General features: G+C 37.1%; 52 protein-coding genes, 1 other RNA gene, 2 pseudogenes and 2 riboswitches (1 of these 57 running past the window's edge). Of the genes and pseudogenes, 28 read left to right on the top strand and 27 right to left on the bottom strand.

The genetic code is table 11. From position 1 onward, the window contains the following. From ACQKIH_RS18650 to ACQKIH_RS18640, 3 genes are all read right to left on the bottom strand, one after another. Window positions 1-50, bottom strand: partial view of a DUF1850 domain-containing protein gene (locus ACQKIH_RS18650; protein ID WP_427768213.1) — the 5' portion only. Its footprint begins 466 nt before the window's first position; only the first 50 of its 516 coding nucleotides appear in the window; its start codon is at window positions 48-50; its stop codon lies off the left edge, out of view. A gap of 62 nt (window positions 51-112) precedes the next feature. Continuing rightward, window positions 113-1135 carry a TAXI family TRAP transporter solute-binding subunit gene (locus ACQKIH_RS18645; protein ID WP_427768211.1) on the bottom strand — a complete coding sequence of 341 codons (1023 nt, stop codon included), beginning with the start codon at window positions 1133-1135 and terminating at the stop codon, window positions 113-115. 306 nt (window positions 1136-1441) lie between these two features. Continuing rightward, window positions 1442-1984 (bottom strand): superoxide dismutase family protein, encoded by a 543-nt coding sequence (locus ACQKIH_RS18640; RefSeq protein WP_427768210.1) that lies wholly within the window; start codon window positions 1982-1984, stop codon window positions 1442-1444. 143 nt (window positions 1985-2127) lie between these two features. Between ACQKIH_RS18640 and ACQKIH_RS18635 the strand changes: the two genes are divergently transcribed. From ACQKIH_RS18635 to ACQKIH_RS18620, 4 genes are all read left to right on the top strand, one after another. Next, window positions 2128-2310 (top strand): putative motility protein, encoded by a 183-nt coding sequence (locus ACQKIH_RS18635; protein ID WP_340782421.1) that lies wholly within the window; start codon window positions 2128-2130, stop codon window positions 2308-2310. Between the two features lie 482 nt (window positions 2311-2792). After that, complete coding sequence (locus tag ACQKIH_RS18630; protein ID WP_427768208.1) at window positions 2793-3437, top strand: YfbR-like 5'-deoxynucleotidase; 645 nt, start codon at window positions 2793-2795, stop codon at window positions 3435-3437. Between the two features lie 167 nt (window positions 3438-3604). After that, a non-coding RNA gene (gene ssrS / locus ACQKIH_RS18625) (6S RNA) lies at window positions 3605-3794 on the top strand. A gap of 266 nt (window positions 3795-4060) precedes the next feature. Beyond that, window positions 4061-4693: a LysE family transporter gene (locus ACQKIH_RS18620; protein WP_427768207.1), complete on the top strand. Its 633-nt coding sequence runs from the start codon at window positions 4061-4063 to the stop codon at window positions 4691-4693. A 187-nt stretch (window positions 4694-4880) separates the two neighbouring features. On the opposite strand, the gene ACQKIH_RS18615 is transcribed toward ACQKIH_RS18620, so the two are convergent. The 7 genes from ACQKIH_RS18615 to ACQKIH_RS18585 all read right to left on the bottom strand — a co-directional run bounded on the left by ACQKIH_RS18615 (window position 4881) and on the right by ACQKIH_RS18585 (window position 11378). Beyond that, window positions 4881-5792: an ABC transporter ATP-binding protein gene (locus ACQKIH_RS18615; RefSeq protein WP_057988465.1), complete on the bottom strand. Its 912-nt coding sequence runs from the start codon at window positions 5790-5792 to the stop codon at window positions 4881-4883. A gap of 12 nt (window positions 5793-5804) precedes the next feature. Further along, complete coding sequence (locus tag ACQKIH_RS18610; RefSeq protein ID WP_427768206.1) at window positions 5805-7016, bottom strand: ABC transporter permease; 1212 nt, start codon at window positions 7014-7016, stop codon at window positions 5805-5807. 11 nt (window positions 7017-7027) lie between these two features. Further along, complete coding sequence (locus ACQKIH_RS18605; RefSeq protein WP_427768205.1) at window positions 7028-8143, bottom strand: ABC transporter; 1116 nt, start codon at window positions 8141-8143, stop codon at window positions 7028-7030. Between the two features lie 253 nt (window positions 8144-8396). After that, window positions 8397-8699 (bottom strand): hypothetical protein, encoded by a 303-nt coding sequence (locus tag ACQKIH_RS18600; protein WP_427768204.1) that lies wholly within the window; start codon window positions 8697-8699, stop codon window positions 8397-8399. Window positions 8700-8962: 263 nt separating this feature from the next. Continuing rightward, on the bottom strand, window positions 8963-9640 hold the full coding sequence (locus ACQKIH_RS18595; protein WP_427768202.1) for a GNAT family N-acetyltransferase: 678 nt from the start codon (window positions 9638-9640) through the stop codon (window positions 8963-8965). Next, entirely contained in the window at window positions 9641-10753 is a 1113-nt protein-coding gene (locus ACQKIH_RS18590; protein ID WP_427768201.1) for a mandelate racemase/muconate lactonizing enzyme family protein, read from the bottom strand. A gap of 13 nt (window positions 10754-10766) precedes the next feature. Further along, window positions 10767-11378, bottom strand: coding sequence for a flavin reductase family protein (locus ACQKIH_RS18585; protein ID WP_427768200.1), 612 nt, complete (start codon window positions 11376-11378; stop codon window positions 10767-10769). An 885-nt stretch (window positions 11379-12263) separates the two neighbouring features. Here ACQKIH_RS18585 and ACQKIH_RS18580 point away from each other — a divergent pair. From ACQKIH_RS18580 to ACQKIH_RS18525, 12 genes are all read left to right on the top strand, one after another. After that, window positions 12264-13535, top strand: coding sequence for an L-lactate MFS transporter (locus ACQKIH_RS18580; protein ID WP_057988452.1), 1272 nt, complete (start codon window positions 12264-12266; stop codon window positions 13533-13535). Window positions 13536-13767: 232 nt separating this feature from the next. Continuing rightward, a complete protein-coding gene (locus ACQKIH_RS18575; protein WP_057988451.1) occupies window positions 13768-14202 on the top strand; it encodes a hypothetical protein in 435 nt (144 codons plus the stop codon). Window positions 14203-14388: 186 nt separating this feature from the next. Next, entirely contained in the window at window positions 14389-15570 is a 1182-nt protein-coding gene (locus ACQKIH_RS18570; protein WP_427768199.1) for a YbfB/YjiJ family MFS transporter, read from the top strand. A gap of 97 nt (window positions 15571-15667) precedes the next feature. After that, window positions 15668-16498: a MerR family transcriptional regulator gene (locus ACQKIH_RS18565; protein WP_427768198.1), complete on the top strand. Its 831-nt coding sequence runs from the start codon at window positions 15668-15670 to the stop codon at window positions 16496-16498. A gap of 116 nt (window positions 16499-16614) precedes the next feature. After that, window positions 16615-17775, top strand: coding sequence for an MFS transporter (locus ACQKIH_RS18560; RefSeq protein ID WP_057988445.1), 1161 nt, complete (start codon window positions 16615-16617; stop codon window positions 17773-17775). 61 nt (window positions 17776-17836) lie between these two features. Beyond that, entirely contained in the window at window positions 17837-19033 is a 1197-nt protein-coding gene (locus ACQKIH_RS18555; protein ID WP_427768197.1) for an ornithine--oxo-acid transaminase, read from the top strand. A gap of 96 nt (window positions 19034-19129) precedes the next feature. Further along, complete coding sequence (locus ACQKIH_RS18550; RefSeq protein WP_427768196.1) at window positions 19130-19687, top strand: SLOG family protein; 558 nt, start codon at window positions 19130-19132, stop codon at window positions 19685-19687. An 89-nt stretch (window positions 19688-19776) separates the two neighbouring features. Then, window positions 19777-20088 carry a hypothetical protein gene (locus ACQKIH_RS18545; RefSeq protein ID WP_427768195.1) on the top strand — a complete coding sequence of 104 codons (312 nt, stop codon included), beginning with the start codon at window positions 19777-19779 and terminating at the stop codon, window positions 20086-20088. Window positions 20089-20432: 344 nt separating this feature from the next. Continuing rightward, window positions 20433-21824 carry a class II fumarate hydratase gene (gene fumC, locus ACQKIH_RS18540; protein WP_427768194.1) on the top strand — a complete coding sequence of 464 codons (1392 nt, stop codon included), beginning with the start codon at window positions 20433-20435 and terminating at the stop codon, window positions 21822-21824. A 169-nt stretch (window positions 21825-21993) separates the two neighbouring features. Continuing rightward, window positions 21994-22218, top strand: a complete 225-nt coding sequence (locus ACQKIH_RS18535; RefSeq protein ID WP_057988435.1) for a hypothetical protein — start codon at window positions 21994-21996, stop codon at window positions 22216-22218. Between the two features lie 684 nt (window positions 22219-22902). Beyond that, window positions 22903-23244 (top strand): P-II family nitrogen regulator, encoded by a 342-nt coding sequence (locus tag ACQKIH_RS18530; RefSeq protein WP_057988433.1) that lies wholly within the window; start codon window positions 22903-22905, stop codon window positions 23242-23244. A gap of 14 nt (window positions 23245-23258) precedes the next feature. Beyond that, on the top strand, window positions 23259-24554 hold the full coding sequence (locus ACQKIH_RS18525) for an ammonium transporter (RefSeq protein ID WP_427768193.1): 1296 nt from the start codon (window positions 23259-23261) through the stop codon (window positions 24552-24554). A 62-nt stretch (window positions 24555-24616) separates the two neighbouring features. On the opposite strand, the gene ACQKIH_RS18520 is transcribed toward ACQKIH_RS18525, so the two are convergent. The 4 genes from ACQKIH_RS18520 to ACQKIH_RS18505 form a co-directional block, all read right to left on the bottom strand. After that, entirely contained in the window at window positions 24617-25927 is a 1311-nt protein-coding gene (locus ACQKIH_RS18520; protein WP_427768192.1) for a nucleobase:cation symporter-2 family protein, read from the bottom strand. A gap of 54 nt (window positions 25928-25981) precedes the next feature. Further along, entirely contained in the window at window positions 25982-26554 is a 573-nt protein-coding gene (locus ACQKIH_RS18515; protein ID WP_427768191.1) for a xanthine phosphoribosyltransferase, read from the bottom strand. Between the two features lie 162 nt (window positions 26555-26716). Then, a riboswitch (purine riboswitch) is annotated at window positions 26717-26818 on the bottom strand. 193 nt (window positions 26819-27011) lie between these two features. Continuing rightward, entirely contained in the window at window positions 27012-27701 is a 690-nt protein-coding gene (locus tag ACQKIH_RS18510) for an RNA 2'-phosphotransferase (RefSeq protein WP_427768190.1), read from the bottom strand. Between the two features lie 210 nt (window positions 27702-27911). Continuing rightward, window positions 27912-29372, bottom strand: a complete 1461-nt coding sequence (locus ACQKIH_RS18505) for an amino acid permease (protein WP_427768189.1) — start codon at window positions 29370-29372, stop codon at window positions 27912-27914. A gap of 96 nt (window positions 29373-29468) precedes the next feature. Next, window positions 29469-29648, bottom strand: a riboswitch (Lysine riboswitch). A 161-nt stretch (window positions 29649-29809) separates the two neighbouring features. Here ACQKIH_RS18505 and ACQKIH_RS18500 point away from each other — a divergent pair. Together ACQKIH_RS18500 and ACQKIH_RS18495 are read left to right on the top strand one after the other, a co-directional pair. After that, on the top strand, window positions 29810-31009 hold the full coding sequence (locus tag ACQKIH_RS18500; RefSeq protein WP_427768188.1) for a CynX/NimT family MFS transporter: 1200 nt from the start codon (window positions 29810-29812) through the stop codon (window positions 31007-31009). Window positions 31010-31075: 66 nt separating this feature from the next. Beyond that, window positions 31076-31627, top strand: coding sequence for a restriction endonuclease (locus ACQKIH_RS18495; protein WP_427768187.1), 552 nt, complete (start codon window positions 31076-31078; stop codon window positions 31625-31627). 46 nt (window positions 31628-31673) lie between these two features. Here the strand turns inward: ACQKIH_RS18495 and ACQKIH_RS18490 are convergent, their stop codons facing one another. From ACQKIH_RS18490 to ACQKIH_RS18475, 4 genes are all read right to left on the bottom strand, one after another. Beyond that, window positions 31674-32717 carry a nitric oxide synthase oxygenase gene (locus tag ACQKIH_RS18490; protein WP_427768186.1) on the bottom strand — a complete coding sequence of 348 codons (1044 nt, stop codon included), beginning with the start codon at window positions 32715-32717 and terminating at the stop codon, window positions 31674-31676. 245 nt (window positions 32718-32962) lie between these two features. Beyond that, the gene (locus ACQKIH_RS18485) at window positions 32963-33688 is read right to left on the bottom strand and encodes a DUF4097 family beta strand repeat-containing protein (RefSeq protein ID WP_427768185.1); all 726 of its coding nucleotides are present in this window, start codon (window positions 33686-33688) and stop codon (window positions 32963-32965) included. Beyond that, window positions 33678-35282 carry a hypothetical protein gene (locus ACQKIH_RS18480; RefSeq protein ID WP_427768183.1) on the bottom strand — a complete coding sequence of 535 codons (1605 nt, stop codon included), beginning with the start codon at window positions 35280-35282 and terminating at the stop codon, window positions 33678-33680. The genes ACQKIH_RS18485 and ACQKIH_RS18480 overlap by 11 nt, the downstream gene beginning before the upstream one ends. Further along, complete coding sequence (locus ACQKIH_RS18475) at window positions 35269-36144, bottom strand: ABC transporter ATP-binding protein (RefSeq protein ID WP_427768182.1); 876 nt, start codon at window positions 36142-36144, stop codon at window positions 35269-35271. The genes ACQKIH_RS18480 and ACQKIH_RS18475 overlap by 14 nt, the downstream gene beginning before the upstream one ends. Before the next feature lie 170 nt (window positions 36145-36314). On the opposite strand from ACQKIH_RS18475, the gene ACQKIH_RS18470 reads away from it, so the two are divergent. Next, a complete protein-coding gene (locus ACQKIH_RS18470) occupies window positions 36315-37028 on the top strand; it encodes a response regulator transcription factor (RefSeq protein ID WP_427768181.1) in 714 nt (237 codons plus the stop codon). Window positions 37029-37083: 55 nt separating this feature from the next. Continuing rightward, window positions 37084-38118: a sensor histidine kinase gene (locus tag ACQKIH_RS18465; protein ID WP_427768180.1), complete on the top strand. Its 1035-nt coding sequence runs from the start codon at window positions 37084-37086 to the stop codon at window positions 38116-38118. A 38-nt stretch (window positions 38119-38156) separates the two neighbouring features. Here the strand turns inward: ACQKIH_RS18465 and ACQKIH_RS18460 are convergent, their stop codons facing one another. Together ACQKIH_RS18460 and ACQKIH_RS18455 are read right to left on the bottom strand one after the other, a co-directional pair. After that, window positions 38157-39677: a DUF4179 domain-containing protein gene (locus tag ACQKIH_RS18460; protein WP_427768179.1), complete on the bottom strand. Its 1521-nt coding sequence runs from the start codon at window positions 39675-39677 to the stop codon at window positions 38157-38159. Continuing rightward, window positions 39655-40215, bottom strand: a pseudogene (locus tag ACQKIH_RS18455) (RNA polymerase sigma factor). Before ACQKIH_RS18455 ends, ACQKIH_RS18460 begins: the two are co-directional and overlap by 23 nt. 262 nt (window positions 40216-40477) lie before the next feature. Between ACQKIH_RS18455 and ACQKIH_RS18450 the strand changes: the two are divergent. The 5 genes from ACQKIH_RS18450 to ACQKIH_RS18430 all read left to right on the top strand — a co-directional run bounded on the left by ACQKIH_RS18450 (window position 40478) and on the right by ACQKIH_RS18430 (window position 43809). Further along, a complete protein-coding gene (locus tag ACQKIH_RS18450) occupies window positions 40478-41065 on the top strand; it encodes an accessory gene regulator ArgB-like protein (protein ID WP_057988409.1) in 588 nt (195 codons plus the stop codon). Beyond that, complete coding sequence (locus tag ACQKIH_RS18445; RefSeq protein WP_152982994.1) at window positions 41040-41210, top strand: AgrD family cyclic lactone autoinducer peptide; 171 nt, start codon at window positions 41040-41042, stop codon at window positions 41208-41210. Before ACQKIH_RS18450 ends, ACQKIH_RS18445 begins: the two co-directional genes overlap by 26 nt. A gap of 18 nt (window positions 41211-41228) precedes the next feature. Beyond that, complete coding sequence (locus tag ACQKIH_RS18440) at window positions 41229-42500, top strand: sensor histidine kinase (protein ID WP_427768178.1); 1272 nt, start codon at window positions 41229-41231, stop codon at window positions 42498-42500. Window positions 42501-42509: 9 nt separating this feature from the next. Then, window positions 42510-43256: a LytR/AlgR family response regulator transcription factor gene (locus tag ACQKIH_RS18435; RefSeq protein ID WP_427768177.1), complete on the top strand. Its 747-nt coding sequence runs from the start codon at window positions 42510-42512 to the stop codon at window positions 43254-43256. A 397-nt stretch (window positions 43257-43653) separates the two neighbouring features. Continuing rightward, on the top strand, window positions 43654-43809 hold the full coding sequence (locus tag ACQKIH_RS18430) for a hypothetical protein (protein ID WP_427768176.1): 156 nt from the start codon (window positions 43654-43656) through the stop codon (window positions 43807-43809). Between the two features lie 41 nt (window positions 43810-43850). On the opposite strand, the pseudogene ACQKIH_RS18425 reads toward ACQKIH_RS18430, so the two are convergent. The 6 genes and pseudogenes from ACQKIH_RS18425 to ACQKIH_RS18400 form a co-directional block, all read right to left on the bottom strand. Continuing rightward, window positions 43851-44114 (bottom strand): annotated as a pseudogene (locus ACQKIH_RS18425) (transposase zinc-binding domain-containing protein); the annotation flags it as partial. Window positions 44115-44352: 238 nt separating this feature from the next. Beyond that, entirely contained in the window at window positions 44353-45558 is a 1206-nt protein-coding gene (locus ACQKIH_RS18420) for an RtcB family protein (protein WP_427768175.1), read from the bottom strand. Between the two features lie 200 nt (window positions 45559-45758). After that, window positions 45759-46727, bottom strand: coding sequence for an agmatinase family protein (locus ACQKIH_RS18415; RefSeq protein ID WP_427768174.1), 969 nt, complete (start codon window positions 46725-46727; stop codon window positions 45759-45761). Next, the gene (hutI, locus tag ACQKIH_RS18410; protein WP_427768221.1) at window positions 46724-47953 is read right to left on the bottom strand and encodes an imidazolonepropionase; all 1230 of its coding nucleotides are present in this window, start codon (window positions 47951-47953) and stop codon (window positions 46724-46726) included. The genes ACQKIH_RS18415 and hutI overlap by 4 nt, the downstream gene beginning before the upstream one ends. A 45-nt stretch (window positions 47954-47998) precedes the next feature. Continuing rightward, window positions 47999-49660, bottom strand: coding sequence for a urocanate hydratase (hutU, locus tag ACQKIH_RS18405; RefSeq protein WP_427768173.1), 1662 nt, complete (start codon window positions 49658-49660; stop codon window positions 47999-48001). Between the two features lie 326 nt (window positions 49661-49986). Next, window positions 49987-51327: a YjiH family protein gene (locus ACQKIH_RS18400; protein WP_427768172.1), complete on the bottom strand. Its 1341-nt coding sequence runs from the start codon at window positions 51325-51327 to the stop codon at window positions 49987-49989. 156 nt (window positions 51328-51483) lie between these two features. Here ACQKIH_RS18400 and ACQKIH_RS18395 point away from each other — a divergent pair, with 156 nt between their 5' ends. Continuing rightward, window positions 51484-52929 carry a helix-turn-helix domain-containing protein gene (locus tag ACQKIH_RS18395; protein WP_427768171.1) on the top strand — a complete coding sequence of 482 codons (1446 nt, stop codon included), beginning with the start codon at window positions 51484-51486 and terminating at the stop codon, window positions 52927-52929. 81 nt (window positions 52930-53010) lie between these two features. On the opposite strand, the gene ACQKIH_RS18390 is transcribed toward ACQKIH_RS18395, so the two are convergent. Then, a complete protein-coding gene (locus tag ACQKIH_RS18390) occupies window positions 53011-54855 on the bottom strand; it encodes an SLC13 family permease (RefSeq protein ID WP_427768170.1) in 1845 nt (614 codons plus the stop codon). 401 nt (window positions 54856-55256) lie between these two features. Here ACQKIH_RS18390 and ACQKIH_RS18385 point away from each other — a divergent pair, with 401 nt between their 5' ends. Both ACQKIH_RS18385 and ACQKIH_RS18380 read left to right on the top strand, forming a co-directional pair. Beyond that, on the top strand, window positions 55257-56747 hold the full coding sequence (locus ACQKIH_RS18385; protein ID WP_427768169.1) for a catalase: 1491 nt from the start codon (window positions 55257-55259) through the stop codon (window positions 56745-56747). Between the two features lie 178 nt (window positions 56748-56925). After that, on the top strand, window positions 56926-57555 hold the full coding sequence (locus ACQKIH_RS18380) for a TetR/AcrR family transcriptional regulator (RefSeq protein WP_057988384.1): 630 nt from the start codon (window positions 56926-56928) through the stop codon (window positions 57553-57555). Window positions 57556-57671 lie beyond the last annotated feature (116 nt).

Below are 57671 nucleotides of genomic sequence, written 5' to 3'. Positions count from 1 at the left end.
CTCGCTGCACAACAAATTAAAAATATACTTATAACGAACCACTTTTTCATAAACTCTCACCATCAAAAAAGGACCCTGAAGCATTTATCGCAACAGAGCCCTTTGCTTTGTGTTACTTGTTCACTTCATCGAAATACTTTTGAGCACCTGGGTGAACTTCAATACCGATTCCATCTAAGCCTGTTTCCGCTTTGATGAATTCACCTTTTGCATGACCAATTTTATCTGTATTATCATAAATTGCTTTTGTCATCGCATAAACTAAATCTTCTGGAAGATCCTTTTTAACCGCTAACATCGCGCCTACTGATACAGCTGGAACTTCTGCTTCTAAACCATACGTACCTGATGGAATTGCATCCACTGCATAGTATGGATATTTAGCAATAAGCTCTGCCGCTTTGTCTGCTTCAACTGGCACAATGTGAACGCCCTTCGTTGCATTAAGTGCTTCTACCGCACCTGTTGGGTAACCTGCAGTGATGAACGCTGCATCAATTTGACCTGATTGGATTCCGTCTGTTGATTCACCGAAATCTAAGTTTTGTGCTTTAATATCATCCATTGATAAACCATGAATTTCTAATAATTGCTCAGCGTTTGCATAAGTTCCTGAACCAGGAGCACCTACTGAAACTTTTTTACCTTTTAAATCTGCAAATGTTTTAATACCTGAATCAGCTAATGTTACAAGCTGAACTGTTTCTGGATATAATGCCCCTAATGCTGAAACCGAATCAATTGTTTGTCCTTCAAACATTAATGTTCCATTTGTTCCATAGAAAGCGATATCTGTTTGAACGAAAGCTACGTCACCTTCGCCATTTTGTAAAGCTGTCATATTTGCCGCAGAAGCTTGAGAAACCTCAGCAGTTGTTTTTACACCTGTATCAGAAGTGATTAAGTCCGCGAAAGTACCACCTAATGGGTAGTATGTACCTTGCGTACCACCTGTTAAAATACTTAAATATTTTACATCGCCAAAATCCGCTTGGGCTGTTGTATCTGTATCAGCAGTTGAATCAGCAGGTTTCTCTGTATCTTTACCTGAATCTTCATCACTACCGCAAGCTGCTAACACTAATAGTAAAGCGCTTACCATAGTTAGAAATAATAGTTTATTCTTTTTAAACATGTTAAATCCCCCTCTTTTTTACAACTCTAGTCTATTTTACATGCATAATTATTTAAAAGTCAAACAATTTTAAAGATATCGTTTATATCAACAATTCGGAATAACCTCAAAAACGCACTAATAAACTAGTAAAAATCAATATTAACTAAGTGCAAAACTAAGAATATAGTAAGTTGTGGATAAAAGTGGAAACACGGCGCATAAGAAATGAATAAATTAATATTTCAGATACTCTATGCATCCTAATTAACTAATCCCTATTTTATATAGAAACAAAAAAACTGTGCCCAAAATTCGGACACAGTATCATTTAATAACACCACAAACCATTCGCGCACCTGAATTTCCTGAAGGATCTGTTTTGTAGTCATCTTCCTTTTCATGAATGATAACCGAACTACCATCCGCATCAAATAAAGAATTTGCTTCTCCCTTTTTCAATGTAAATTGAGGCGCAATAAAATTTAATTGAACTTCACCATTTTCATCAACAACTAAATTTGGCAAGTCACCTACATGTGGTCCGAGTGGATTTTCAACACCATGCTTTTTGTTCGTCGGATTATAATGAGCACCTGCGGATTCAAATGTAGGTTTCTCACATTTGCCAACTGTATGAATATGAATGCCATGTTCACCTGATTGTAAGCCATTCAATTGGGCCGACAACTCTACCCCTTTTCCCGTCTCTTGGAAAGACACCTCACCGATAAACTCGTCATTTGTATTGTACATAAGCGCTTTAGCAGTCAGTGTTTCTGGCGCACTTACTGGAACGCTTTTTGATTGAAATAAATTACAACCACCTAATAACAATACAAGTGGCACTAACATAAGTAAATATCTCATTCTTCACCTCCTCGTCAGTAGCGTCACCAGGAAAAGAGGTTTTTATTCCATTGTTAGCAATAAACTTCATAACACGAAAATCAAAGGGGTAACTCTAATTTCTCCGTTTTTTGACGATATAAATATGAAAGGAGAGGATACTTTTGGATATTAATTCTATGATGTCTGCTCAACTTGCTTCACTGCAACAAACATTACAAATGAGCATCCTAGACAAGTCAATGAACAATGGCGCTGCTGGTGTAATTGAAATGATGGAAGAGCTACCACAGCAAACAGCCGCAGCTCACCCTTACAAAGGCCAAGTAATTGACATTCAAGCTTAACTTACTTCAGCAATAAGTCCTCCACTTCTATCAGTGGGAGATGAATGCCAAATAATCACTTGGTTCTGTATGATTCACCCCTGGCTGAACCAAGTTAATGCCCCGGCGGATGTCACAGATTTTTAAGGGGAATTTTTCGAGCGAGCTCGAAAAAATCTGGACGCAATTACGCCGAGGCGTAATTGATTTTGTAAAGACGCCCATTCATTTGAGCGTCTTTTTTTAATATACTAATTACTAAAGGGCATTGTTGGTTGTAAACCGCATGTTAAACATTCGTTAAAACGCTTGAAAATGCTGGTTTTCGGGTAATATGAGTATTACAATGAAATTAACTTCTTTCAGCAGAAGGAGAGTACATCTGCTGAAAGAAGTTAATGCCCCGGCGGATGTCACAGATTTTTAAGGGGAGTTTTTCGAGCACACTCGAAAAAAAACTGGACACAATTACGCCAAGCCGTAATTGATTCAACATAAAAGGAGTGGTTTTTATAGGAATTCATGCATTTTTTACAAGCTTAAATGATTTGGAGCGCATCATCCGTTGTCCGGGACGTTTTAAATATGAAGAGCATAATGTCGCAGCCCACTCTTGGAAGGTTTCGCAATATGCCATGTTTTTTGCCACACTTGAAGAACGCGCGGGTAATACCATTGATTGGAAATCCCTATATGAAAAAACAATCAATCACGATTTTGCCGAAGTGTTCATTGGGGATATAAAAACACCAGTCAAACACGCGAGCCTTGAGTTAAAGCAAATGCTTGCACATGTGGAAGAAAAGATGATGGAAAAATTTATTTTTGAAGAAATTCCAACCGATTTACAAGAAGTCTTTTTAGCCCGTATGAAAGAAGGGAAAGACGCAACAATTGAGGGTCGTTTACTGGAATTTGCAGATAAGCTCGACCAATTTTATGAGTCCTTCGCCGAATTAAAACACGGGAACACTGATCGAGAATTTGTTTATATGTATCAGACAGCTCTCACTAAATTGCTTCAAATACCGCTTCAAGTGAGTGTACTTTATTTCAAAAATGAAATATTAGCAGACGTCATCGCGGAAAAAACGACAATCGATATTGCCCAGCTTACGAATCAAATTTTACAAAACCATAAAGATTAACACCAGAAGGCTTCCCATTTAAACGAGGAAGGCTTTTTTTAATATCGAATACCACTGAAAATCAAAACAAACGACATCAATTAATGTTTGATTTCCCCGCAAAATATTTGACTTTTTCCTTTAAACAAGCTTTGTTGCACATCTTAAAAGGTTCAGTTATTATTACATTAAGGCTACGTTGTACGTACGAATATTAAGTTTTAACCTTTATGCTTATACAGGGAGTTTTACATCGAAGTACGAATGGCGTGCCCAGGTTTTTAACTTGGGATAGACAGGAATACTTTTGCGAACACCCACTTTGAGGAGTGGTGGTTTAAAACTTTCTATAATAAACTACGGCAATGTGGCTTACCTACATAAAGCGCATACCAGTAATGGTTTATGGGCACTCTTACCTTTTATGGTGGGGGTGTTTTTTTGTTGTTAAAAATCGGAGTTGATGCAAAACTGGTATAAATTAGTAATTGAGCAACATCCCATCCCCCACTTAATAATTTCTCCTCTACAGTTGTATCCCTCATCCAATACCCAGTATTTAGGTTGATTTTTTATAAATATTCAAATATAGTAATATTTATAAGTTATTACAAGAAAATTTCACGCTTGGAAGAGGTGTTTAAATGAGTTTGTATTTTACGTATGTCCTGATTGGCCTAGCTATTGCAATGCCTGTTGGTGCCATTACTGTTGAAATGACAAAACAAGGATTGAAAAATGGGTTTATGCATGGTTGGGCTGTAGGGCTTGGCGGCATGACAATTGATGTAGCATTAATACTCGCACTCTATTTAGGAGTAGCAAAATTTTTAGCATTGTCTTACATACAAATGCCGTTATGGATTATTGGGGCCATATTTCTCTTTATGCTTGCCTATGATTCTATTAAAAACGCAGATAAAGACATTACATTAGCTGGGAAAAAAGTGAATAAATCATTTTTTTCAACATACCGTAATGGTCTTTTAGTTGCCGTTTCACCAGGAAATTTAGTTTTTTGGATTTCTGTATTTGGGGCGGTTTTAGCAGACTCCTATTCAGGAAATGGTGCCAATCAATTTTTAATTGTCGCATTAGGAATTTTATCAGGGATTTTGTTACATGATCTTGGCTTATTAACAATTGTTTCACTTTCAAGAAAAGTAATGAACCGAAAAATGATTAAATGGACTTCAATCATTGCAGGTTTTTTATTGTTTGGTTTTGGTTGTTACTTTATTTATGAATTTTACCTAGACTTAAAAGATTTAGTATAAGCTTTTTTTCATGAAACTAAATTCCAAAAGGAGTACAACAGATTAATTAGTTGTACTCCTTTTTATGTTTATAAAGCTCCATATGAAAAAAGTTATACAATGCATATTCCTTTATTTCCAAACCAATCCCCCATACTAATTATAATAGAACTGGAAATAACCGTTTTTAATATAAATTTGACGTATTTCAAATAATCTCATGATAATACATCGCATACAAATCATTCAATGTCACATTTCCGAATGTAAACTCAGGTAAATTGCATTCTACTAGAAATGCGGTTATGCTGCTTAGCGCTTCTTGATTAAGTGCACCAAGTGAAATGAGCGTCATCCCATTGATTAATGTTTGTGCTGATAACGCTGGATATCTCTGAAGAAGCGCTTGCTTTACATGCTCCGGCATATTTTTCACACGCAACGTCGTTAATATCGACTCACTAAACGTTGCAACAATTTCATCGGCATCCACCAGCTTACCTTCTTTAAACAAAAAGATACGATCTGCGTATTTTTCTAAGTTATCCAGCAAATGCGACGCTATTATAATCATTTTTCCCTCTTCTTTTTTCTTCATTAACATGTGCGAAATGACTTCCACATTGTTTGGATCAAGACCGTTCATCACTTCATCCATGAGCATAATTTCTGTATTCGAAACAATTTGCATAGCAAAACAAAGACGTTGGCGCATACCGAGTGAATAAGTACCTGTTTTTTTATTCACATAATGCCCCATATTAAGCGCTTCAATCGTTTCATCAATTAGCTTCTTATCGGACTTCCACATTGTCGCAAACATTTTTAAATGATCGCGACCACTTAAATAATTGTATAAATCACTTTGATCCGGCATCATGGACACAAATTGGTGAATTTTCACTTCTTTAGATTTACTGGAATAGCTTAGCCCATCCTTAAACATTAAACTTCCATTGTTCACCTTTAAATAATTCATCAAGACATTCATTAAAGTCGATTTCCCAGTGCCATTTGGTGCGACAAGCCCGATCATTTCACCTTGCTGAAAAGTAATACTAATATCATTCAGTACCTTTTTACCGGCAAATTCTACCGTTATATTTTGAAGTTCAATCAACCTTATTCCCCCCTATTTCACCATCTTAAAACGGCTATTTAATGCAATCACCATCATCAAAATCACTACAATAACAGTGGAAGTAAAGAGCAAAGTTATACCGAACTCAACCGTTAATTGATCTGACATATAGTAATAATTTCGGATTTTCGAAACAATTTGCCCCACTTGTATATAGGAAGTCGGATAATTTTCCACCGACCAGAAAAACCCTACCCCACGGCTAAAGTAAAAATTCTCGCCAAAAATAATGAGCATCCCGATCGCCAAATTCACCAGTTCATTACGGAAAACAACACTGCTTAGTAAGACGACTGTGATGATGACAATAAACCACATCATTAACAGTAGGAAACATTGTGTAAAAAACATACCGAGGCTCATCACATCCAGTAGCCCTTCTTGCATCCAATTTACGTTTGCCGTATAGTACGGTACCGGTATTCCAAAATGACCAAAACCACTTTGCAACCCAATAATGACAATCCCTATCAAAATAGGGATGAACAATACAATTCCCCCTAATAATGCAACAAAACCTTTCACAAAAAGTTTTTTCCAGTCTGCAATAGGAAAGCCTCTTAAAATTGTTGGATTACGTCTGTCCTTCGTTACAATGTCTATGGCTAGCAAGAGCGCACATCCGATTAAAATAACTGGTAGCGGACCATTTAATAACCTTTCCAACGTTTGCAATGCTGTCCTTTGCTCAAACAAGGCAATCGATAAATCATAATCTGCTTTCGCAAACATTTCGTAGCGCTTTGCATTTTCAAAGTATGCATAAAACGCATTGTCTTCTGCATATTGGCTACCATATGTATAGTAACGTGGGTTGTAAAAGAACGACCCATTTTGATAGGTAAAGCTATTTGTAATGTCATACCACTCACTCGTTGCCTCAGCATAAGCACTCAAATCTCCTCGGTCCAACGCATCCAGTCGCTTTTGATCATACGGATTAATATAGTTAAAAATATCTATCGCCATAAATACAGAGGGATGCGAACCCGTTAAATCTTTCATCGCCATATCCTGAAGAAATGTCGCTCTCGTTAAATAGCGTGCTTCAATCTCATCCACATCTACCTTTTCGATTGGATCATAGGCTGGTGCAACTCTTAATGAATAAAAAATAACGGCAAATAACAGTAAACAGTAAATCGCTACATTTTTCTTATTTGTAAAAAACTGCACCCATTCAAACTTAAAATACCCCCACATTTGCAGCCCCCCTATGCCCTTGTGATTTTTCCTGTTGAAAAGAATGTCTTAATAATAAACAGCATAATGCCAATACTAATGCTAATTACGAGCACCCCTACATTCATCGTAATATCAACGGGAACTGTGAGCTCAAGCGGAACACCACGCAGCACTTGATTAAAATTCATAAAGTGGAATGGATTATACGGTATGAATTGAATAAGCGCCGGAAACATTGTCGGTAAGGAAAATAAAATGACATGAACAAATAACGTTAAATACATATTTTTTAATAATACATTCAATATTATTGAAAATAACATAACGAAAATTGAAATAAGTAACATATAGAAAATCCCTATACCTATATATTGAAGGGTCGTATAAAGTGCGGGTTCTCCATTATAAATAGCGACTGGATAGCGCGCATCCCCTTTTCCATTTCGCAATAGAGGTAGTGCACAAATAAATATGACCACGATAAATGACAAAATATACAAAAAGGCCGTAATGCATTTCGTGAATATATACTGATCAAAACGAATCGGAAAGCCTTTTATTAAACTTGAATGTTCAAAGTCATCCAACAAAATAGAGCTCGTATAAAAGCTGACAAACACATACCACCAAGCCCCAATCAAACTAAAGAAGTATAATAAGAACGGGAAGTAGTGTAGCGGCTCTTGAATGCCTCTACTGCCATCTTCCACTAAAAACGTATAATATAGTTGGTTCATCGTATTTTTTATACGAGACGGATATAAATCCGCTACTTTCTCATACTCTTCTAGATCAAATGCTTTTTCACGCAAATCAGCAATTCGCAAAGATGTTTCAAAATATAGCGGTGGTTGTTCAAATTTTAACGTAGCAATTTGCAAGGCGACCGCACTTTTTTGTTGATTTAAGTTTTTATACAAATCGCTCCCGTCACCATTTTCAGAAGCATCGACAACTTGGAATTTGGAAAGCGCTGCCTGAGCAGAATAAAAATCTGCCCTTTTTTCGACAACACCATCCCCAATTGCTTGAGACTTTATGTAAAACATACAACCAAAAACGATACACATGACAATTAGTATGGAGAACATATTTTTTCGGTTCGTTAGCTCAATCATGAGTCCTATTTTAAATGCGCGAATCATTTCCTTCCCCCTTGATTTCTAGCTTGTTTTATTAGTACCTCACCTTAAATTGAAAATTTGTAAGAATATTCGTAAATTTATTATACATTAATTTCCTGCTGATTAGAGATACAAAAAAAACACCTCCAAAAAGGTACAAGAAAATGTACACAATTTTAGAGATGTTTTATATAGGTAGAATAATAGATTTCATTCGATTTCAAGATAATTTATATGCCTCAGCTTATGAGCCAGCTCAATAGAATGAGTATAATCAATTACGACTCGGCGTAATTGCGTCTAGATTTTGAATTGATTTCGGCATTTTCTTCAAATTCACATTACTTGGAATTCCGCCCATATTCTTTTGATAATGTTCACCTACATCGTTAAATGGCTTTTTTCGTTCACAACTAAAGCACACCCCTCCATTATTCTCCAACTTGTACGATTCAGTATTTGAATTGGTTTCGATTAATAATTGCATTCTATTTTTTAAATTTTTTTCAAAATTCGAAAGCGCGACCAATGCTGTATTCTTCATATTTAAAGCGTTTTCAGTATTTCCACCTTGCATTTCACTCGATATAAAACACTTCCAAAAACATTCAGAATATTGTATCATTAGAAAAAGGAGATGATGTAGATGACAAACTACACTTATATCGATCCAGATGAAAATGATTTATCTTATTTATTCGAAGATGATCAAGATTTTTACGATTTAGACAGTTTTGACGATAACGATATTTAATTAGGGAGCTTACAATTTCATGGAATCCATAAAACAATAAAGGATGTGGCTAACGTTTTAATTTACGCGCCCCATCCTTTTTGCCGTTATTTTACATATTTTACGAGCCATTCCGACTCATATTGACGCATTGCAATACCGATATAACCTTCATTAAGTAATGTTTGTTGGTCCTCTGTATCCGCCATTGAGAGTTCCACCTCGCTTGCGAAATGCCCTACTTCCTCGTTTAAAAACTTGGCAAATACATAGCGTAACTTACCACCGTATTTATACTTCAAAGCTGCGACATGCATCCCTTGTGAAAATTTATCCTTTAAACTCGCAATATTAAACGGCATCACCGTCGCACAAATAACGCTAAATTTATTCGTATCCACTTGCTGCATAATGATATCCGCCATTGTTCGCTGTAAACCATGCCCTCGAAATTGTGGATGTACATTCGAAATTTCTTGATAAAGCACCTGTTTTAACTGTGCATCCGTTGTCAAACCGACATCCAGTCCAAGATGTTCTTCATCCACTCCAGGCTTTAGTAACGCACGGAAAGCCATTAGTGAACCTTTTACAAAAACACCGATCATAAGGCCGTTTCCTTGTAAAATATTGCGTAGCTCGTCCTCATCTAGCGGCTGTAAAATCGCTTTGTCTGGCAATGCTGCTACAACCTCTTGCTGCAAAATCATTAACTGCGGAATATGTGCCTCTGTTAACACTTCTACTTCATAGGGTGCTTCCCCTAAAAAACCTGTTGCAATCATTTACTGTACCACATCTTTTTCACGCGTTAATTCAGCTAAAATTGTTTCATCCACTTCAATACCTAAGCCAGGTTTTTCGTTTAACTGAATAAACGGTACATTATATTGAAGATTCCCGATGTCTTTTGAGAATTTAAGTGGTCCTGTTAGCTCAACGCTTGTAAATGCTTTATTTGAAAATGCTACATGGAATCCTGCTGCTGAACCAACAGAAGATTCAACCATAGAACCGATTTGACATTCAATGCCCGCCATTCCAGCCATATGTGCCAGCTTCATCGCAGGATAAATGCCCCCACATTTCATCAACTTAATATTTACCTTATCTGCTGCCCGTTTTGCGATAATTTCACGCATATCACGGAAACCACGTAAACCTTCATCAATCATCATTGGAATCGCTGTTTTTGATTTAATCTCTACCATGCCATCAATATCATCCGCGCGTACCGGCTGTTCTAGCCAATCAATATTTAGACGCTCTAATTCACGAACCGCTTGCATCGTTGTCGAACTGTTTACCCAGCCTTGGTTTACATCCACGCGAATCGCAATGTCCTTGCCGATACGTTCACGGACCGCTTGAATTCGTGCGACATCACTTGCCACATCACGTCCAACTTTCATTTTGAATGAACTGTAACCCATTTCTACACGCTCTGCTGCTTCATTGGCCATTTTTTCAGGCGTCCCAATACTTAATACGTGCGTAATCGGGAATTTTTCATGATAGCGACCACCTGTTAATTGATACGCTGGCACATTTAACTTTTTACCGACAACATCGAAGCACGCAATATCAATCGCTGCTTTTGCTGCCGGTGCACTATAAATAAGTGCGTCCATTTTGGCATGAAGCGCCTCGAAATTCATTGGGTTTTCACCGATCATTGCAGGTGCTAATGTATGCTTTAATATCGCATACGTTCCCTCTAACGTTTCACCAGTTACATGCTCATCTGGAACCGCTTCTCCCCAACCGATTAGACCACATTGTGTTGTCATTTTTACAATGATTGAAGGCATATTTGGATATGTACCATAGCTAACGATAAATGGCTCAATTAATGGTAATTCAATATTAAAGATTTCTACTGTTTTTATTTGTAACATTATTTTTCCTCCTTTAAATTGGACGCTCTATTGTAAATTGCTTTCCTATTTCTGCATAGTCATTCCCCGCCAAACGACTAATAGCAGCTAATTTCTTCGGGTCAATTCGCCCATTATCATAAATACTATCTTCTATATGATAGTGGGTTACTTTACCAATAACTAAATCACAGCCCTTACTTTCCCCCACTCCACCAAGTTCTAAAGTCGTTTCAAGCTCGCATTCAATTCGGATTTTGGCCTCTTTAATACCTGGCACTCGAATTGTCGTACTATCAACCAATGTCAATCCCACTTTTTCGACTTCACTTTCTTCTGGCGCTAAATTCGCTGCGGTTCCATTTACTTTTTCTACATTTTTAGTATCTACAATATGTACAACAAATTGCTGATTTTCTTTTATATTACGTGCTGTATCTTTCATTTCGCCTTGCTTCCTTTGAATGCTTACCGAAATCATGGGCGGATTCGATGAAACAATATTAAAAAAGCTGAACGGCACTGCATTCACAACACCTTCTCCTGACATTGACGTAATCAATGCAATCGGACGCGGGATAATCGAGCCAATTAAAAATTTATAATTCTCTCGCTCCGTTAATTCATTAGGATTAATTGCACGCATTTTTTACCTCTTTCTATCAATCAAATATACCTCGTCATTCACTTGTTTCAGCCCACACATATAAAATTAGAGGCCTTCTAATGAAACAAGTTAATTCGACTTTATAGAACTCTCTCCAACGCGTCAAATAGTTTGATGAAAAACCACCAATTCAACATGCATAAATTATACAAACGTCTCCCCCACTAATACCCGCTAATTTTCGCAAGCAATAATTAAAAGATTTTATAAATAAACAACTAAACTTCCCATTCAAATAAACCAATATATTTTCTACGCAATTAAAACATACCTCTCGAAACAGCATAAATATCATTTCCGTAAAACTGTTATAAACAGCTCGTTTTTTATAACTAGAAAACCTCAAATAGGACTATCAATATTCAGATTTCTCTTCAAATCTATTGATATATCAGTGCATAATACTACTTCCAATTAATTTTAACTGTACTATCAACTGTTATACTATTGTACAAAAAGGAATACCACCACATTTACAAATCAAGTTTTTTAGAAAAAAATTAGATAACTTAGGTATTTTTATTATTTAAGCAGAATTTATAGTACTTTTCGAATCTGTCATATTTTCACCTCATCGTTTATACTCTACACATTCATTCTTCTAAAGAAAATTATCCAAAACGTTGATTTATCAACGTTACTACAGATTAATCCATCTATACAATTAGTTCATTAAGTACAATTTTTATACACGAAAAAAGGAATTTATGTTTTTCCGACATAACTTTTTTTAAAATTTTAACTTGCCTAACATAATAATTTGATGTTAAATTGTTGTTATGGACGTTCATAGATTAGACATATTTACTTGAAAGAGAAAATTATTGCACTATCGCAATTTTCTTTTGAATTAGGGGGAATATCATGAAAAAGAATCGTTGGCTTATTGCTTTATCTGCAATTGCCATTCACCTTTCAATTGGTGGGGCTTATGCATACAGTGTGTATAAAAATCCAATTGCAACGGAATTAGGTTGGGAAGCATCGCAAATTACAATTGCGTTTACAATAATGATGGGATTAGCTGGTTTCTCAGCGGCATTATTCGGTGGAATCGTAGAAAAATTAGGTCCACGAAAAGCAGCTATGGTTGCTGCTGTCCTATTCGGATTAGGTCAAGGTGGAGCAGGACTAGCCATTTCAATGGACTCAGTTGTCTTATATTGGCTCACATACGGTCTACTTAGTGGATTAGGGATGGGGATTGGTTATATCGCACCCGTTTCGACATTGGTAAAATGGTTCCCTAATAAACGCGGCTTAGCAACCGGTATGGCTGTACTAGGGTTCGGATCGGGCTCATTAATTACTGCACCTGTGGCAGTAAGCTTAATGGAATCTGTTGGTATTTCGAATACGTATTTCATTTTAGGGATCAGTTACTTCACATTAATGATTTTAGGTGCACTTTATATTGCACCACCTAAACCAGGTGATGTAGAAGAAATGGTCGCAACAGGTGGTAATAAAAAAACACAAGAAATTGCTCAAATGTCTGCACGTGAAGCAGTTCGTACAAAACATTTCTGGATGCTTTGGGGCATGCACTTAATCAATGTTACTTCAGGTCTCATGATGATTTCAGTTGCATCACCAATGGCACAAGAAATCGTTGGGCTGTCCGTAGCATCTGCTGCAACAATGGTAGGACTTATGGGATTATTTAACGGTGGTGGTCGCCTTATTTGGGCTGCTGCATCCGATTATATTGGACGTTCAAACGTATTCGTTATTTTCTTTGCTATCCAATTAATTGCGTTCCTAACATTACCATTCACAACTAATGTTATTTTATTCCAATTATTCATTTTCCTAGTTGTTAGTTGTTACGGCGGCGGTTTCTCGAACTTACCGGCATTTGCAAGTGACTTATTTGGAACGAAGCAACTTGGTGTCATTCATGGTTATTTATTAACAACTTGGTCACTAGGTGGTATTTTCGGACCAATCATTGTGTCTGCTATTAAAGAAGCAACAAATAGCTATATACCTGTTTTCTATGTATTTAGCTTCTTAATTGCCATCTCGTTTGGTATTTCATTATTACTACGTTCTGATGTGAATAAGTTGAAAAAACAAAAAGCAAAAGAACGTGAAGCATCAATGGCGGATAAGGAAACACCAGTTCATTCTTAAGGGGTATTTTCATATAGGAAAGAGCAAGTTATGCGAATATGCATAGCTTGCTTTTTTTAATCCTATTTTTGCACCTTGCACGATGCTGGTCAGTTCATCCTGATCGTATAGTTATGACGAATTTAGACAAACATCCAGAGTTAATATAAGCCAATTCCGTACATCGGTATGCCGGGGTATATTTGCTTTATGTTAGAATGAAAGTAAATCTAATAATTTGTGAGGTATTTAAATGCTTTATACAATTATATTATACACACATATTTTAAGCGCTATTGTTTCAATGGGACCTTTATTCGCTATTTTCCCTTTACTTAATCGAATGAAAGATGCCCCCTCAGAACAAGTTGGTGGTTACGTCCAATCGATACAAGGCATTTTACGAGCAATTGCAAATGGAGGACATGTCGTTGTTCCCTCAGGCCTATTACTTATTTGGTTTAGTGGTTGGTCATGGAAAACTTCATGGGTCATTCTTACATTTATCGTCATGTTTGCTTCTTTATTTTTTATGGCCCGCGCATTTAAACCCGCTATGACTTATGCTAAATCGAATGGCTTTGTAAAAGAAAACTTTATTTCGATGATAAAAAACGCAACTTGGAAATATATTTTTTTGATGGGGATTTTATTATGGTTGATGATCGTTAAACCGAACTTTTGGTGATCTAATGGATTTTTAAATAGGAATTTATATCAAGCCGACTAAAGCGTTTGCATAACAGTGCATTAGTCGGTTTTTATAAATTTCAAATTAAGTTCCCAAACATTTTTCAAACACCCCTTTTAATCTGAAATTTCCAAATGTTACAATAGAACTTAATAGGAAAATGAATTTTGAGGGGGAATGTTCATGAATCGGCAACATGCAGGGGTTATTTTTGGAGGAATTTTATTTTTAGTCATTGCAATGGGCATTAGCCGCTTTGCTTTTACACCGATCTTACCATTTATGCGAGTGGATGAAGGATTAAGCTTTTCACAAGGGGGCTGGCTCGCTTCTAGCAACTATGTCGGTTATTTTATTGGTGCATTAGGTGCAGGCTTTATTTTGCGTAATAAAAAGCAATTTGTTATCGCGAATGTCATTATTAACATCATTTCCATCTTATTAATGGGTTGGATTGATTCTTATGGTATTTGGATTGTTTTACGCTTTATTGCAGGTGCAACAGGAGGCTTTATTTTCGTACTGACTTCGAGTATTGTCATGGATTACTTAGCAGCGAATTTATTAACGCGTTGGAGTGGCTATGTATTTAGTGGAATTGGTCTCGGCATTGCCATTTCCGGGTTATTTGTCCCTTTCATAGAAGCTTCATTTGCTTGGCAAGGTACGTGGATTGGACTCGGCATCTTATCCCTCCTATTTTTACTAACGACCATTTTATTATGGCGCAATATAAAAGTTCAAAATGGGGAAAAGTTTACAAAATCGGATGATACAAATATTTGGCGTGGTTTTATGCCTTGGCTCATTGTCGCTTATGGTTTTGAAGGGCTTGGCTATATTATTACCGGCACATTTTTAGTAGATATTATTTATAATATTGAACCGTTACGAGCATATGCAGGCTATAGCTGGGTCATTGTTGGACTAGCTGCCATTCCATCTGCTCCATTATGGATGCATCTCATGTCACGCTTTTCTATCATTTCAATGATGGCGATTGCCTATGCTCTACAAGTGCTTGGTATTTTATTACCTGTGCTTTCACAATCGGTTTGGAGCGTGCTGTTATCCGCCTTTTTATATGGCTTCACATTTGTTGGGCTCGTTACGATGACAACTGGCTACGGGCGTCAGCTATTTCCAAAGCAAAGCGCCTATGTTGTTTCGATGCTCACAACGTTTTATGCGCTCGGGCAAATTATCGGTCCTCTTCTTGCAGGACGTTTAGAAACGTATTTTAATTCGTATAAAGCTCCATTAATTTTCGCTGGAAGCATTGTGGCATTTGCACTTATTGTCTTACTCATTGGCTATTCAAGTAGTCAACGTAGCCGCGTAAAGAATACGGAAATCCTCTCCTAATGCTACAATAGAAAGACATAACTTAGGTGCAAAACGTCCCTAGTTATGTCTTTTCTATTTTTTATGTAAAAGATGAATCACTAATAAGGAGTGCACTATGGAACTATATTATTCTATTGGCGAAGTAGCAAAGCTAACAAATATTTCAATTCAAACATTGCGTTACTACGACCAAATTGGGTTATTTAAGCCCTCCTATGTCGATAAAAAAACGAATTATCGTTATTATAAAGACTCGCAATTATATTATTTAGATATTATAAAATCACTAAAATATGTCGGGACATCTTTAGAGGAAATTAAAGCCGCCCAGCAATTTACCCCCGTTCAATTATTAACCTTTTTAGAACAACAGGAATCCGTTATTGAAGACCAAATTAATCGCCTTATCGAAATTCAACAAAGCCTCTTTAAATCAAAAAAACAAATGCAAGAACAAATCGCAATTAACGTCTTTAATGAAGTTTATGAAAAACATGAAGAAGCTATCCGCATTTTAACAATTGCACCTGAAAAGCTCAATGCAAGCTATATTCCAAATTCATATTATAGCTCCTTGCTTAAAACTTTAGAAATTGAAAATACGACAATTAGCAGTCGTTATGGCTGCATGTTTAAGTACGCATCATATAGGAACATTGAAGAGATTACGTATGATCATATTTTCACACCACTACTAACCGATCGTTATATTACAAATTTAACTCCGGAAATGGATGTCCAAACAACACCTGAAGGACGCTATATTTGCATTGCTTTTAAATTTACGGAGGCTATGTATTTCGAGCAATATCAAAAATTGCGTCATTATATAGAAGAAAATCAATTATCGATCATTCCCATTGTTTATGAAATTTTTATGCCGACGAATTACGCACCGAATGAAACGGATGAATTTATTGTGGAGTTAAAAGTCAAACTAACGTAACAAATCTCACACCACCTTCTAAAATGAAATAGGAAATCATTGACTCTATAGTTACTATAGGGTTTATTTTAGAAAGATACGAAAAAAATCGAAATACATTAAGGAGAAATTTTAACATGAAAGAACAAAAAGTCACCCTAGGACTACTTTTAATGAATTTGTTCATTGCTTTTATAGGTATTGGTTTAATCATTCCAGTACTTCCTACATTAATGAATGAACTACAACTTAGCGGGCAGGTTATTGGTTATTTAACAGCAGCATTCGCCGTTTCACAACTTATCTTCTCCCCTATAGCTGGACGAGCTGCGGATAAATACGGACGAAAAATTATGATTGTCCTCGGTTTATTTATTTTCGGCGCTTCAGAATTTTTATTCGGGCTTGGAACAACGATTGAAGTTCTATTTATTTCACGAGTTTTAGGCGGAATTAGTGCTGCCTTTATTATGCCAGCTGTTACGGCATTTATAGCGGATATTACGACATTAGAAACACGTCCAAAAGCACTTGGATATATGTCAGCTGCGATTAGTACAGGCTTTATTATCGGACCAGGTATCGGTGGGTTTTTAGCGGATATCGGAACACGTGTGCCATTCTTCTTTGCTGGTGGGCTTGGTACATTCGCCGGGATTCTGTCACTTATTTTATTACGTGAACCTGAGCGAAATGCTGAAAATATTGAAAACGCACCTACTCAACAATCTGGTTTCAAGCGTATTTTTGCACCAATGTACTTTATCGCCTTTATTTTAATTTTCGTTGCATCATTTGGTCTTGCTGCATTCGAATCGTTCTTTAGTTTATTTGTGGACCATAAATTTGGCTTCACGCCAATGGATATCGCGATCATTATAACAGGTGGTGCGATTTTCGGAGCCGCTGCACAAATTTTGTTATTCGACCGACTCGCGAGAAAATGGGGCGAAATCAAATTAATTCGATATAGCTTAATTTTATCAGCTATTTTAGTGTTTTTAATGACGTTCGTTCACTCTTATTTTGCGATTTTACTAACAACATTTATCGTTTTCGTTGGCTTTGACTTATTTAGACCTGCTGTTACGAGTTATTTATCAAAGATCGCAGGCAATGAGCAAGGATTTGTTGGTGGTATGAACTCGATGTTTACGAGTTTAGCGAATATTTTTGGTCCAATTTTAGGTGGTATGCTATTCGATATCGATATTAACTACCCATATTACTTCGCAGCAGTTGTGTTAGCATTTGGTATTCTGTTAACATTAATATGGAAGAAGCCGTCTACGATTTAATCTTGATTACGCTTTTTCTTTTGTAAAGTGACTTTCCTATTAACCTATGAGGGGGATTATCATGACAACAAGATCACAGCAATTCATTAATCAAACCGAGAAATTTGGCGCACATAATTATCATCCACTGCCGATCGTTATTGAAAAGGCAGAAGGTGTATGGGTGACCGATCCAGAAGGAAATCGCTACATGGATATGCTATCCGCATATTCTGCGCTAAATCAAGGACATCGCCACCCTAAAATTATTCAAGCACTGAAAGATCAAGCGGATTGTGTAACACTTACTTCACGCGCATTTCACAGTGCGACATTAGGGGTATGGTATGAAAAAGTATGCAAACTGACAGGTAAAAACATGGTGCTTCCGATGAACACTGGGGCTGAGGCTGTTGAGACCGCTATTAAAACAGCTCGTCGCTGGAGCTATGATGTAAAGGGTATCCCGGCAGATCAAGCTCAAATCATTGGCTGTAACGGGAACTTCCACGGACGTACAATGGCTGCCGTTTCATTATCATCAGAAGCCGAGTACAAACGTGGATTTGGTCCGATGCTACCAGGTTTTATGCTAATACCTTACGGGGATATTGATGCGTTAAAAGCAGCAATCACTCCGAATACAGCTGCGTTTATTGTCGAACCGATTCAAGGTGAAGCAGGTATTATTGTTCCACCAGCAGGCTTTATTCAAGCGGCCTACGCACTGTGTAAAGAGCATAATGTGTTATTTATTGCAGATGAAATTCAGACTGGGCTCGCACGTACCGGAAAAATGTTTGCCTATGAATGGGAAAATATTATTCCTGATGTTTTAATTTTAGGTAAGGCTCTCGGTGGCGGCGTATATCCAATTTCAGCAGTTGTCGCAAATGATGATATTCTTGGCGTTTTTAACCCAGGCTCGCATGGTTCTACATTTGGTGGAAATCCACTTGCCTGTGCCGTTTCAATCGCCGCACTTGAGGTTTTAGAAGAAGAACAGCTTGCAAAACGCTCATTAGAATTAGGAAACTACTTTAAAGAACAACTACAAGCCATTCAAAATCCGATAATTAAAGAAATTCGTGGGCGCGGACTGTTCATTGGAATCGAATTGCATGAAGCAGCTAGACCTTATTGCGAGAAGCTTGCTGAAAGAAAATTATTGTGCAAAGAAACACATCATACAGTCATTCGTTTTGCCCCACCATTAATTATTTCAAAAGAAGATTTAGACTGGGCCATTTCGCAAATAAAAGAAGTGTTTTCAAATTAGATAAAACAGCTCACCCTTTCATGCACTCGTGAATCGGTGAGCTTTTGTATTATAATTAGGTATCATCAATAACCCATACGAAAGGAATGATTAACATTGAAATCTCTATTCGTCACAGGCTATCGACCACATGAACTCGGTATTTTTAACGACAAGCATCCTGGAGTTGAAATAATAAAGAAGGCACTAGAAAACCAGCTCCGTATTTTAATTGATGATGGCTTAGAATGGGTGATTATTAGTGGTCAACAAGGCGTTGAAACGTGGACAGCCCAAATTGTTATTACGCTCAAGGAGGAATTTCCACATTTGAAATACTCCATCATTACCCCTTTCCTAGATCAAGAAAAAAATTGGAATGAGCATAAACAGGCAACCTATATGCATATAATGAATGAGGCCGATTTTGTGACTAGCGTAACTAAAAGACCCTATGAAGCACCATGGCAATTTATCGAAAAGGATAAGTTCATTATTGATAATACGGATGGCGCGTTACTTGTGTATGACGAAGAAAATGAAGGTTCTCCTAAGTACGTTTTAAAATTAATCGAAAAATATCAAGAGCAACACATCGAGTACAGACGTTTGATAATCAACGCCTATGACCTTCAAATGGTAGCAGAGGAAATTCAGCGAGGTGATGATTGGTAGTAATTTATAAAATTTTCTGACTACTTATTTTCATTTTTGCTATAATAACTTTATACACATAAATACTTAGTTATTAAGGAGGAAAAAAGATGAACCAAATTTCAATGATCACAGAAGTTATACCTATCAACATCCAACATCATACTTATAAACGTGAATGCCGCTATACAAGAGGTATTCACATTTCACTTGCTGATATTGAAATAATTTTAAACGGGATGAATGAAGACACATTAACCTATTTTGAATTTCATAATATCGCAAAGGAAATTAAAACTGGTACACTTTTAAATGGTTATGCGGGACTTGCAAATATTATTGCAGATTACTATAAACGCGAAAAAAATAGTGAGATTTTAGGTTTAACAAATGGCCGTGACTTTTACGTGAAAATTATTTAATCATCCGAAAAGGTGGAACGTTAATTGAATACAATACAAAACAACATCTTATTTTAACCGGCTATGGGCGATTAAAATAAGGTGTTGTTTATTTTTGGTCAATTTTCTTATATTACTTCTTGTTGACTTTCCAATTGATAAAGATTATCATTATCAACAAGAGATTAACATCTTAGTTTTAACACCTTTTCGAAACCGTTCCCCCCAGTTCAGGTTCGAAATGCAATTATGACATTTTTATATTAGGAAGAATGGCAAATATTTAACGTGATTTGCCATTTTTTCTTTTAAAAACGGGTAATACTATAATATTGAATATAATCGATGAAAAGAGGTCGTTTAATTTGGAATATCGTATTGAAAAGGACACTTTAGGTACTGTTCATGTGCCGACAAATAAAATTTGGGGAGCTCAAACACAGCGTAGTAAAGAAAACTTCCAAATTGGAACCGAAAAAATGCCCATTGAAGTGATACGTGCTATGGCCATATTAAAGAAATCCGCGTCCTTAGCCAATCAAAAATTAGGTAAGCTTTCTAAAATTAAGGCAGATGCAATTGTCGAAGCAGCAAATGAAATTATCGCAGGAAAATGGGATGACCACTTCCCTCTTGTCGTTTGGCAAACTGGTAGTGGTACACAAACAAACATGAATGTGAATGAAGTCATTGCCTATTTGGCGAATGAAAAATTAGTCGCGCAAAGTTCTAGTGAGCAAGTGCATCCAAATGATGACGTTAATAAATCGCAAAGTTCTAACGATACATTTCCAACTGCCCTTCACATTGCAGCTGTTGATAGTGTAGAAAACTATTTAATGCCGCGCTTGCACCTTTTACAAGCAACTTTAAAAGAAAAATCAATCGACTTTAAAGATATTATAAAAATTGGGCGCACCCATTTACAAGATGCAACGCCACTAACTCTTGGCCAAGAAATTAGCGGTTGGCATCATATGCTGAAAAAATGCGAAAAAATTATTATGGTGAACACGCAGTTTATGAAGGAACTCGCAATTGGCGGTACAGCTGTCGGTACGGGCATTAATGCACACCCTGAATTCGGTGATCGTACAGCCGCTGAAATTAGCGCGCTAACGGGGAAAAACTTCACTTCCTCTGAAAATAAATTTCACGCGCTCACAAGTCACGACGAAATTGTTGCAGCACATGGCGCACTAAAAGCTTTAGCTGCTGACTTAATGAAAATTGCCAATGACGTGCGCTGGCTTGCAAGTGGACCGCGCTCTGGTATTGGCGAAATTACAATTCCCGAAAACGAACCAGGTTCTTCTATCATGCCAGGGAAAGTAAATCCAACGCAAAGTGAAGCACTAACAATGGTCGTCACACAAGTTATCGGAAATGATGCAACAATTGCGTTTGCTGCCTCTCAAGGGAACTTTGAACTGAACGTGTTCAAGCCTGTAATCATTTATAATTTCCTGCAATCTGCACGCTTATTAGCAGATGCGATGAAATCTTTCAACGATCATTGTGCGATTGGCATCGAGCCAAATATGGAAGTGCTTGAAGCCAACTTAAAAAATTCATTAATGCTCGTTACCGCTTTAAATCCATATATCGGCTATGAAAATGCGGCAAAAATCGCAAAAACAGCCCATAAGGAAGGTTTGACATTAAAAGAAGCAGCCATCCAGTCAGGGTTATTAACAGAAGAGGAATTTGACCGTTATGTAGATCCTAAAACAATGATTTACCCGAATGCGGAATAAGGACCCATTTTTCTTAACCATAAATATGTGAGTTTGACTATGTCAAATTCGCATATTTTTTATTTCTAAACAGCTTTAAATGTAAATAAACTACCAAAAAAACCTCATTTTCCATCCGTATACTTCCCATTTAGCGGCGCAAAATATAGCAACAGGAGGTTTTTATCGGATGAAAAGAATTCAATTTATCGAGGATGGATTTGAAATTGTCGTCGATATTCCTATGATTTACTCGAAGTTTCAGTTTTATGTAGTTGAAGGTGAAGCCTATTATAAAGATTTTGAATTATATCGTATTTTAGTCATTGCCAGTTCAGAACAAAAGGTTGTTGAGCTCGCCACAAAGGAACTTTTAACAAATCATCCATTTGAACAGGTTATTTTAAACTATTAGACGAACCTCTCCCCACTAAAAAGGCTGTCCTATGCGCCATTCTCATGAATTTCAGGACAGCCTTTTGCTGCGTTTTGAAACTTTACATACATTAAATTTTTGCTTTTTCTCTTAATAATATTAGTATACTAATATTTATTTCACCCGCTTACAAATCCAGTTAACAATCCCCTATGTGTAAATCTAAGTAACCGTCTTCATAATTTAATTTCACGAGATTCCTTTTTACGTCTATACTCTCCCCTCTCAATACAGTTCAAAACCCCTTATGTCAACTGTTTTTCTGAATTATACAAAAGCATTTCCTAATCTATTTCTTTTCTTTTCTAAAACGAACAATATTAAACTAACAACCATAAAAATAAGCCATTATACGAACTTTAATTCATTTTATCATATATATAAATTCAAACATTCGTATTCCGGTCATTTAATAGCCTCCCCCTAAATTGACTCCGATGTAAAATAACCCCCTTAAAATTCAGAAAATTTAGAACTGTTCACATTTTAGACATATATTTTAGTACCGCTTTCATTCCCTTTACAAAAGCTTTTCTAAGAAACTACTACGGAATCCGAAAAATTCTATGTTACATCTTCTAACATGAAGGTAAAGAAAAGCATTGCGCACTTTACCAAGCAGCTTTAACATTTAAATTAAATTAACGTAAGGAGCTGGTGCTGATGAAGAAAATAGAGGCAATCATTCGTCAAGAAGTTTTTGGTCTTGTTCGTGACGGACTTGCAGAGATTGGAATTTCAGGGTTAAGTATTTCCGAAATTGCTGGATGCGGTCGTCAATTAGGGCGCACAGGTTTATTCCGTGGAAATACGTATGAAATTGAGTTTTTACCAAAGCTAAAATTAGAAATGGTCGTTGATGACGAAAAGGTAGAAGCTATTGTGGAAGTCCTATTACGTGATGCAGCAACCGGTAAAGTTGGGGACGGCAAAATTTTTATTTATCCTGTAGAACAGGCCATTCGTATTCGTACGAAAGAAGTCGGATCGATTGCAGTAGAATAGAGGAGGCGATAGGTATGGAGGAAGTTATGTTATCTGTTAATTTAGTGTGGGTTATGCTCGGGACAATTTTAGTGTTCTTTATGCACGCAGGATTTGCAATGGTGGAGGCAGGCTTCACACGCTCAAAAAATGCCGTCAACATTATTATGAAAAACTTCATTACAATTTCACTCGGTGGTATCGTTTATTTCTTATGTGGCTATGCCATTATGTTTGGTGATACTGCTGGTGGCTTTATCGGAACAAGTGGCTTTGCTTTAAATGGGGTTGAGGATATTGGCTTTTTTATCTTCCAAGCTATGTTTGCAGCAACAGGCGCTACAATTCTATCAGGTGCCGTTGCAGAACGTACGAATATTATGGCCTATATAGGTGTTGTTGTTTTAATGACATTATTCGTTTATCCCGTGGTCGGTCATTGGATTTGGAGTGGTAGTGGCTGGTTAACTAATATTGGTTTTGTAGACTTTGCAGGCTCAACAGTTGTGCATTTAACTGGTGCCGTAGCAGCATTTGTAGCCGCTATTATGATTGGTCCTCGTCTTGGAAAATATGGTGATGGTAAAGTCAATGTTATTAAAGGGCACAGTATTCCTCTTGGGGCATTAGGTGTCTTCATTCTTTGGTTAGGTTGGTTTGGCTTCAATGGTGCTTCCACTTTAGCAGCGGATCCTGCAACCGTTCCTGGCGTTATTGCAAACACATTTTTTGCTGCTGCTGCTGGTGTGGTGGCAACAGCTTTCTACACAAAATTCCGTTATGGTCATATTGACGGCTCTCTAACACTAAATGGCGCATTAGCTGGTTTAGTAGGAATTACAGCTGGGGCAGCAAATGTCAGTATTGTCGGTGCTATTTGTATCGGTGCTATTGCAGCTCCATTGTTAGTTGAAGGTGTTCGATTTATTGAATGGAAACTTAAAGTAGATGATCCAGTAGGTGCAGTAGCAGTACACGGTATTTGTGGTATTTGGGGTACACTTGCAGTTGGACTTTTTGACATCGGTGGTAAAGGCTTATTCTATGGCGGGGGCATTAGTTTACTAGGTGTGCAAGCGATTGGCGTATTAGCAATTATCGCTTGGGTGAGCGTGACTGTTACGGGTGGTCTATTCTTTATTAAACTATTTGTGCCACTTCGCGTATCGAAAGAAGAAGAAATTGCTGGTCTTGACGTAATTGAACACGGTACGCCAGCTTATGAGTATCAAGAAATTTTCAAAAGCTCAGCATTGCGTAACGAAACTTTTGCACAACGTTTAACACATATCGGTAAATCTCAAAGCGTACAAGAAGAACATATTTCATAATCAATAATAAAAAGGAATGGTCTCACGAGATGTTGAGACCATTCCTTTTATAAAGGTTTCTATTAATCTATATGCATCGGATCTTTACGTTTCGGTCCAATCATATTAAATAAAATGTTAAGTAAAATCGCTGTAATCGAACCAGCCACAATACCGTTTGAAGTAATAACAGTCAATATTTCTGCTAACCATGCTGGTAAACCATTTGTAATATTTCCAAAAACGCCTGGTACACTTGCAACACCAACACCTAAACTAACTGCAATCGCTGCGACCATCGTATTTTCCATCGATTTTGCAATTTCAGGTGCTAGCATGCGAATCCCTTGCGTAATAACCATACCAAACATGGCTAACATCGCTGCCCCAAGAACTGGCGTCGGGATGATTGTTGTGATTGCTGCTAATTTCGGAAGGAAACCAAGTGCTACAAGCATACCTCCTGTAATGTAAATTACTTTACGATCACGTACACCCGACATTTGCGTTAAACCAACGTTTTGAGAAAATGTCGTATAAGGGAATGCGTTGAAAATACCACCAATAATCGATGCTATACCTTCTGCACGGTACCCTTTTGCTAAATCTTTTGAGGTTAATGGTTTTTTACAAATATCACTCAATGCATAGTAAACACCTGTAGATTCTACTAATGAAACCATCGCAACTAATGTCATTGTTACAATAGCAGATGCGTTAAACGTAGGTGTCGCTAAGTAAAATGGTTGCATAATGTGCAACCAAGAAGCTTCTACTACTGGTGTAAAGTCAACTTTGTTCATGATTATACCAAGCACTGTACCTGCTACCATTCCTAGTAAAATAGAGATTGCGCGAACAAACCCAACAGTAAAACGGTATACAACTAAAATAATAATCAATGTAATAAAGGCAAGTGCTACGTTTGAGCCAGATGCAAAATCAGGAGCACCTTGTCCGCCACCCATATTGTTGATGGCTACTGGGATTAAGCTAATTCCGATAATCGTTACAACCGAACCTGTTACAACTGGCGGGAAAAACGGAATTAATCTACCGAATAATCCACCGATAATAACAATGATTACACCTGATGCGATAATCGCGCCGTACACATCGCCTAAACCACCCGTACTTCCAATCGCAATAATTGGACTTACCGCAGTAAATGTACAACCTAATACAACAGGTAAACCAATTCCGCTAAAGCGACCTTTCCATACTTGTAGCAATGTTGCTACACCGCACATAAAAATATCAATCGCGACTAAATACGTCATTTGAGCAGGGGTAAAGTTAAGTGCCCCACCGATAATTAACGGCACTAAAATCGCACCTGCATACATGGCAAGTAAATGTTGAATACCAAGCATTGTAGCTTTTGTGTTATTCATAAAAACGGTTTCCCCCAATTTATGTGTACTCTTGATGAGTAATTATCAAGTGATCTAGTCGAAAAACTCTACTTTACCATTAGCTAAGGATTTAATATTAGCTAATGATTCGATACGTAAACCTTGCTCTCGTAAAATTTTACCGCCACCTTGGAATCCTTTTTCAATAACAATCCCTGCACCAACAATTGTTGCGCCAGCTTGATTTGCAATGTCTACTAAACCTTTTAACGCCTCGCCATTTGCCAAGAAATCGTCAATAATGATGACCGTATCATCTGCTGATAAAAACTTTTGTGAAACCGAAATTTCATTTGTTTCGTTCTTAGTAAATGAATGTACTTTCGATGTATATAAATTATCTGTAAGCGTTAGTGATTTGCGTTTTCGTGCAAATACGACTGGTGCGCCTAATGTTAATCCTAAAAATGTCGCTGGTGCGATACCTGAAGACTCGATCGTTAATACTTTTGTAATCACTTGATCTGCATAACGATTCGCAAACTCTTCCCCGACTTCCTTCATTAAAAGTGGGTCAATTTGATGATTTAAAAATGAATCTACTTTTAAGACAACATCTGATAGTACTTGTCCTTCTTGTTCAATCTTTTCTTTTAAGCGTTGCATATAAATACGTCCTCCTTTTATTTTCAAAACATTTTCTAGATACAAAAAAACTCGATAAACCTGTCTCCATGTAATAAGTGGAGCAAGTCTTTCGAGTAAAATTCAAAAGAAATAACAGATGTATCGCGCAATAATTCTAAGTGAATAATCGGACAATTCATTCGTTAATCATGCTTCACTCATAGTCGATTTGTTTATGGTAAATCGGTAGAAACTCGCAAGCCTTATCCTCGCTATTATATGAGTAAAGTTATTTAATTGTCTTCAAGCATTCATCTTCTAAATCTATCGTTCAAGGTGAATGCCTGCTATATAATTTAATTAAGTCCTGTGAATGTTCCAATTATAATCATCTCATTTTGGAAAAGCAATAAAACTAAAATAAAAAAATTATTCTTATTATTCGGAAATATGGTGTTTTTTACTTTTACAACAAGCTCAATGTTCGGATTTCACCCTATTTTTCTAAAATTTTACGGATTTCATTTTTAAATTCTTCAAACTTCAGCCCGTCTTTTCCAAAGTAAGACATGCTACGCGTTGCAAAAATATGCACCTTTTTACCGTTTAGATCACGCATTTCTGCAAATGGCCCTTCTACTTCTAAATGTTGCACCTTTGTTATTGTAGGATTGTAAATTACTAGATGTTCTGCATACATCGCTTTAAATTGATTCAATGCAGCTGTCCCTTGAAGTACAATAATTTCTGGTTGCAGCTCATTAAATAGCTCTTCAAATATAACTTGCCCGCGTGCAAAAGCTTCTGGGTTTTCCTTTTTTACTAACTTTAAATCATCGGCATTTTCCACTTGATACGCATTTAAAGATGTATAAACGGTCGTTTCATCTAATTCGTTTTGCAGCCATTTAGCAAAGTGTAACGATCCTTTAAATTCACGCGGTGCATGTTTGATTTCATTGAAAAATAAATCTTCCAATAAATCGGTATTCACTAATGCATCAGCAAATAACTTTTCGCCGCTTGGTATCACCTTAAATAACGGCATGGCATTCGAACCGACTAAAAACACACGTGATTTGTACGGATTTCCATCTATTATAAATGGTCGGTATAGCACTTCACTTTTTTCCGCATCCATTAGCCAGTTGTAAATTTTTTTATAAAACCCCGTTGAAACAGTCACCCTTCTTCACTTCCTTCACTTTCTATTATCGTCAATAGCCTGCTGGTAGCAACGCTATGTTTAGTTCCTTCATTATATTCTAATAATACCATCTCGATTTAACTTTTGGCATAAGCAGAATAAAAAAAGCAAAACCTCAAATAAATGAGATTTTGCTTTCCTAATCAATTACGCCGGGGCACAAACTTGATTCAGCTTTACTGAATCAAGTTAGTACTTATTTGTTAAATCACAATCCATTAATGGCACGACTTTCGTTTTGTGCTTCCATTTATAACCGACCCACAGTGCTACGAATAAAGGGATACCAATATATGATACTAAAACGCCGTACCAGTCGATTGTGCCACCCATGAACGCCATGTAATTTTGTCCTAAAATAACAATCGTACATAGAGCAAACGCGAATAATGGACCAAATGGGAAAAATTTCGATACATAAGGCAAATCGCTTAGTGAGTGCCCTTGCGCAACGTATGCTCGGCGGAAACGATAATGACTTATTGCAATTCCTAGCCATGCAATAAATCCGGACAGTCCCGATGCGTTTAATAACCAAATATAAACAACACCATCACCAAAGAATGAAGCTAAAAATGATACGCAACCTACAGCCATTGTCGCGATTAACGCATACACTGGAATGCCGCGTGTATTCACTTTTGCAAAAAACTTCGGCGCTTTTCCATCGACTGCTAATTGGAATAACATACGGCTTGCTGCATATAAACCAGAGTTTCCGGCAGATAGCATCGCTGTTAAAATAATCGCATTCATCACGGATGCCGCGAATGCAAAGCCTAAGTTTTCAAATACTAATGTAAATGGACTTGTCGCAATATCTTCTGATAGTAAACGTGAATCCGTATACGGAATTAATAAACCAATTGCACCAATTGCAAAAATGTAGAACAGTAAAATACGCCAAAATACTGAACGTACCGCCTTTGGAATATTTTTTGCTGGATCATCTGTTTCACCAGCTGTTACACCAAGCATCTCTGTCCCTTGGAACGAGAAACCTGCCGCTAAGAAAATACCGAATATTGCTAGGAAACCACCATTAAACGGTGCATCTCCAACGAAGAAGTTTTTAAAGCCTACCGGATCATTGCCACCTAAAATTCCAAAAATCATCAGGAAGCTGACAATAATAAATACAATCACGGTTACTACTTTAATCATCGAAAACCAATATTCACTTTCACCATACGCTTTAACTGACATTAAGTTAAATGATAGAACAACGACAATAAATAAGATTGTCCATGTAATCGATGAACTATTTGGGAACCAATATTTCATAATTAACGATACAGCTGCGATTTCTGCTGCAATCGTAATTGCCCAGTTGTACCAATAGTTCCAACCTAATGCAAAGCCTAGTGCCGGGTCAACAAATTTCGTTGCATACGTACTGAACGAACCAGAAGTTGGCATATACGCGGCCATTTCACCTAAGCTCGTCATTAAAAAGTACACCATCACACCAATTAATGCGTAGGCAAGTAATGCACCACCAGGACCTGCTTGTGCAATTGCACCACCAGAAGCTAAAAAGAGCCCTGTCCCAATTGTTCCCCCTAAAGAAATCATCGTAATGTGACGACTTTTCAAGCTTCTTTTTAATTGATTTTTATTACCAAGTTGATCGATTTTTATCTCACTCATGAAAAATTCTCCTTTTTGTTTCGTTTGTATAGAGTTAAATGAAGATAAAAAGCCGCCACAAGTTTTTGTGACGGCTTTATTTAACACCAGACAAACTTGAAAGATAGCTCAACACATGTTTACACATGTGACAGTTCTGTTCCTTTCGGAGACAGCCCCAGCATCATCTTTTGAGAATCAAAATGACACTTCGGCAATCATTCCTTTCATATAGTTTCACCGATTTTCTCAATCTCCGCTATACTAATATTAATGCTTGCGACCTCTACCTCATTTTGACATGAGGTAATGTAATATTTAATTTCAATAACGATTCAAATTCTAGCATACCATTTTTTTGATAGCAACCGATTCGAACTTTTCTTTCTTTTTAGATTATTCGTACAATTAGTGGTGTCTGGTATAATGGGTTTTATTCAAGAACAGGAGCGTGGAAAATGAATTCCAAACTAGATACAAACACAAACAAAAACTTACTATCTAATAAATCTATTTGGCTATTTACACTAGCTATTATTTTTTTTGCGACAACACTCCGAACACCTTTAACAGTCGTTGGACCCATCATATCCTTTATACGAGATGGACTCGGCATTTCTAACGTTCTCGCTGGTTTTTTAACAACCATACCGTTACTTGCTTTTGCGGTGGTATCACCTTTTGCCGCTCGTATCGCTCGGAAATTTGGCATGGAATGGACACTGTTTTATTCAGTCATTATTTTATGTGCAGGTGTTTTACTACGTTCAGTTGGTTCGACTGCACTACTTATTTTAGGGACAATTCTAATCGGGGTTGCTATCGCTTTCGGAAACGTGCTCATCCCTAGTTACTTCAAGCTAAAATTCCCGCTTCATATTGGCATATTAACGGGGATTTATTCCGTGTCGATGAATATTTCTGCCGGTCTTGCTGCAGGTGTTAGCTATCCGATTGCATCAGGTTTTGGCTGGCAGTCTGCACTTGGCTTTTCACTTATTTTAGGAATATTAACATTACTTTTTTGGCTTCCTTTATTGAAAGACCACAAAGTAGAAATGAAATTTGCCAGCTCGGACGCACCGAAAAAGAAAATGTGGAAATCCCCTCTTGCCTGGGCAATTGCCGCAACGATGGGCTTACAATCGTTCATTTTTTATAGCTCAAGCGCTTGGCTACCGGACATTTTCATTAGTCAGGGAATGAGTGCACAAGATGCTGGCTGGATGGGCTCTATCATGCAACTTGCGCAAATTCCATTAACATTTATCATTCCCATTATTGCTGGAAAACTTTCATCACAACGTCCGATTGTACTCTTCTTTTCACTTTGTTATGTGATTGGGTTTACTGGTGTATTAATGGAGTGGACGAGCTTGGCCGTATTATGGATGGTGTTTTTAGGTTTTGCAGGCGGTTCTTCATTTGGCCTTGTCCTTATGTTTTTCACATTGCGAACAGAAACAGCCTTCGAAGCTGCTGATTTATCAGGCTTTGCGCAATCTGTCGGTTATTTAATCGCAGCAATTGGACCTGTTTTATTCGGCTTTGTTCATGATGCGACAAATAGTTGGACAATCCCGATTGCATTATTTTTAATCGCTTCCGCACTATTATTTATTGCTTCCTTTATAAGCGCGAAAAAGCAATTTATCTAAAGCAAACGTATGTGCTCATTTATGGTATACTCTACTTACATTAAAACTTAAAGGAGTATATTGAAGTTGCGTAAACGTAATCGACGAAGAAAGAAAAGAATGCCTAATTTTACATTGGTCATGATCATCCTGGCAGGTGCGGCTGGCTGGTATTTTAGCGAAACATTGCAAGGTATCGGCATTGGGATTGCTCTTTACTTTGTATTATTAATCGCTTTTAAAATTTGGTGGAGATCGCGAAAAACAGCAAAGCTACGCAAATCCGGCATCCGTGAAGTTGATGTGATGAGCGGTGAAGATTTCGAACGTTTTTTAGGTGAGTTATTTAAACGCCGCGGCTTTAAGGTGCGCTACACAGCGACAAGCGGGGATTATGGTGCAGACTTAATCTTAAACGATGGTAAAGAAATCATTGCTGTACAGGCAAAGCGCTATTCTAGTTCCGTTGGTGTGAAAGCAGTACAGGAAATTATCGGTGCTGTCAAAATGTACAATGCGACTGAAGCTTGGGTTGTGACAAATAGCCATTTTACAAAGCAGGCAAAAAAACTGGCCGATATTAATGGCGTTTATTTAATTGATCGCGATGAATTAATTGATATTATTTTGAATAAATGACGCAAGTAACCCCCTTATTCCTTTGATGGATGAGGGGGATTTTTGTTTATTTATAAGGAAGTTGCTGATAAAAATAATTCGGCTTCTTCGTTTTATTAGGTATCGGTTGATGATAAATAGACGTTGTCGCAGGTGACAGTGGTGGAATGAGCCACGTCCAGTTCCCTGTTACTTCGCGCTGTTCTTTTTGCTCCTGCTGTTGAAACAATTCAAACTGTTGCGCCGCAGTATGATGATCGACAATGCTCACACCTGCTTTTTTATAGGAATGCAACACCGCTACATTTAATTCTACGAGTGCACGGTCCTTCCAAAGTGATGCATTCAAAGTCGTTTCAATCCCCATTTGCTGTGCGACTTTTGGCAAGAAATGATAGCGCGCTTCATCAGCTAAATTACGCGCGCCAATTTCCGTGCCCATATACCAGCCATTAAACGGTGCTGCTTGAAAATCAATTCCACCAATATTAAAGCGCATACTCGAAATAATCGGAACGGCATACCATTTCATTTGTAAGCTCGAAAAATCATAGTGTGGATGCTCGATTTGCACTTCGACTACATCGTCTTTCGGAATTTCAAAAAATTTCGGTGGGTGGTCATCTAATTGAATGACAAGTGGTAACACATCATAATTTGTCCGTGCTCCGCGCCACCCGAGTGCTTCACATGTTTTTGTAAAAGCGAGTGAATCTGAATCACCTAGCACACCATCCGCCGTTTCATAGCCGGCATAGCGAATGAGCTGATGATTCCAAATATGTACCCGATTTTGCGCAAAAATCGAAATAACTGGACGAATTTTCCCACTATTCGTAGCAAAGGAAATATGCTCCAGTAATGCAGCAAAAATCGCTTCCTCATCCAATAAATGACGTTGATCCAACACCGTTAAGCTATTCCAAAATAATCGACCAATGCACTTATTACTATTGCGCCAAGCAACACGCGCACCAAAAGTTAATTCTTCTGTTGTAAAACTGAATTGTGGGTCCACCGCTTGAATGAGACGGCGTTCTAGCCACTCTTCCGTTTGCTGCGTTTCTTTTTTATATAAAGTTAAAAATGAGTTTAATTCTTGTATGTTCATATTGTGTCCCCCTACTTCTTTCATTTTGTATTGTTTTTGAAACAAACACAATGAAAGCCCTTCCACAACAAAGATGTATTTTATATATATGACTAAAAGTGTTCAAATTCATAGCCATACAATTTAGTCAGCTATCTATTTAGAATACTCCACAACAGAAAACGAAAGGAATTTATGTTCTTTTCTGGGGGTATCCATCTTTAATAAAAGATGGGTTCTTTAGTTCAATTTATATAGCAAATATTTTAGTGAATATTAATATTCCCCGTTATACTATTTAGCTGTAAAAAATCCTCTTCTGTCTCAAGTCCCTCTTGTAGTATATAGCCAGCATTCTGTGATTTAATACTAGCAGCTGGAAATAAGGCGGTTGTTATTTTCCCTGACTTTGTTTCCGCAGTTATAGCTTGTGGTTTTTCTAAAAACTGTACATTAATATGGCCAGAATTAGTCTTTATGTTGCTATGCCCGATTGAATCTCCAATCGATGCTACTTCAACGTTACCCGATTCATTAACAATCGTAAATTGATCAGTTAGTCGTTTAACAGTAATTTCCCCTGATATCGACGTTGCTTTTAAGCTAGATAAACCAATGTCCTCTACATGTATTTCCCCAGAATCTGTATTTGCGATTAGCCTAAGCAATGCACTTGTTGGTATATCTATTAGTATTTCTCCATTCTTTAAATTTACAATTCCGTTCCCTGTACCGTCTGATACAATACGTAAAGTATCGCCTGAAATCGTAGTATCTACCTTCATTTTTTCAGAAGTTTGCACTGTGACCTCACTATTTTCAGATGCAACAAATACGATATTTGAAGCATTTGTTTGAACTTCAATCGTATTAATATTGTCGATATTATACTGCGTCGATGTTTTTGAATCTTCCTTAGTTATCACAAAGCCGATCAATATAACAGTGGAGATAATTACCGCACCTATAATACCTAATAGTTTATATTTCATCCCATATCCCATCCTTTTCTTTTCTTTTCTTTTCTTTTCTTTTCTTTTCTTTTCTTTTCTTTTGTAAAATAACTACGCTACCCATTAAAAATATAGAAATAATAAAATACTGTAACGAATGATTTGTAGAAAGCCCTGCGAAATCTAAATATGGGATTTGATTAACTGGTCCCATATACCATAGTAAAAGATAAATTGATTCAAAGACCCTTCTTGATTTAGTGAAATAGCCTAGCGTAATCGCCAATGTCACAATAAACATAATCCCAATTACATAAGCAATCCCCGCACGAGTATCCCCAGCTAAACTAAGTCGTAAAACAAATCCGAACGAATAAATGAGCGTGATAAATAGACCAGAAAGCCATGTAATAAAATATTTTATTGATGCATTAAACGTGGACAGTATTAACTGTTCCGTTCGATTAGTAGTGTCTACCGTACCCATTTTTGACCAAATAGCAAGTGGGAATAACATGAATAACGGTGACCAACTTATTAAAATATTCATTGGTAAGGCAAAACTTAAAATAATAGAAATAATTAAAATCCCATATAGCCATTTAGAATACCCTCTCAGTAAGACCTTCCACTCACCAATAATCAATCGAGCATAGTAGATTGATTGCTCGAACTGTACTGGTGATAATACCCGCGCATCTACTTGCTTTCTTGTTAATTCAATTACTTCCTGCTTTTTAGGACCAGATGTAAGTTGCCTTTGCTTTTGAAAACGATTAAACGATACTATCGCTAACAAAATATTACATACTGCAATGAATCCCCAAAGAAAAACACTTATCAACATTTCCTTTGTCCATACAATCCCTTCCCATGTGAATGTTAAGACATTCGCTACTGGGTAATAGCCAAAACTTCCCCCACTGTCACTATCCTTTAAAAACGGGAATACTTGGGCCGCATCATTGACCATGTTTGACAAAATTGTATTTAATCCAAATAAATCGAGCAGTACATTTGAAAATGAAATCGATAATACACTAATTGCTATCCACATGCAGAAAAAAATAACGTTTCCTAAAGTACCTTTTAGCCACCCAATCACATCAAAAACAATCGTAAGAGAAGCCAAAAGAAATAAAGATGGAAGGGTCAGACAAAAGTAGGGCATCAAATAATCTCCCCATATAATGTCTGTGTCCTCTGCTCTAATAATTTGCATAAACATAAACGAAAACAGCAATGATGCGCTAATGATGACCAATATAATAAAATTTGCCAAAACCTTTGTCCAAATGTATGCGCTCTTTGTAATTGGCGAAGTCGCAATGAACGGTGCTACACGTAGCTGCTCATCCTTACTAATGGTTCCTCTTAAAAAGTAAAAACCGAATAACCATAATAGCAAATTGCTGACCATGGCAAGCATGCCCCCGAGCCAGGCTGAGTTATAAACCCCTCGTACTCCACCAATGTAAAACACTTCATAATGTCGGTCAGCACTTGGAATGAATAAGTAACTTAAAAAAGTGTTAAACCAATGATTAAAAAAAACGTATAAGACCTCGTTTGTGTAAGTAAATGCCCTTTCGCAATCAGTACGGAATTCATAATTATTTTCATATCCGCTCAACCTTCTTTACTACGTGATACAAGTACGCATCCTCTAAAGAAGACTCCACTATTATCGCATCTTGCAAGGGCTTATGTTCATTAACAATACGAACATGTAAGCCATCACTACGGTGTGCCATTGAGCTTACTATAAATTTCTTTTGCACTTCCGCTAGAGTGCTTGAAGGAATGACACTTTGCCAAACCTTATTTTCAACTTGTTGGATTAACGCTTCTGGTGTTGCCTGAACTTGCAAATCGCCTTTCACAAGTATCGCTATATTAGTAGCCAAACTTTCAATATCAGATACAATATGTGTAGATAAAATAATAATTCTATTTGTTGAAAGTGATGCTAGTAGATTTCTAAAATTAATGCGTTCTTGTGGATCTAGGCCAACTGTTGGCTCATCGACAATTAATAACATCGGATCATTCAATAAAGACTGTGCGATTCCAACCCGTTGCTTCATTCCCCCAGAGAAACTACCAATCATCCGGTTTCGATGCTGTTCAAGATTCAATAACTCCAGTAGTTCGAGAATGCGTATTTTAGCTGATTTAGCTGTTAGACCTTTCATTACCGCCATATACTCTAAAAATTCTATCGGTGTCATGTTCGGATAAATCCCAAAATCTTGTGGCAAATAGCCTAATTGCTTACGTATCTGTTTTGGTGACTTCGTTATATCCAATTCATTAACATAGATTTTTCCAGCAGACGGCCTTTCAATAGTGGCAAGCATTTTCATTAAAGTTGATTTTCCAGCACCATTCGGACCTAGTAACCCAAATACCCCATTAGTTAACTCAAGATTTAACTCCTTAATGGCTACATGCTGACCATATTTCCGACTTACATTATGAATTGATATTTTCATTTTCCTTCCTCCATTCAATACGCCGTTTAGCAACTTACAATAAGCATAGAAAATGAAAGTAAAATTTAAGTAAACTGTAATTAAACTTCAGGGAATATTTTTATGGAAATTAATGATGAGAATTATGATACGCTATAATTAAATATCTACAATTTGATGGTGGTGAAAAAATGGAGGACAGTCGAATTTTATTAGTAGACGATGAAGAAGGAATCTTAACGTTACTGAAAATTACATTAATGAAGGAACACTTTTTAAATATAACAACAGCTACATCAGGTATGGATGCACTGTCATTAGTAAAACAGCAATCATATGATATTATTTTGCTCGATGTCATGTTAGGGGATTGTAATGGTTTTGATCTTTGTCAGGAAATACGCAAGCATTCATTGGCACCTATTATTTTCGTTACAGCGCGCTCAACCGATTACGATAAACTTCTTGGCCTAGGTATTGGGGGTGATGATTATATTACAAAACCATTTAACCCGCTCGAAGTTGTTGCACGCATAAATTCGATACTCAGACGTCAAAAGCTTTATGAAACAAAATCATCGCTACCCGAAATTTATCAATTTCCAACTATTTTTTTCGATCCGACACAAGCGCTATTAAAAGTACATGATGAAGTTGTCATATGTACTGCAAAAGAAATTGAGCTTATGACATTTTTCTTTAAACATCCAAATCAGCTTTTTACTTCATCTCAGCTATATGAGCGTGTATGGGGAGAACAATTTTGGGGAGATGAAAAAACGGTTGCGATGCATATTTCCAAAATTAGAAGAAAACTAGGGGATCACTCAAAAAATCCAACAATCATCGTCAATATGCGTGGGTTAGGTTATAAGTTCATTCCACCGATTAAAAGGGATTTATAATATGGTTCTTTTCATAATTTATTTTCTTTTGGGAATTATCTTCTGGGTATGTACAATGACAATTGCCATGGCAGTGACTATAGAAATACTCTTACCTTTCCTTGGTTTTACGGAAGACAACCCATATGCAACGCTAACCGTTATTATCGTATTTACATTACAAATCGTTACTTGTAGTTCCCTTTTTGCATGGTATTTTGCTAGCCCTCTATGGTCCATTCAAAAATGGATTCAACATTTAACAACCAGTGAATTTGATAAAGACATCTTTGATCGGAAAATTTATAACAAGAACGGGAAAATCAAACTAAGGTATTTAATTTATAAAAATATTATTGTCGATTTAGGTGTGCTTCATGATAATTTACAAGCAACAGAGCAGCATCGCAAGAAAATTGATGAAGCAAAACTAGATTGGATTGCAGGTATTTCCCACGATTTAAAAACACCATTAACTTATATTAATGGCTATTCTACATTACTGCTCAACCCTTCTTATGAATGGTCAACCGAAGAACAGCAAACATTTATAGGTGAAATTGCAGATAAGGGGCAGCATATCGAAGAGTTAATTAACGATTTACAGCATGTCGCTTTAATCGATTCACCAGAACAAACAGTACCTATTTTCTTTAAAACGGAAGATATCGTTACATTTATTCAAGGTGTACTAGAGGATTTTAAAATGGACCCACGCTATCACGACACTCAAATTATTTTTGAAGCCGAGATAGAAATGTTAAACATACAGTTCGACCCAGTGCTATTACAAAGAGCCATCCAGAATATTTTAGTGAATACTATCGTACATAATCCACCTAAAACAACGATTACCTTTTTCATATCACAACTAAGCTCAAATGAAATTGTATTAAAAATCGATGATGATGGAATAGGGATGGATAAAGAAACGATTGATCAACTTTTCACAAAATATTATCGGGGTACTACTACAACAAGTAAAAGTAGTGGTACAGGTTTAGGTTTAGCTATTGCCTATCGCTTTATCCAAGCCCATAATGGACGAATCCAGGTAAAAAGTACATTAAATAGTGGCACTACTTTCTTAATTTACTTACAAAAAAATTAAAAGACATAGCTCTCATTTTTTTAAGAGCTACGTCTTTTTTATTCATAAAGCGGAATACGCCAAGGTTCTTCCAACGGATTAAACTTCACAACTTTCGTCAGGTGAAGCGTAAATTCCTCGTCTAAAGAATCCACCCCATATACGAGCAAACGGTCTCCACTATTATAAATCGTATACAACTCACCCTTGGAATTCTCTAAAACCCAGCTATCCAGCTCCTCTTTTATTTTTTCTCGGTCATAGTCAATCGTTATTTCTACATAACGTTCTCGCAGTAAAAATGGCCATTCCATTCGCCATCCTGTTTTCGTCACTTTCCCCATGGACTTAACCGTTATCGGCTCACCGTTAAATACAAGCAATGGTTTGTCTTTCTCCTTATTTTTCAAATCTGGAGGATAAATTTTTACAGATTCCTCAACCATTTCATGATTTAAAAAACCTGCTACAACAATAGATGGTTTTTCTGCTTTTATCGGGACAAACATTTCCTTTTGGCTAAATTGTTGTTGATCATCTGAAGTGGAACCAAATCCTGAAATGGCTCCTTGACCGTTATCAAAATAAAAGCTATACGGGAAATTCGTTGCAAGTAGCGCACCATTTTCATCTTCAATTGTATAAGCCACTTCTACTTTTGGTTGCCCATGTTCTTTTGCCGATAATTTCGTTTCTTTTAACGGCTCTGTAAAGGCGGTTGTATAACTAATTTCCGTTGCGGATGGCGAAAATCGCACTTTTTCAAATGTAACACTTACATTTTGTTGTGCATACGTTGCGTTTTGTAAATCAAGCTCTGTCATGGAGGCTAATGCTTTTTCGATTGGGATCGGAATGTCCATATCCCAAGTTCCCTCTTTGCCATTAATGTCTCGGATTTGCCATTTTAATATAACGTCTTCCGAAACATTTGGTGTCCTCATTTCGAAAAGGCCAATATCCCCTTCTTTGTAGTGCCACGAACCGTAATCTTCTTGCGGCAATTCCTCATTCGATTTATTCATAAATTTCATGTTATTCTTTTCATTCCAATTTTCAATATGCGGATTTTTTACCTTGCCATTTTTATCGATGACTTGGTACGTGAAGGCAATTCGTGTTGTATCTGCCATCACCTCATTAATTCGGACAGTTAGCCCGTTGTCCGTCGCTTCATAATTCACGTCCTCAACAAAACCAAGCATTTCTGCCTCATGAAAGCCTGAATCTACCTGCTCTGTTGCAAAGAAACTGGTAATTAATTGCGCAAAGCTCGGACTGACCGCTGTTAAAATACCAACGGACAAAACCGCTGCCGCCGCGACACCTGATCCTACTTTCCAAAAAGCTCGTTTTTTCTTATACGGCTTCACTTGTGCTAAAATTTTCTCTTCAAAATCATCTGGTAATGTTGGAGCTTGAAGTGTGTCTTTTATAAATTGTTCTTCTCCTTCAAATAACGCAACAATTTGCTGACAACTCACACATTGTTTTAGGTGTTCTTCAACATTTTTCTGTTCCTCTTGATTTAATAATTGATCCACATATTGCGATAGCTTATCCACGCTCGGACAATTCATAATATTCGCCTCCCTCTTTTACTTGTTGGCGCATTTTTTTCTTTGAACGATGCAATTTGTTGCGCACATCCGATACTGAAATGCGCAGCAACTCACTAATTTCTTCATAGGTGCATTCATTGTTATAGCGTAGTAATAAAATCATTCGTTCCTGCTCGGATAATTGGCTCAACAATCGTTCTAATTGCCGCTCCCTTTCCCTTTTCAAATACACCACTTCAGGATGATTTTTTCCAACGAGCTGTTCATCTTCAATTGGTTCATTTTTATATTGGTACTATTTTTTTCGTAGTTCATCAACACAATGGTTAATTGCTACGCGGTATAACCAGCTTTTAAATGAACCAGTAGCTTTATAGTGCGCTAGCTGTTCATAAATTTTTATAAATGATTCCTGTACAAGGTCCTGAGCGAGCTGTGCATCATATGTCATGCGTAAAATCGTGGCATAAAGTGGATTTTTATATGTTTGAATAATTTCAGCAAAGGCACTTTTGTCCCCTGCTAATACTTTTTTAATAATTACTTGATCGTCCATCATTTTCCCTCCTTCATTAACTATAACGGGTTGACGAGCGATATCATTTCACTATGTATGGATGTTTTTTTCGAAAATATATGGTTGCCTATGAAAAACGGACTAATTACCCCCATTTTTCTAACGCTTATTATAAAAAAACGAACGATAATGACAAACGAAAACTTTATATGTAATATAATGATATAATTGTACTAACAAAAATGATTTTTTTGGATATATGGTTAGTCTTAAATCACTATTTCGTGGGGAGGGATACTATATGAATAGACTAGAAACCACCCTATTTAACTTTTTAAATCAAGAACATTATTCATTCCTTGAACGAGAAAAGTTGAAGTTTGGCGTTCAAATCATTCTATCTGAACTTTACAAGTTACTATTCATCTATATAATTGCCTTTTTATTAAATTGTATTGTTCCAACTTTAATTATTCATATTACCTTCTTTCTTTTACGACAAGTGTGTTTAGGCTACCATTTCCATAGTTTATATACATGTCTTATTTGGAGCGCGATTTCATTTCCTGGAGCAGCTTATTATTTAGCTAATTTAAATATAAATTTTCCATTAACTTATTTATACATAGGCATGGGTATCCTTGTGGCAATCACCTTTACACTTGCACCAAAAGGAACAGTAAACCAGCCTATCATTAATCAAAAACACCGAAGTTATTTACGTAAAAAAATAAAGATTCGATTACTTCTCGTAATTGTGGTGTTTTATTTTAGTCCATTAGAAATAAAAGCTTTCATTGCTTATGGTATATTTATAGAAGTCATTATGTTGATTGTACAAACATTAAAGGAGAGATTCGAAAATGAAAAAAGAGAAGAAATTAAGTAACTTAACGTTTTTTGTATCAAAAATGGCAGCAGTTTTAGTGGCAGTAGGTGGTTCAGCAACAGTTACAGGATGTACGTCAATATTTCATGAAAAAAAGGTTCCAAATGAGTTGCTAGAAAAACATCCATTTGCATCAAAAGAATAACTTAAGGCGGAGTAACACATGAAGCTTTTATATTTAATTACTGAGTTTGTTTTAATATTTTGGGCAATAACCTTTATCGCACAACTAAAAATTAACCATAAGCATATTTTAGTTTATGCTTTAGCGGTTATTTGCCCGCTCCTTATTTTTCTTTGGATTGGTCAGTGGCAAGGGATTCTTTTCATCATTATAAGTTTCTTTTTGTATTTTTATTGGTTAACGAAAAAATATCTTACACTGATTCATCTATGTTTCGTCGTGATTATTGGTGTTATATCAGATAATGTTTCACAATACGCGATGAAAGCTTTGCCTTATGATTTCCTACCAGGAATTTCAGAACAATATTGTATATTTATTATTTTATTTATAATAAGTACCGTCATTTATCATTTAGTAACGAGACGGATTTACATAGTGTTTGGCACAAATAAAAGTCCCTACATACTCATTATGTTTATAGCATTTGTAACGATGAGTACCTTCTATATTAATATTTATTTAACAGAATATTTTTCACAAGATAGCCTACTAAAATTTAATATTATTACACAGTTTTTTTATTTTACAATTATGTTATTTGTTCTTTATTTCACAACTAAAAATATTAAAAAAGAAAATAATATCCAAAAAATCCAATTCGAAACCGAACAATTTACAGACTATATGCATTCGATGGAGTTAATCAATAATGATATGCAAAAGTTTCGCCATGACCATGCGAACATCTTATTTACGATGCAAGGCTATATTGAAATAGATGATTTTGACGGGTTAAAAAAATATTTTAAAAAGCATATTTTCACAGCTGAAGAAGATACATTAAAAAGAAATGAGCAGCTGGCGAACATATCTAAGTTAAACATTACAGGAATTAAAGGATTGATTTTAACAAAGACATTGCAAGCTGAAAAAGAAGGCATATTAGTCGACCTTGAAATAGCTGATGAAATTGACGACATCAATATGAATATTATTGATATCGCCCGAATTTTAGGCATCTTTTTTGATAATGCGATCGAAGCGAATGCTCACACAGATGCTCAAAAAGAAATTGGCATCGCGTTTTTTAAAAGTACTGCGGATTCCATAATGATTATTATTGAAAATACTACGGTCGATGAACCGGTCAATATAGAGCAATTATTTACAGAGCGCTTTTCAACAAAGGGAGCAAATCGCGGAAAAGGATTAAGCACTGTTAAAAGTATCCTGAATAATTATCCGAATGTCACGTTAAATACAACTGTAGAAAATGGATTGTTTACTCAAATTATCATAATCGAATAGGGGGGTTCTATGAAGGTTGTTATTTGTGAAGATAATCCACAACAACAAAAAATGATTCATGACAGGTTAAAAAACTACGCTATGATAAACCACCAAAGCGTAGAAATTGTATTAGTAGCTTCTAATGCCGAAGAAGTTTTAAATTTCATCGAGCAAAACAACGCGGATTGCTACTTCTTGGATATTGAATTAGGGGCAGGTAGTACTGGTCTTCAACTTGCAAGTGAAATTAGAAAAAAGGATCCTTTAGCTAGTATTATATTTGTAACAGATTATTCAGAAATCCTTAAATTAACGTTTAAATATAAAATAGCCGCATTAGATTATATTTTGAAACGTACAGATGGAAGCTTTTCAGATCGCTTAATTGCCACATTCGAGAGCTCTATTCAGCGTTATAAACAATTAGGACAAACTCAAAACTTTGATTTTTTTCAAGTTAAGATGGGTGAATTAATAAAAAATATTCCTTACGAAAACATCTATTATTTTGAAACATCTACAACGATCCATAAAATTATCCTGTCAGAAAAGAATGGCATATACGAATTTTACGGTAAACTGAAAGATATTGAACAAATTCACCCAACTTTTTTCAGATGCCATAAAAGTTTTATAATCAATCTCCAGCATGTAGTCCAAATCGACAAAAAGACAAAATACGTCGAATTGGTAAATGGCACCAAGTGTCCAATATCCGTCCGGGCATTACAAAATATTCAAATGAAAGTAAATGAACGATTGGCAAATACTTAATATTATATGCCAAGAAATCAACATAACCCCTATGCTCGTTTCAAGTAGTATACTAATACTCTTTGAAATGAGCTTTTTTACTTTTGATTGCTATAACTTAATAGTAAATACTGCGATTTAAAGTAGCATAAATATAGCCATTGTCGAATGTTTAAGGATTAAATTCATTAGAAAGGAGAAAAAAGTGCCGATGAGTTTTATAGATGATTTAGCGAAGGCTATTTTGATAATACTCAGGTATTTCGCGTATTTTTTAGCTGGTGTAATTATTGTAGCTGTGCCTTTATATTTAATTACTTGGATATTCGAATGGCTTTTCTGACGTAACTCCATAAACTAAGATACCTTTATATTTTTAGAAAGTAATAGAAAAATATAATTGGAGGTGCAATCTGCGATGAAAAGAACATTATGGATGGTCGGGTTTATATTATCAATCACGTACACAATAGCATTTTTTAATGCACTTATATGGCATAATTACTTTTCAAAGCCATTCTTCTTTGGGGGAATTATCGCGATTTTTTTATTAATATTTAGTTTCTTTTTTTAAAGTCGGTAATTACTTCTTAAAATACACTATTTATTCTTGAATTATTCACGAAAGTTTAAGATTTCAAGATTTGCACCAGACCCGCTTAAAGTATCGGTAATTACTAATCGAAAACTATACGATGTGTGGTACGTCAAAACAAATTCCTGTTGTTTTTCAGACCAATCATCTGTATATTTCTTACCACATTTATTACAAAATCTACTTTTACATGAGAAGTAGACAAATACAGGCTTGGAATCATATGGACAGCCTAAACATTCGTATAGAATATGGCTCATATCTTTCGTGCCACATCGCAAAGCTTTTTGAACCGTCTCTTAAATATTTTAGCGGTACTGTGCAGGAAATGCTTCTTCATTCATTCGCCAAAAACCATCAAAATGATCTTTTAATATTCGTTTGCTGATTTCTCTATGATCGAATTGCATTTCCAACACCCCATAACATTATTTTACATAAAAATTCTCCACAATGCCAAAATCTATAGTTTCCTTAACAACAAAAAACACACAAGCATCCCCCCTCTGCCTGTGTACTCATCTATTTCACCCACTTATCACTCGCCTTGAAATTATATACCGGCGTAACATGCTTTTGAATTTCCACCGTTTCACCAATTTGATCAATAATTTCTTGCATCGGTTTGTATGCCATTGGTGCTTCATCTAGTGTTTCCTCTGATACAGAAGTCGTCCAAATGCCGCTCATTGTTTCTTTAAAATCATCCATTGATAAATTTTTCATCGCTGCTGTGCGTGAATAAATTCGACCTGCTCCGTGTGGCGCGGATTCATTCCATTCTGCACTGCCCTTCCCGATACAAATTAATGAACCATCACGCATATTCATCGGAATGACCAACTGCTCCCCACTTGCCGCGCGAACAGCCCCTTTGCGTAAAATCATCGAATCTGTATCAATATAATTATGCACCGAATCAAACTGTGAACGATATTCCCATTTCATATGAGCAGCAATGATTTGTGCAATCAGCTTGCGATTATCGTGTGCAAATTGCTGCGCTAGCTTCATATCCGCAATATAATCCGTAAACAAGCCGCCTTCTAAATAAGCCAAATATTTCGGCACAACTGGATTTTCTAGTTTGAAAGCATGAATCATCGCCTGAATTTCCTGATGACGGCCTTGCTCTTTTAACTGATTTATCTTTTCCGTTAAATCTCCGTGCCGCAATGACTCAAATGCACGCTTTTGATGCCAACTTGCCACCTTCGCCCCTACATAACGCGAGCCTGTATGAATGAGTAAATAGTGCATGCCTGTATCGTCTTGTGCGAGCTCAATGAAATGATTGCCCCCACCCAGCGTACCGAGTGAACGATTCGTATAATCATCTTGCAAGCCGCGCGCAATAAATGCTTCATTTGTATATGTTTCGGTTACATTCATTTTATCCACATTGTCATGAATCGCATTACCACTCGGAACAAAGCGACGAATTGTTTCATCTAGCATATTAAAATCGATTTTCCCCGTGCCAATTTCTGAAACGAGCACACCACAGCCAACATCCACACCTACTAAATTTGGCACAACTCGATTGTTTAATGCGATTGTCGTACCAATGACACAACCTTTTCCCGCATGGTAATCTGGCATAATGCGCACCTTGGCCCCTTGCATAAAAGGCTGATTGACCAACTCCTTAATTTGCAAGATGGCAGCTTCTTGCGGGTTATTCGTGTAAATCACTGCATCGGTGTACTGACCTTTTACCTCAATCATTGGCTCCACGTCCTTCGCATTTTTTTATCCACCCGATTATAAAGTGCTACATACAACTTACATAACCATTCGCATACATTCTTCCCTTTCCACATAAACAGTTATTTACTATTTACGAAAAATATAAAGATAGGTTTCAAATTATTCCCACTTTACATATAAAAAAAGCGTAACCTCAGTTAAGTGGTTACACTCTACATTCATTTCAAATGCACAAACCTAGAAACCATCGCTGTTAAAAACGCATAAGTTCCCGCCTTCACAGTTTGCTGTTCACTTGTATCACGATGCGGGTCTAAGCATACAAAATCCATGCCGCGCACGATGTCGTATTTCCCTACTTCATACAATAAATCAAATAGCTCATCTGTACGCATCCCACCTGGCGTCGAAGCTGGGACACCTGGTGCGTATGTAATATCAAGCACATCCATGTCAACCGTTACATACACAATGTCGACCTTGTCCTGTAGCTCCTTCATCACTTCAGCAATTTGTTGTTCTGCACCATTTTTACGGAATTGCTTTAACGTAATGCGATTTACCCCATAATGGTTCGCAGCTTTCATTAAACTTGGTGCATTGTAAAAGCCATGAAGTCCAATGTTATAAACATCTTCCCCACGAATAATCCCCGCATCCAGCAGTTGGCGAATCGGTGTACCATTTGACGGACCATCACTTTCAGTAGAGCGTAAATCTAAATGCGTATCAAATTGTACAATCCCAATTCGTTTCCCTGTATGCTTTGCAAGCGAGCGGATAATTGGCGCTGTAATCGAATGATCACCACCAATTTGAACATAAAAGCTATTTGGGCAATTATTTTGAATATCTGTCATCGCATGTTCAATGTTTTCATGACATTGTAGAATATTCGTACCATGCATTTTGACATCGCCTACATCGGCAATGCGTAACGTACGGAAATCAACGTCCTCATCAATCGAATACGTCGTGAAAAAGTTCCAGCTTTTGCGGAAACTATCTGGATATTCTGAAGCAGCTGATGCACTAATCGAAGAACGTGATAACGGAACACCCGTTATCACGATATCAAATCGATTGTCTAATTGTGCGTAGCTTGGCTCAATCCAGTCCTTTACTTTCATATCCTCGTGATCGACACGATTCCATGTTGTAGCAGGTGAAATGAGATACTGACTCACAATAAGCTTCCCCCTTGCACAACTACTTTCCCTGCTTTAATAACAGTGTCCGTATGATTCATGCCATAGAAATACTGCATTTGTTTATAGTTCGGCACATTTAAAATAACTACGTCCGCTTTTTTACCCTTTTCTAGCGTGCCAATTTCCTCGCCGCGATTAATCGCATACGCTGAATTCACCGTCGTCGCACAAAGCACTTCTTCCATCGTCATACCCATATTCATACAAGCTAAATTTTGAACGAACGGCAAGCTAATCGTAGGAGATGAACCCGGATTAAAATCAGTCGAAATGGCAACTGGTACACCGCTATCCACCATTAAGCGACCTCTTGCATAAGGTGCGCGAAGGAAAAAGGCAGTTCCCGGTAATAACACCGCAATCGTACCTGCTTTTGCCATAGCTTCAATGCCTTCATCTGAAGCAACGAGTAAATGTTCCGCTGAAATAGCACCTACTTCGGCAGCTAATTCCGCACCCTCATAAGGTTCAATTTCATCCGCGTGAATTTTCGGTGTTAACCCGTATGCTTTCCCCGCTTCTAAAATACGGCGTGATTGCTCTGGCGTAAATACACCTTTCTCACAAAACACATCGTTAAATTCCGCCAAACCAAGCTCAGCAACTTTTGGAAGCATATCATTGATGACTAGCTCAACAAACGCTTCCTCGTTCCCTTTATACTCAGCTGGCACTGCATGAGCACCCATAAAAGTTGATACAACATCTACCACATGTGTTTCTTGCAATTTTTTTGCAACTTCTAATTGTCTCTTCTCCGTTTCCCAATCAAGCCCGTAGCCAGATTTTGCCTCGACTGTTGTAATGCCGTAGCGTAAAAAGTCATTTAAGTGATTGTACGTTTTGTCATACAGTTCATCAAAGCTTGCTTCGCGTGTTTTTGTCGTTGTGTAATGAATACCACCACCAGCATTCATAATTTCCATATACGTTTTTCCAGAAAGACGCATATTCAATTCATGCTCACGTGTACCGCCATGTACTAAATGCGTATGACAATCTACAAGCCCTGGCATAACAATTTTCCCAGTTGCATCAATCACTTCCGCACTTTGTACTAAGTGCGGAAATGTTGCTTCAAGTTCTTCAAGTGGTGCAATCATCATGATTTGTTCGCCATCTAAAAGTACACATACATCCTTCAACAGTCCAAGCTCACTCATCTGTTCCTTGCGACGAGGGCCTTCTACATTTGACTGCATGGTAATGACTTCATTTGCATTTTTAATTAAAATTGCCACAGTTCATCATCCTTTTAGCATCGGCATATTAACGCCTTTTTCTTTTGCTGTACGAATCGCGATTTCATAGCCCGCATCCGCGTGACGTACAACGCCCATCCCTGGATCTGCTACTAATACGCGATTAATTTTATCTGCTGCTAATTGTGTGCCGTCCGCTACTAATACTTGGCCTGCGTGCTGTGAATAACCCATACCTACACCGCCACCATGATGTAAGCTTACCCAGCTTGCGCCACCTGCTGTATTTACTAATGCGTTTAATAATGGCCAATCTGATACAGCATCTGAGCCGTCCATCATTGATTCTGTTTCACGGTTTGGTGAAGCAACTGAACCTGAATCTAAATGGTCACGACCAAATACGATTGGTGCTTTTAATTCGCCATTAGCAACCATTTCATTTACTTTTAATGCGAAACGATGGCGGTCACCATAACCTAACCAGCAAATACGTGCCGGTAAACCTTGCCATTTCACCATTTTTTGCGCCATATCAATCCAATTTACTAACCCTTCATCTTCTGCAAACATTTCTTGTGCAAGCTTATCTGTTTTGTAAATATCCTCAGGGTCTCCCGATAATGCTGCCCAGCGGAATGGTCCTTTACCTTCACAGAATAACGGACGAATATAAGCTGGTACGAAACCTGGGAAATCAAAGGCATTTTCTACGCCCATTTCTTTTGCATAAGCACGAATATTATTTCCGTAATCGAATGTTTCAGCACCTGCTTCTTGGAATTCAAGCATTGTGCGAACATGTTCTGCCATCGTTTCTTTTGCAAGACGCTCATATGTTTTTACATCTGATTTACGTAGTTTTAATGCTTCTTCTAACGTCATGCCATTTGGAACATAGCCATTAATCGGGTCATGCGCAGAAGTTTGGTCTGTTACGAAATCCGGAATGATGCCACGGTTTAATAATTCGCGGTTTACATCCGCACAGTTTCCTACTAATCCAATTGAAGCCGGCTCATTCGCAGCAACTAGCTTATTCACAAGCTCAATCGCCTCATCTACTGATTCAACTAGATAGTCACAGTAACCCTCTTTAATTTTACGTTCAATGCGCGTACGATCTACTTCTACAACTAAAATAACCGCGCCTGCCATTTTACCAGCAAGTGGTTGTGCACCACTCATACCGCCCATACCACCTGTTAAAATGAATTTCCCACGTAAATCAGGTGTACCAAATTTCTTTTTCCCTGCTTCTACAAAGCTTAAATATGTCCCTTGTAAAATGCCTTGCGCCCCGATATAAATCCATGAGCCCGCCGTCATTTGACCATACATCATTAAGTTGCGCTCTTCTAATTCATAGAAATGGTCCCAATTCGCCCATGCTGGCACTATGTTTGAGTTTGCAATTAATACGCGTGGTGCGTTTTCATGTGTTTTAAATACCGCAACTGGCTTACCTGATTGTACAAGCATTGTTTCATCGTCTTCTAATACTTTTAATGTTTCAATCATTTTGTCGAAGCTTTCCCAATCACGAGCCGCCTTACCAATACCGCCATAAACAACTAACTCATCTGGATTTTCTGCAACTTCCGGATCTAAGTTGTTCATTAACATACGCATCGCTGCTTCTTGTGTCCACCCTTTGCATGTTAATTCATTACCTCTTGGTGCACGAATGTTTGTTTTAAATACCATTATAAATCTCTCCTTTAAAGTTACTAGTTTATTACGCCTATTTGGTAGTTTTCCTTAGACGTATTACGTGATGTTGTTTCGAATAGAGCATACTTCATAAAATATGTGCTAATTTAGGCTGGCTAAGCACATGAGGCGCACAGCTTTGTTGTCACAAATCTGGACGACTCATCTTTGTGCTTTGTGCAAGGCCAGCCTCGAAAAAAGTTTCTCGTTCTAAAAAGGCTTCCTCTAATTAAGTGCGTCGCTGCCGTGGGAGGCGACGTATCCTTAGTTAGTTATTCATTCTAATCTTATGTTAGTTTCATAAGCTCAATTATTAATCTCTAAAATAAAAAGAACGCGATTGGTGTTACGAGAATAAGTGTTAAGACAACACGCTCGAACCAAATAATAATCATTTGGCGAATTGTTAACGGAATATCAGTAGATAAAATGACCGGTATTACCGCCGAGAAGAATAAAATAGCTGAAATCGAAATAACCGCAATAATAAACTTCGTCACCATATCAGCACCCGCTACAATTACTGCTGGTAAAAACATCTCAGCAATTGACACAGACATCGCTTTCGCTGCTAACATCGGCTCTGGAACTTGCAATAAATACGTGAATGGCGCAAAAATATATGCTAACCAATCAAATAATGGTGTATAAATAGCAAGGACCAAACCTAGTAAACCAATTGATAAAATAGAAGGAATGACACCCATCGCCATAATTAGGCCGTCTTTTAAATGAATATATAAGTTCTTTCCTAATGATGGCGTATTACCCGCTGCCTCCACCGCTTCTGTCCAAGCTGTTTTTAAACGATCTTTTGTCACCAGTTTTTCTGGTTGTGGTGTCGCACCTTCATAATATTCATCTTTAATTTTGTTTAACGGATAAATACGCGCTGTAATGGCCGTTACGATAAATGTCACTACGAGCGTTACCCAGAAAAACGTATTCCAATGTTCCATTAAATCTAATGTTTTCGCGACAATGACCATAAATGTTGCCGAAACTGTGGAGAAGCCCGTTGCAATAATGGCCGCTTCACGTGCTGTATATTTTCCTTCTTTATACACACGATTCGTTAAAATTAAGCCTACTGAATAACTTCCTACAAATGAAGCAACCGCATCTACTGCCGAACGACCCGGTGTTCTGAAAACAGGCTTCATAATTGGCTGCATGAGTACCCCTATGAACTCAAGCAATCCATAACAAACAAGTAACGCTAAAAACATAGATCCAATCGGAATAACTAAACCAACTGGCTTAATTAATTTTTCTAATAAAAATGGACCGATATCTGGATTAAATAACCAAGCTGGTCCAAAGCCAAAAATAAGCATGACACCTGCTACAAGTCCACCTATTTTAAATATAGATAGTACCATCGTTACGTTAGAAGTTTTCCACTTCTTCGTGATAAATGGATATCCTGCACCAAGCACAAGTAAAATTAAGACATAGCCGTTCACTAATGCTGGTGTGTAAGTAGAAACCGCATTCACAACATGATCGACTAAAATCGTTTTCTTCCCATTCCATTCAAACGATATAAAGAAACTAAAAATCCCAATGAAACTGCAAATAATCATTTTCAAAAATAAAGATAATTCGGATTTTCCAACCTTTCCGACCCCTTGATTTTGTTCCTGTTGATAATTTGTCATTCTTCCACCCCTTTGTATCACTATAAATTTCTTTCAATTCGGAATAAATGGAAAAACTTACGTCATTATAGTAAATTTATATAGTAATAACGTATTTATTAATTATTAATAGTAATTTTATTTAAAATAGTATTTTTATAAGGTGGTATGCCGTTGATGCGCATTTTATTACTTGAACGTGATCAAGTTGAAATACAGGGAATTGAGTGGTATTTAAAAAATTACTTTTCGAGTGGGATGCAATTTTCAGGAATAACAGATGCAATGAATTTAGAACAGATGCTTCATTCGTTTGAGCCGACCGTTCTTATACTCGACGTATCACTCGTTACAGCACATATTGAGAAACTATTAAAAAACCGACCAGTTCACATCATTTGTTTTACCGCGCAACCTATTTTCCAACATGCGATGAAAGCAATCTCGCTGCAAGCAAAGCAATTATTTGTGAAGCCTATTCCTTTAGAGCAGCTAAAATCAACATTGGTGACATTGCCAACACTAGAAAGGACCGTCCCATTTGCCAATAAAGTACAAACAGATGCCCGAATGTATGTTGATTTATTTTTAAATTCACCCCAAATTATTCATTCGGCACAATCAAAATTCGTTTTAATTGAACCTTCCAATTTCGATTCGAACTTGCAGCTTTATCATTGGCTTGTGCAATCACCAATTTTTTCAGAGCTCACTGCATTTCCATTGCAAAAGCGGATTTTATGTTTAATTTCAGGGCAAGAGCAATTTGTAAAAAATTTACGTTTAGTTATACAGGAATGGTATATGATGACCGGGGATTTTCTAAATATCGCCATTTACGACGGTGCAGATGCCACTTTACGGGACATGTATACCGAGGCAAAGCAAGTGCTCACACAGCGCTTTTACAAAGGCTACGAACATATTTTTCTAACATCAGAATCCATTTCCTTATCGCATTTGGATCCGTTACTCACACCAGAGGAACAGCAGCTTTGGATCACTTCTTTAGAGGATGGAAATTTAACTGCGGTAAAACAGTTTCTATATAAATTAACTGCACCGAACTGCTATTATCCACAAGAGGAGGTACGCATTCATCTAACGAGCGTGCTTGCACAAATTCGTCGTTTCATGCTAAAACATCATTTGCAGCAGCAAGTAAAGATCGAGCAGCATTATCGCCAATTATTTTCGTTAATTTTGGATGAGCCCATTCTTTATACAATTGTGCAGGAGATGATCTTTTTCACGCAGTCTGTTTTAACGTTCGCCAAATCCGCACGCATGCAACAGCTAACAGATTATAGTGAATTGGCTATTGAACAAATCGAAAAATTATATTTAGATAGTGATTTATCTCTCATATTAGTTGCAGAGAAATTGCGTATTACCCCCAATTATTTAAGCCAACTCTTTTCTAAAAAACAAGGTGTAACATTTAAACGATACTTGCAACAATACCGCATACAAAAGGCTGAAAAGATGCTCCTTGAAACGGATTACCCGATTTCAGAAATTGCAGAAATGAATGGTTTTATTGATAGTAACTATTTCATTAAAGTTTTTCGCGAGCACACATCTTTAACACCTTTTAAATATCGTAAAATGTACCGAATTTAAGTTGCAAAAAACTACACAAATAAAACTAAAAAAAGACATGATGCACAAAAACACGCATCATGTCCTTCACTATTCATTTCATTAAAACGGGAATAACAACGGAACCGCGATCATCATGACAACAAACATGATTACTTGAAGCGGGACACCGATTTTCACAAAATCCATAAATTTATAGCCACCTGCCGTTAAGACAAGTGAGTTTGTTGGTGAAGCAATCGGCGTCGCAAAAGCCATACTCGCTGCCGTTGCAACTGCAATCATAAACGTATACGGATTGACGTCCATTGCGAGTGCTGCTGTAATCGCAATCGGTGAAAAGAGGACAGCTGTTGCGGTATTACTTACGAACTGACCAAATACAACAGTCAGTAGATAAACCCCCATCAACACACCATATGGACCAAAGTCACCGAGCACTGAAATAATACCATCTGCTAAAATCGTCATTCCGCCCGTTTTTTCAAGCGCTGTCGCCATTGGGAGCATTGCTGCAACAAGCACAATACTTTCAAAATTCATTTTGCTATACGCATCATCCATATTGCGTAAGCAGCCGGTAATGATCATAAGCACTGCACCGATCAATACGGCAATAACAGCTTCAAATACTTCGAATACCATGAGCGCAATCATAAATGCCATAATAATTCCCGCAATTGGCGCTTTCCCATTTGCCGCTGCTACACCTGCATGCTCGCGCGGCTGACCGACTACGACAACATCCTGTGTTTCACGCGATAGTAATTCGATTTCTTCCCATTTCCCTTGAACTAAAATCGCATCCCCGAAACGTAGCTTTTGTGCGGCCATACTTTTCAAAATATAGTCACCTTTTCGATTGATTCCAAGAATGTTTAAATTATATTTCTCACGGAAACCGATTTTACTAACCGTTTCTCCAATTAAGCGCGATTGCGGTGTTAATAATACTTCCGCTACACCTATCGTTTTTGACACAAGTTCTTCCGCATCATCTTCAAATGGCTGTACTTGCACGCCATAATCCATTGCAAAACGCTCGATATCCTCAGCGATTCCTTGCATATACAATTCATCACCACTATGAATGATACTTGTTGGTCCAGCGATTTCCTGGTACGTCATCGGTAAGAAATTCATCCCCTCTGCCGCACCTCGTTTAATTTTCATAATATAAATTTGATACTTAGCTGGCAATTTTAAATCTGCCAGTTTCTCATTGACGATTAATGAGCCTTCTTCTACAACAACGCGATATAGCTTATCTTGTAAATTATATTCTTTGACGATTTTTTTCGGTGCTAACTTATAACCTGCACTCGATTGCGTACGATTTTTATCATTCGGCAGCAATATATTACGTACTAACACTAAATACGTAATGACCGTAATCGTCGCAATGATACCAATTGGGGTAATCGTAAAGAATCCTAACTTTTCAAACCCATGATCAACTAATGTTTGCGAGGCAATTAAGTTGGTCGGCGAGGCAATCAGCGTCATTAAGCCCGACATACTCGCAATATAAGATAGTGGCAGTAAAAACTTCGATGGGCTTACTTTAATACTAATTGCAATGGATACAACAATCGGCAACATAAGCGCAACCGTTCCCGTATTACTCATAAACGCCCCGACCGCTGCGACAATGACAAGCAATAAAATAAATAAGCGTAATTCGTTATCCCCTGACCATTTCAATAGTAAGTTCCCTGCCATTCCAGCAAGTCCGGTTCTTAAAATCCCTGCCCCTACTACAAATAATGCCGCAATCATGATGACGACTGAATTTGAAAATCCTGCTAACGCTTCTGCGGGTGTTAAAATTTCAAGCACAACAAATGCCAGTAATGCCATAACCGCAACTAAATCACCGCGCAAACGATTCGTCATAAACAAAATAATCGTTAATGCTAAAATTACAAAAGTTAAAGTTAATTCCATAATAAATCCCTTTCTTCCTATACTCATGTAACATTATAAGTGAATGCTTGATGAAAAAGGGGATAACTTATACGCCATTTTCAATTAGCGACCATTTTTTCAATAGCATGACAACAAAAGGACATATTAAACACCCTTCGTTTTAATAATCCCAACTCTCCCCAAAATATAAACGAAGTATTTCATTACATATTTGAGCAAATTTCATCTTTTAATACAAATAACTATAAAAAAGAACTATTGCGCCGTAACAAAACAATATTTCTCTCTCTTTTTTATTATAAATCCATTACTATATATATTACTTAAAAAGAATTATTATAATCTAGTAGAAATTGTACTATGAATTTGTTATAGTTATTTACGAAGAGATTCTTAATTTCACTTTGGAGGTATAAAACATGACAAATGAACGTTTAACAACAATTACTGGTGCTCCAGTAGTAAGTAATGACAACTCTCAAACAGCTGGTCGTCGTGGCCCACTCCTTTTACAAGACGTATTCTTAATTGAAAAATTAGCAAACTTTAACCGTGAAGTTATTCCTGAACGCCGTATGCACGCAAAAGGTTCTGGTGCATTTGGTACGTTTACAGTAACGCATGATATTACAAAATATACAAAAGCCAACATTTTCTCTGAAGTTGGTAAAACGACTGATCTATTCGCACGTTTCTCAACAGTAGCAGGTGAGCGTGGCGCGGCTGATGCAGAGCGCGATATTCGTGGTTTCGCATTAAAATTCTATACAGAAGAAGGAAACTGGGACATGGTCGGAAACAATACACCTGTATTCTTCTTCCGTGATCCACTACACTTCCCGGATTTAAACCACGTTGTAAAGCGTGATCCAAAAACGAATATGCACAACCCGAACTCAAACTGGGACTTCTGGTCATCACTTCCAGAAGCGTTACACCAAGTTACTATTGTAATGTCTGACCGCGGTATTCCAAACGGCTACCGACATATGCACGGTTTCGGCTCTCACACATACTCAATGATTAACGACGCTGGCGAACGCGTTTATGTGAAATTCCACTTCCGTACGCAGCAAGGTATTGAGAACTTATCAGGTGCTGAAGCGACTGAACTAGTTGGTAATGACCGCGAATCTTCACAACGCGACCTATTCGATTCAATCGAAAAAGGCGATTTCCCGAAATGGAAAATGTATATTCAAGTCATGACAGAAGAACAAGCACGCGGACGTAAGGACAACCCGTTCGACTTAACAAAAGTTTGGTATAAATCAGAATTCCCATTAATCCCTGTTGGTGAATTCGAATTAAATCGTAACGCAGAAAACTACTTTGCAGATGTTGAACAGGCTGCATTCGCACCATCAAACGTTGTACCTGGTATTAGCTTCTCACCAGACCGTATGTTACAAGCTCGTTTATTCGCTTATCAAGACGCAACTCGTTACCGTCTAGGTGTGAACCACCACCAAATTCCAGTAAACACACCAAAATGTCCATTCATGGTTTATCACCGAGATGGCGCTGGTCGTGCAGATGGCAACCGTGGTGCTGCAGTTTCTTACTATCCGAACAGCTATGGTGCACTACAAGGTCAATCACAATATCAAGATCCTGCACTAGCATTAGACGGCCCAGCAGATATTTATGACTTTGCTGAAGATGATAATAACTACTTCGAACAACCAGGTAAGCTATTCAACTTAATGGATGATGTGCAAAAACAAACATTATTCAACAACACGGCTGCTGACATGGCTCCAGTAGAAGAGTTTATTAAACACCGTCACATTTTACACTGCTACTTAGCTGACCCAGCATATGGTGAAGGTGTAGCAAAAGCAATGGGTATTTCTTTAGAAGGTATGGACCTTTCAAACCCATACACAAAAGAAGTAAACTCTAAATAACATTTTCTTAAAGCTGTAAAGAACCCTTATTTATTCTGGGCTCTTTACAGCTTTTTAATTTCTTCTAAGTGGAAACTCGACTTTTCACTAAATTTCGGTATATTAGAACAATAACCCTCTTGCTCACTAGCAGGAGGTATCCATTTTTAAGTAATAGAATGACTAAGAGGTGAAAGTCTTGCCATACAAACAACTAAAAAAACAACAAATGCTTTCGGCTGCTAGGCGCTTGTTTACAGAATACGGCTTTGAAAAAACAACGATGCAAAAAATTGCAGATGAAGCAGGTGTCGGAGTTGCTACTGTATTCCGATATTTTCCGAAAAAAGAGCTTTTAATTATCGAGGTCGTCAAAGAGGTCATTGAAGAAATGGTTCCGCGATTTGAAGCAATATCAGAGTCTACACAATCAGGCTATGACAAAATGGATGCCATATTGGACGCGTATATCAACTATATTTCCTCAGCTAACCGCGATGCTATTATCCTATTAGAAAGCTTTGAATATTATATTGCTTATAATCCGATGGAAGAACCTTTAACCGAGGAAATCTATCAAACATATACAAAAGTTGAACGTATTATCGATCAGGCAATTCAAGATGGGATTCAAGACGGCTCTATTTCACTAAGTTCTACTGAGCAAATGAATGCTACTACCATCCTGAATCTTTTTGGGACAGCTATAAAAAAACATGCATTTAATTCATTATTATCTAATGTGATTGTCCCAATCCCAACAAAAGAACAGCTTTTACAATTAAAATCAATGCTATTGCTCTATTTAAAAAATGCTTCTCGCCATTGAAAAAAAGCCACTTTGATTTTGTGATATGCTCCCCAATAGGTAGACAGATTAAAAAATAAAATCTGTTTATTAAATGGGGAGTTTTCTCATGCCTAAAAAATCATTTTCACCAGATG

Source organism: Solibacillus cecembensis, assembly GCF_050272495.1.
Lineage (GTDB): Bacteria > Bacillota > Bacilli > Bacillales_A > Planococcaceae > Solibacillus > Solibacillus cecembensis.
Note: the sequence above shows the minus strand (reverse complement) of the source record. Positions and strands in the feature narration are given on the sequence as shown.

Coding starts and splice junctions, on each gene's coding strand:
- ACQKIH_RS18470 (WP_427768181.1), top strand. CDS start 36,315: ATGGAGGACAGTCGAATTTTATTAGTAGACGATGAAGAAGGAATCTTA.
- ACQKIH_RS18525 (WP_427768193.1), top strand. CDS start 23,259: ATGGAGGAAGTTATGTTATCTGTTAATTTAGTGTGGGTTATGCTCGGG.
- ACQKIH_RS18535 (WP_057988435.1), top strand. CDS start 21,994: ATGAAAAGAATTCAATTTATCGAGGATGGATTTGAAATTGTCGTCGAT.
- ACQKIH_RS18485 (WP_427768185.1), bottom strand. CDS start 33,688: ATGAAATATAAACTATTAGGTATTATAGGTGCGGTAATTATCTCCACT.
- ACQKIH_RS18520 (WP_427768192.1), bottom strand. CDS start 25,927: ATGAATAACACAAAAGCTACAATGCTTGGTATTCAACATTTACTTGCC.
- ACQKIH_RS18420 (WP_427768175.1), bottom strand. CDS start 45,558: ATGATTGAGGTAAAAGGTCAGTACACCGATGCAGTGATTTACACGAAT.
- ACQKIH_RS18600 (WP_427768204.1), bottom strand. CDS start 8,699: ATGCAAGGTGGAAATACTGAAAACGCTTTAAATATGAAGAATACAGCA.
- ACQKIH_RS18555 (WP_427768197.1), top strand. CDS start 17,837: ATGACAACAAGATCACAGCAATTCATTAATCAAACCGAGAAATTTGGC.
- ACQKIH_RS18500 (WP_427768188.1), top strand. CDS start 29,810: ATGAATTCCAAACTAGATACAAACACAAACAAAAACTTACTATCTAAT.
- ACQKIH_RS18465 (WP_427768180.1), top strand. CDS start 37,084: ATGACAATTGCCATGGCAGTGACTATAGAAATACTCTTACCTTTCCTT.
- ACQKIH_RS18585 (WP_427768200.1), bottom strand. CDS start 11,378: ATGCGTGCAATTAATCCTAATGAATTAACGGAGCGAGAGAATTATAAA.
- ACQKIH_RS18475 (WP_427768182.1), bottom strand. CDS start 36,144: ATGAAAATATCAATTCATAATGTAAGTCGGAAATATGGTCAGCATGTA.
- ACQKIH_RS18505 (WP_427768189.1), bottom strand. CDS start 29,372: ATGAGTGAGATAAAAATCGATCAACTTGGTAATAAAAATCAATTAAAA.
- ACQKIH_RS18450 (WP_057988409.1), top strand. CDS start 40,478: ATGAATAGACTAGAAACCACCCTATTTAACTTTTTAAATCAAGAACAT.
- ACQKIH_RS18565 (WP_427768198.1), top strand. CDS start 15,668: ATGGAACTATATTATTCTATTGGCGAAGTAGCAAAGCTAACAAATATT.
- ACQKIH_RS18575 (WP_057988451.1), top strand. CDS start 13,768: ATGCTTTATACAATTATATTATACACACATATTTTAAGCGCTATTGTT.
- ACQKIH_RS18595 (WP_427768202.1), bottom strand. CDS start 9,640: ATGATTGCAACAGGTTTTTTAGGGGAAGCACCCTATGAAGTAGAAGTG.
- ACQKIH_RS18640 (WP_427768210.1), bottom strand. CDS start 1,984: ATGAGATATTTACTTATGTTAGTGCCACTTGTATTGTTATTAGGTGGT.
- ACQKIH_RS18390 (WP_427768170.1), bottom strand. CDS start 54,855: ATGGAATTAACTTTAACTTTTGTAATTTTAGCATTAACGATTATTTTG.
- ACQKIH_RS18445 (WP_152982994.1), top strand. CDS start 41,040: ATGAAAAAAGAGAAGAAATTAAGTAACTTAACGTTTTTTGTATCAAAA.
- ACQKIH_RS18515 (WP_427768191.1), bottom strand. CDS start 26,554: ATGCAACGCTTAAAAGAAAAGATTGAACAAGAAGGACAAGTACTATCA.
- ACQKIH_RS18605 (WP_427768205.1), bottom strand. CDS start 8,143: ATGATTCGCGCATTTAAAATAGGACTCATGATTGAGCTAACGAACCGA.
- ACQKIH_RS18385 (WP_427768169.1), top strand. CDS start 55,257: ATGACAAATGAACGTTTAACAACAATTACTGGTGCTCCAGTAGTAAGT.
- hutU (WP_427768173.1), bottom strand. CDS start 49,660: ATGGTATTTAAAACAAACATTCGTGCACCAAGAGGTAATGAATTAACA.
- ACQKIH_RS18460 (WP_427768179.1), bottom strand. CDS start 39,677: ATGAATTGTCCGAGCGTGGATAAGCTATCGCAATATGTGGATCAATTA.
- ACQKIH_RS18395 (WP_427768171.1), top strand. CDS start 51,484: ATGCGCATTTTATTACTTGAACGTGATCAAGTTGAAATACAGGGAATT.
- ACQKIH_RS18545 (WP_427768195.1), top strand. CDS start 19,777: ATGAACCAAATTTCAATGATCACAGAAGTTATACCTATCAACATCCAA.
- ACQKIH_RS18645 (WP_427768211.1), bottom strand. CDS start 1,135: ATGTTTAAAAAGAATAAACTATTATTTCTAACTATGGTAAGCGCTTTA.
- ACQKIH_RS18570 (WP_427768199.1), top strand. CDS start 14,389: ATGAATCGGCAACATGCAGGGGTTATTTTTGGAGGAATTTTATTTTTA.
- ACQKIH_RS18435 (WP_427768177.1), top strand. CDS start 42,510: ATGAAGGTTGTTATTTGTGAAGATAATCCACAACAACAAAAAATGATT.
- ACQKIH_RS18620 (WP_427768207.1), top strand. CDS start 4,061: ATGAGTTTGTATTTTACGTATGTCCTGATTGGCCTAGCTATTGCAATG.
- hutI (WP_427768221.1), bottom strand. CDS start 47,953: ATGCAGTCAAATGTAGAAGGCCCTCGTCGCAAGGAACAGATGAGTGAG.
- ACQKIH_RS18490 (WP_427768186.1), bottom strand. CDS start 32,717: ATGAACATACAAGAATTAAACTCATTTTTAACTTTATATAAAAAAGAA.
- ACQKIH_RS18590 (WP_427768201.1), bottom strand. CDS start 10,753: ATGTTACAAATAAAAACAGTAGAAATCTTTAATATTGAATTACCATTA.
- ACQKIH_RS18560 (WP_057988445.1), top strand. CDS start 16,615: ATGAAAGAACAAAAAGTCACCCTAGGACTACTTTTAATGAATTTGTTC.
- ACQKIH_RS18400 (WP_427768172.1), bottom strand. CDS start 51,327: ATGACAAATTATCAACAGGAACAAAATCAAGGGGTCGGAAAGGTTGGA.
- ACQKIH_RS18530 (WP_057988433.1), top strand. CDS start 22,903: ATGAAGAAAATAGAGGCAATCATTCGTCAAGAAGTTTTTGGTCTTGTT.
- ACQKIH_RS18610 (WP_427768206.1), bottom strand. CDS start 7,016: ATGTGGGGGTATTTTAAGTTTGAATGGGTGCAGTTTTTTACAAATAAG.
- ACQKIH_RS18430 (WP_427768176.1), top strand. CDS start 43,654: ATGAAAAGAACATTATGGATGGTCGGGTTTATATTATCAATCACGTAC.
- ACQKIH_RS18580 (WP_057988452.1), top strand. CDS start 12,264: ATGAAAAAGAATCGTTGGCTTATTGCTTTATCTGCAATTGCCATTCAC.
- ACQKIH_RS18440 (WP_427768178.1), top strand. CDS start 41,229: ATGAAGCTTTTATATTTAATTACTGAGTTTGTTTTAATATTTTGGGCA.